The sequence below is a fragment of the Gemella taiwanensis genome (genome assembly GCF_054054385.1).
In genome coordinates this window covers 115,344-173,014 of record NZ_JBSMTL010000002.1, presented here as the reverse complement: position 1 = coordinate 173,014, position 57,671 = coordinate 115,344, and the positions used below count along the sequence as shown (strand labels likewise).

The window sequence follows — 57,671 nt, the reverse complement described above, 5'->3', positions numbered from 1 at the left end:
TTTACATAAAGCGATTATTGTTCCTATTGGTATAATTTCCGTTAATTTAGTTTTTATTGTTGTTATTTATAACAAATTCGGAAGAAAAAAATTAGTATAAAATAATAAAATTTCAAGGCGGTTTTAGAAAGTTTTAATTAGCTTTTTAAATTGTCTTGGAATTTTTTATATTTCAAGAAAAATTGTTATAAATGCATTTACATAAAGTTTTATAGATGTTATAATCAATATAGAAACAAAAAATAGGGTAGCTTTAATATTAAGGGGGTATTTATATGAGTGAAACAGTATTAAACAATTTTAATGAATATCTAATAAATAGAAAAGAGTTTTCAACTAACACTATTAATTCGTACGATAGAGATTTGAAAAAAATCTTTTTATATTTAGCTGAAAGAGGATATTCAACAGATGATTATTCATGGCTTAATGAGGAATTCATTTCTAGATATATTGATTACTTAAGAGAAAAAGAGTATTCGTCAGCGACATTATCAAGAACGATTTCTACTGTTCATATTTTTGTAGAATATTTATGGATGGAAAAAATTATTCCTAATAGAATAAATATCGATGTACATATTGATAAAGAAGAGCACCAAGATTTGGTAATTTTTACAAGACAAGAAATTTCAAAAATTTTAGATGTGAAAACACATAATCTTATTGGTTATAGAGATAAAGCGATATTTGAATTATCTTATTCTATAGGTATAAAACCTACAGAATGTATTAACCTTGAACTTAAAGATGTAAATACTACTATTGGATTTTTAAAATATAGAAAGAAAGAAGGATATAGAACTGTCGCTTTGAATAGAGAATCAGTTGAAGCGATTGAAAATTATATTACTGAGTTAAAAAAGAAATATCCTGATATTAAGGACGATAGTAAGTTATTCTTAAATCATGATGGTGAAGGTATAAGTCGCCAAGGTTTCTGGAAAATATTTAAAAAACGTCAACAGGATTTAGGTTTGACGAAAGAATTAAATACTATGAATTTTAGAAATTCTTTAGCGATCCATTTACTTGAGGATAAAGTTCCAGCTGAAGAAGTTCAAGAACTACTTGGGCTAAAAAATATTCATAGCTTAAAATTGTATTTCTCAAGTTTAGAGGGGAATAAATCTAAAAGAACAATGACTAATCATCCAAGAAAAACAATTAATAAAGGATAAAATTAATGTATAATGTTAACTTAGAGGTTTTTCAAGGACCACTTGATTTACTTTTACATTTGATAGAAAAGATGGAAATTGATATTTATAATATTCCTATAGCGCGTCTAACAGAGAGTTATCTGGAATATATAAATAATAACGATGAATTTTCTTTAGAGAATGCAGAAGAATATATTGTTATGGCAGCAACTTTGCTTCATATAAAAAGTAAGAATTTACTTCCTAAGTTTGAAGATGAAAATATTGATGATGAAGAGGATCTAGTTCAACAGCTTCTTGATTATAAAAATTACAAAGAATTGAGTGAAAAACTAGATAATCTTCAAAGAATGAGAGCTCAATTTTTAGATAAAGAAAGTGCTAATATAGAAGTAGAAGGTAGTGTCGATTCACTTCGAATACCTTCTACTAAATTGTTAAGAGCGATGGAGAATATACTTAGATCTTTCGATGAAAAAGATAGTGAAGTTTCTTTAATTAGCTATCGTAGAGAAGTCTCGTTTGAACAGGTAAAAGAGGAACTTGTTCATAAGTTTAGGGATAGGCCTAAGATGCACTTTTTTGATCTTGTAAAAACATATTCTCAAAAAAATGAGATAGTCTTGATGTTTATGGGAATCTTAGCTATGATAAAAGAACAAGAATTATTATGTGTTGACAAAGATGGTGAAATCATTTTAGAATATAAATTAAAGGAAAATTAATATGCTATTAGATGAAACAAAGAAAATAATTGAGGCTTTACTCTTCATGAAAGGTGAAGATGGTCTTAATATTGAATATTTTTCTACCTTTATGGAGGTGGAACAACACGAAGCGGAAAACATGTTGAATGTGTTCTGTGAAGATTATAATAAAATCAATAATTCGTTGATTATTAAAAAATTTGGATCAACCTATAAAATGCTCTTAAGAGATGAAATGACAGAGGTAATAAAAAAAGCTGTTATTTCTAAAAATCTAGTTAAGTTATCTAAAGCTTCTCTAGAAACATTAGCGATAATTGCTTATAATCAACCAATTACAAAAGTTCAAATTGATAAGATAAGGGGTGTAAGTAGTGATTCTATATTACACTCTCTTGTTAGTAAAGAGCTTATAGTATCGAATAAGACTTTGGATACTATTGGTAAGCCTAAGTTATATGAAACTACAGACATTTTTTTAGATGTTTTTGGGTTAGAAAGTTTAGAACAATTACCAAAATCGGAAATTGTTAGTAATGAAGAGATTAGTAAATTTTTACAAAATTAGGAGGATGACATGGCAGAAAGACTGCAAAAATTAATAGCTGCATCAGGATATACTTCAAGAAGAAAGGCAGAACAATTAATTCTTGATGGAAAAGTAAGTGTTAATGGTGAAGTCGTAAAAGAACTAGGTGTAAAAGCCGAACCAAGTGATATTATTATCGTAGAAGGTGTTCGTTTACTAAAAGAAAATAAGAGATACTATCTATTTTATAAACCTGAGAAGGTTATTACATCAATGTCAGATGAAAAAGATAGAACATGTGTAAAAGACTTCTTTGAGGATGTTAATGAACGTGTTGTACCTGTTGGAAGACTAGACTACGATACGTCTGGGGCACTTATAATGTCAAATGATGGTGAGTTTATTAATTTAATAACGCACCCTAAACATAAGATTAGAAAGACATACGTTGCGAAAATTAATGGTAAATTAGAAGATAATCACCTTAGAATTCTTCGTAATGGTGTGAGAATCGATAATTATAAAACTGCTAAGGCAGAAGTGAATATCGTAAAAAATAAAAACAAGAGTGGTAATACTTTAGTTAGATTAACTATCCACGAAGGGAAAAATAGACAAGTTAGAAGAATGTTTGAAGCTTTAGGATATGAAGTTATGAAACTTAAACGTGAATCTATTGAAGACTTAACATTAGAAGGTTTGAAAAAAGGTGAATACAGAACCCTTACGATTCACGAGGTTAAAAGACTTATTAATAAAGCTAAGAATGGTGAGAAGTAAAATTAGGAAGTGATGTATTGTGGCAGAAAGAATATTAATAGTAGATGATGAGGAAAGAATTAGAAAATTATTAGTAATGTATCTAGAAAAAGAAGGATATATTGTAGATGAAGCTAGTAATGGTCATGATGGTTTAGAACGTCTAAAATATATGGATTATTCTTGTGTGTTATTAGATGTGCAATTACCGATGTTAAATGGTAAGTCTATTCTATCTGAACTTAGAAAAACTAAGGCTACTCCTGTAATAATAATGTCTGCCCAAGCAGATGAACAAAGTAGGGTTGAAGGTTTTGAATTAGGTGCAGATGATTATGTAATTAAACCGTTTAGTCCGAGAGAGCTTATGTTAAGGATCAATGCTATTCTTCAACGTACAAAACGTAGTGTATTTTATACTCCAGAGCTATATACGAAGGATGTGTTAGTTTTCCCTGGTTTAATTATTGATGTTAATTCACATAAAGTAATTGTTGAGGATAGTGAAGTTTTATTAACACCTAAAGAGTTTGATTTATTACTGTTTTTAGCTAAATCACCGGATAAGGCTTTTAAGCGTAATGAAATTTTACGTGCTGTATGGGATTATGATTTTTATTCTGATTTAAGAACTGTAGATACTCATATCAAGCGTGTAAGAAAAAAATTCGATAAAATTTCTCCAAAGGTTGCTCAGATGATTGTTACTGTTTGGGGAATAGGGTATAAATTTGATACATCACAAAATAGTCTATAAAAGGAGAAAACATGCTAGGATTTTATAGAAATTTAGCGAAATTAACTAGAACTGCTAGTAAAATTGCAGGTAAAAAAGGAACGGATTTACCGGGTAAAGTATTAAGAAAAGTAAATGACAATGTACTAACGAAACTGGCTAGTCATTTTGATGAAATTGTATTCGTAACTGGAACAAATGGTAAGACAACTACATCAAATCTTATTGGACATACTCTAAAAACTGCTGGAGAAAATTTCGTAAACAACTTTGAAGGAGCAAATATGTTGGATGGAATTATTTCAACTTTTGCTATTCAAGCTAAAAATGATACAAAGTTAGCTATTATCGAAATTGATGAAGGTTCAATTAGAAGGGTAATGAAATATATTACTCCTACTAAATTTGTTATCAATAATTTCTTTAGAGATCAGATTGATAGATTCGGTGAAATTGATACTTTGATAGCAACAATAGGCGAACAACTAGAAGGGAAAAATATTCAACTTATATTAAACAGTGATGATCCTTTCGTTGCAAGGCTTTCAAAATATGGTGAAGATAATATATACTTTGGTATTTCAAAAGATGCTTATAAATTTTCTGATTTTGGTATTTCAGAATCTAAATTCTGTCCTAATTGTGGAATGGAATTAATTTATGATCATGTTCACTATAGTCAACTTGGTTTTTACCACTGTTCTAAATGTGATTTTAAACACCGAGATGTTAAATATGAAGTAACTAATGCTACTGTAGAACCATTTATTAATATGACTATTAATGAAGATACTTTGATTGAAACAAAACTAGCTGGTGATTATAATATATATAATTTACTTGCAGCTTATTCACTTTTAAAAGAACTTGGATTACAAGATGAAAAAATAAAATACGGTTTAGAATCATATACTGCGACTAATGGACGTATGCAGAGTATTTCTTTAGCTAGCGGTTCAACAGTTTTATTAAATCTAGCAAAAAATCCTGCTGGATTGAATGCTTCTTTAGCAATTGCTAATTCGATAAAAGAAGAAATAAACTATCTATTAGTATTGAATGATAATGGTGCTGATGGTATTGATATATCATGGATTTGGGATACTGATTTTGACATACTGAACGAACAAAAGATAAATAATATTGTCTGCTCTGGTAAGCGAGCAAAAGAATTAGCGTTGAGATTGAAGTATTCAGGACTTAATGCTAATGTAGTTGTTTTAGAAAGTATTTCAGAAGCAGTTGAAAAACTAAAAAGTTATAAAGAGAAATATGCAATTGCTATTCCGAATTATACGGCTTTAGTAGAAACTCAAAAAGAATTGGAGAAATAATTCTATGGATTTGAAATTATATCATTTTATGCCAGATAAATTAAATTTATATGGTGATATTGGAAATGTTATTGCGCTAAAAAAACGTTGTGAATGGAGAGGTATTAATTTAGAAATTGAGAATATTACTTCTACTGATGGTGTAAAGCTTACAGATTGTGATATGTTTTTTATCGGTGGTGGTTCTGATAGGGAGCAATGTATCGCGACAGAACAATTCAGTAAAATTAAACATGAATTTAAATCAGCAATTGAAGATGGGATACCAGCTCTTACAATCTGTGGTGGTTATCAGTTTTTAGGAGAATATTATAAGACTGTAGATGGTGATAAATTACCTGGTTTAAATATTCTTGACTTTTATACAGAATCAAAAAAAGATGCACCACGTTTAATTGGTAATATCCTTGTTGAATCTGAAAAATTCGGTAATATCGTAGGTTTTGAAAATCATGGTGGAAGAACATATCATAATTATGAAACATTAGGAAATGTAGTAGTAGGATATGGAAATAACGACGAAGATAAAAAAGAGGGTATTTTATACAATAATCTGATTGGTACGTATTTACATGGTCCTATCTTACCTAAAAATCCAAATGTTACAGATTATTTAATTAAAGCGGCGTTAGATAATAAGTATGGAACATATGATTTTATTGAGTTAAATAATGATATAGAATTAAATGCCAATAAACATATGGTTGAATTATTGAAAAAATCAATTAAATAAAATTTAATGTTTAAAGATTATAAAGAAACGACTTAAAAGTATGATTATTATTAATCAAACTTTTAAGTCGCTTTTTGTATTAAAATTGTTTAATGCACTGTTTGAATTTATTTATAAGTTCTGGAATTAACTCTTTATCTAGGCACGAGAATGCAATTCTTATGTGTTCATCATCCATTGAGTAAACTCCATACTTATATTCGTTTAGAAATTTAAGTCTAAACTCATGTGCATTTATATTCGATGGTAATTTTATAGTGAAGAAATAACCAGAATTAAATGGTAAAATTCTAACAAGAGAATCTAATTGTTCTACGGAAAAAGCTTGTTTTAATTCATTATAACGTTTTTCGATAATTTTATCATTTATTTCTTTTTCTTCAAGAGTTTTTTTATTATCTAACAATCTAAGTGCAATTTGTTGTGATAAATTAGAAGGTGATGAAGTAGTACTTCTTAAAAAACCTTGGGTTTTTTCTAATAAAAGTTGTCTTAATTCATCATTTTTTGTGTAGTATGTAATGAAACCTATGCGTAATCCCCAACTGTAATATTCTTTAGTGATTCCATCAAGTTTGATTATTAAACAGTTTTCATTTTCTGCTAATTTATATGTAGCACTTAATGTAGGAGTTTTGTGATTCTTTTCAAAGAATAGTCCAAAATATGCATCATCAGAGACAATAATAAGTTGTTTATTTTTATTTTCTTTTGCATAAGTACTTATTACATCAACTAGTGAATTCAATTCAACATCAGAAGGTGTATAACCAGTTGGATTATTTGGGAAGTTTAAAATTAGAGAAATTTTATCTTCTTTGATACTATAAAGAGTTTCTTTGAAGTTTGTTATACTAAACTCATTGTTTTCGTCAAATTGGTTGTATTTATAAATCTTGTTCCCTAACTTAATTGTATAAATCTGAGCATAATTTTGCCAAAAAAGATTTGGTAGTAAAAGAGCATCTCCACTTTGGCTAAATAGATTTGCCGCTATATCGATTCCTTGGGTAATTCCTGTTGTAACCATAGGTAATGATAAAAAGTCTTTATTAATACTAGGGTTATCAGCTAAGATTTTTTCTTTCCATAATTCTCGCATTTTTGGCAATCCAGGTGTAGGAGAATAAGGTAAGTATTCTGAATTGTTAATTTCTGTTATTACTTTGTTTATTGAAGGTAAAGCCATAGCTTTTTTATTAGATGTAGCAATACCAATTGTAGCGTTAATCGCACCTGGAATAGCTGCTGTTTCTTTTGATTGAATTAATACGTCTTGAGGTAAAATTATATTTTCACCTAGTTTTGAAAAAAATGACATAGTATTCCTCCTGTTTTCTATATAGAATTATTATACCATTAATATGACATTACTAAAAGGGAGAATTATAATTAAGAAATTGAATAACATATAAAATTTTAAGAATTGAATTTAATAGGTGAAAAATTTTAAAATATTAAATTTATTATAGTCTATGATTTACTATAAAAGGTTTAATATTAAATATTATATGATAGTCTTTGCTAGAAAAAAAATGTATTGTATGGTATAATAATGTGTATCTTTTTGGGCTTTAAATAGATTAGATAATAAAAAGATAATAAGATATAAGATAAAGTTCAATAATGTGAGGTGTAATTATGGTAAAAAATAAAGAAGAAGTAAGATGTTCTTTTTGTGGAAAAAATACTAACGAAGTTTTTAAAATGATAGCTGGGAATGACGTATTTATCTGTGATGAGTGCGTTGATTTATGTTCAGATATAATCGAAGAAGAAATTGAATATAAAAATGCTAATAACAAACCAGCATTTAAATTATTAGAACCTCAAAAAATAATGGAGCATTTAAATGAATATGTAATCAGTCAAGATAAGGCGAAAAAATCTGTTGCTGTTGCTGTTTATAATCATTATAAGAGAATAAAAGCTGCAGAGAATCATGATATAGAATTACAGAAAAGTAATATTGCCTTAATAGGAAGTACTGGATCAGGAAAAACATTGATTGCTCAAACTTTAGCTAAAATGCTGGACGTACCTTTTGCTATATCAGATGCAACAACACTTACAGAAGCAGGTTATGTAGGAGAAGATGTTGAAAATATCTTACTTAGATTAATTCAAAGTGCTAATTATGATATTGAAAGAGCTGAAAAAGGAATAATATATATTGACGAAATTGATAAGATTGCCAAAAAAGGTGAGAATGTATCAATTACTCGTGACGTTTCAGGAGAAGGTGTTCAACAAGCACTTCTTAAAATTCTAGAAGGTACGGTTGCTAGTGTGCCTCCTCAAGGTGGAAGAAAACACCCTGGAGAAGAAATGATTAAAATAAATACGAAAAATATTCTGTTTATCATTGGAGGAGCTTTTTCGGGTATAGAAGAAATAATCAAACGCCGTCTAGGAGAAAAAGTTATAGGTTTTTCTAAGAGTGATGAACTAAAAGATGATGAAGATATTATTTCTAAAGTAAAACATGAAGATTTAGTTAAGTTCGGTATGATTCCTGAATTTATTGGACGTATTCCGGTAGTTTGTTATCTAGAAGAACTTGATGAGAAAGATTTGGTTAGAGTACTAACTGAACCAAAAAATTCAGTTGTTAAACAATATGAATACTTATTTGATCTTGATGGTGTTAAATTAATTTTTGAAGAAGAAGCGCTTGAAGAAATTGCTAAAGAATCTATCAAGAGAAAAACAGGAGCACGTGGACTTCGTTCTATTATTGAAGAACTACTACTTGATGTTATGTTTGAAATACCAAGTAAAAAAGTTATTAATACTTGCACAGTAACACGTGATAACGTAATTAATAAAACAAAACCAATTTTTAAATAAATAGGTTAGAGAGGAGTTCGTTTTGACAAAATATTATTTATTAGAGAATAGAGATTTATTCTTTCCGTCTAATACTTATACAATAGATGTAACGGACAAAAAATTTTTAAAAACAATTAAAACTATTAAAAAAGATAAAATACCAGTTTTTGTAACATACAAAAGAAAACCAATTGATAGTTATGATGATTCATTTTCTGAAGAAGATGTATTTGATAGTAATGGTTTTAATGTGTTCTTTGGGACTTATGGTCAATTAACAATTGATAAAAAGAATAAAAAATATGAGTACCAATGTTATGGAATTGCAGAGGTAAAAAGTGGTGTTTATAACAATAACCATGTTGAACACCTTGAGATTAATATTAGAGAAGTTGTGGATAATGGTTTTGATAAAACAGGTTTATTGAATAGTATCAGAACAAATTTCCTAAATTATTTAAAGAGAGAAAACTTCGATATTGATTACTATAAAACTGATGATTTAGAGAAATTTATCAATAAAAATATTAAGTTTTTCCCAATTGATAAAATGCTTAAACAACGTGTATTATTCTTGTTAGATTTAGAGAAAAAGGCTATTTTCTTAAATAGAAGTCTAGAAGCTTTCTTAGTTGGAAATAGCTTCAAACGTGAGATTGATGAAAAAGTTCGAGCTAATATCGATACTCAACAAAAGGAATACTTCTTGCGTGAACAGATGAAAGTTGTACAAGATGAGTTGAAGCAAATATCGCCTGAAGATGACGATATTGAAAAGATTCGTCAAGCTATTAATGATATTGAATTATCTGAAGAGGATAAAGCAGTGTTATTAAAAGAAGTAGATAGGCTAGAAAAAACACCGGTAATGAGTCCTGAACATTCTATCATTAGAACTTATTTAGATACTGTTGTTGCGCTTCCGTGGAATATACTAACAGCTGATGAAATAGATATAAAGAATGCAGAAAAAATTCTTAATGAAGATCACTATGGTTTAGAAAAAATAAAAGAGAGAATTTTAGAATTTTTAGCAGTTAAAAAATTAAGAGATGATATGAAATCTCCAATTTTATGTTTATCAGGACCTCCAGGTGTAGGTAAGAGTTCATTAGCTAAATCAATCGCCGCTTCTATGGGAAGAAGTTTTGTTCGTATTTCTTTAGGTGGAGTACATGATGAAGCTGAAATTCGTGGACATAGAAGAACTTACCTTGGTGCTTTACCTGGTAAAATTATTCAATCATTGAAGAAAATAAAAACTAAGAATCCAGTTATTTTGTTAGATGAAATTGATAAAATGGCTTCTGATATAAAAGGTGACCCTGCAGCAGCTATGCTAGAGGTAATTGATCCAGCTCAAAACAATGAATTTGTAGATCATTACTTAGATATTCCATTTGACTTATCAAAAGTATTATTTATTGCGACAGCTAACAATTTGAGTTTAATTCCAGCTCCACTTAGAGATAGGATGGAAGTAATTGAACTTGAATCTTATACTATTAAAGAAAAAGAAAATATCGCTGCGAAATATTTAATACCACGTCAAATTAAAGAAAATGGTCTTAAAAAAGGTCAAATTACCTTTAGTAAACAGGCGATTAATAAGATAATAAATGGATATACTTATGAGGCTGGTGTAAGGAATTTAGAGAGAGTATTTGGTTCTATTTGTAGAAAAGCTGCACTAAAAGTTCTTCAAGGAGAAGAGAAAATCAAAGTAGGTGTTACTAACCTTGAGGATTTTGCTGGACCTGAAAAATATAGTTCAAAAGATAAAAATGTTAAACCTGAGATTGGTTTAGTTAATGGTCTAGCTTATACAGTTGTTGGTGGAGATACTCTAGAAATTGAAACAAGTGTATCTAAAGGAAATGGTAAGATTATTCTTACAGGAAAACTAGGGGATGTAATGAAAGAATCAGCACAAATGGCGATTTCTTATTTAAGATCTAATGCTGAAAATCTTAATATTGAGAATATTAATTTCTCAGAAATAGACATACATCTACACGTTCCTGAAGGTGCTGTTCCTAAAGATGGACCATCTGCTGGTATAACTATTACTACTTCGGTGTATTCTGCATTAACTAAAAAACCAGTTGATAATAACATAGCGATGACTGGAGAAATGACTTTACATGGAAAAGTTTTACCAATAGGTGGGGTTAAAGAGAAGATTTTAAGTTCCGAAAAGATGAATATTAATACAATAATTATTCCGACTAAGAATAAAAAAGATCTAATTGATATTCCGAAAGAAGTACTTGAAAAATTAACTATCTATTCCGTTGACAGTATTCAAGAAGTATTTAAAATAGTATTTGGAGAATAAAGATGAAAAAGTTAAATACACATAATGTTGATCTGCTTATAAGTGCAGTTTCAAAAAAACAATATCCTGAACATGATAAACCAGAAGTAGCGATGTGTGGTCGTTCAAATGTTGGTAAATCATCTTTTATTAATACAATATTAGAAAGAAAAAACTATGCGCGTGTTTCATCAAAGCCTGGTAAAACTCGTACATTAAACTTCTTCGATGTTGATAATAAGTTAGTTTTAGTCGATGTACCAGGTTATGGGTACGCTAAATTATCAAAACCAGAAAAAGAAAAACTATACGATATGATTGTTGAGTACTTCACTAATAGTGAAAATTTAGGTTTTGTTCTACATTTAATTGATAGTAGACATAAACCATCTCAAGATGATATTGAGATGAATGAATTTTTAAACTATTATGAAATCCCATTTGTTATAGTTATGACAAAAATTGATAAAATTTCTAAAAATGAACTTGCTAAAAATACAGGAATAATTAAACGCGAATTAGACTTAACTAATAATATGGCTATTATTCCTTTTTCTTCAGTTACTAAAATAGGGAAAGAACAAGTTCTAAATGAAATAGCTAAAGTATTAGAAGATTAAAAGTTAAAAAAGAAGTGGCGACCCAAAATCCCTAAATTTTAAAAAGGTTTATATGAAAACTCATAGACGCAGTGGTTTATTGATATCTAAATTCGCTTTATAAAAGCTTTTTAGATATCTAATAACCTGTGCGGGGGTGACTCGACAAAATCGATTTCTTCGAAATCACGATTTTTGAGTCACTCCCTTCTATATTTTTTGATTATTAATAGAGTTTTAGATGTGAAATTTTTATAAATATTTTATCTTTACATAGCATAGAAAAATTGATATAATAGGGATTAGACGAGTCAACAAAAAAAGTTGACATTTTTCGTCGAAAAGTATTGACATACTTATATTTTAATGTTAGAATAATATCTAGCTTAGAAAACTTAGCGTTATAGATTCAACTTTTTCATTAAAACACTTCATAAACACACACACATAAAATTAATAAAAAAGTTGAAACATAAGGAGTACAAACATGGCAGTAAAAATCCGTTTAAAAAGATTAGGTGCTAAAAAATCACCTTTCTACCGTATCGTTGTTGCTGATTCAAGATCTCCACGTGATGGACGTTCTATCGAAACTATCGGTACTTACAATGCTGTTAAAGAACCAGCAGAAGTTAAAATCGATGAAGAGTTAGCATTAAAATGGTTAGGTAATGGAGCTCAACCTTCTGACACAGTTAGAAGTTTATTATCAAAAGAAGGAATTATGAAAAAATTCCACGATTCAAAATTAAATAAATAATGAATATTTAGCCCCTTAATTATTAAGGGGTTTTTGTTTTTATAAAATTGTGTTATAATTAGATTTAAAATTCAAAAACAACCAACTACATAGCTGTCGAGTGTAGTTATTGAATATAAAAGGAGGAATTATATGGAATATTTAATGGAAATATTACCTAGTTTAATTAAAGGTGCTTTAATAACTTTAGAAGTATTTTTCCTAGTTTTAATTTTATCTATTCCTTTAGGTGTAATTATAGCTTTTATTATGCGATTTAATATTAAGCTATTAAACTATTTTATTAGTATATATATATGGATAATGCGTGGAACACCGTTGTTACTACAATTAATTTTTATATATTATGTACTACCTTCAGTAGGAATACGATTTGATAGACTACCTGCTGCTATAATTGCATTTACGTTAAACTATGCAGCTTATTTTGCTGAAATATTTAGAGGCGGTATTGACTCAATTCCGAAAGGTCAATATGAGGCTGCGAAAGTATTGAAATTTACTCAATTTCAAACTATTAGATTTGTTATTTTACCACAAGTTATTAAGATTGTATTACCGAGTGTATTTAATGAAATAATGAGTTTAGTTAAGGATACTTCTTTAGTATATGCATTAGGAATAAGTGATTTGATTTTAGCTAGTAGAACAGCTGCTAACAGAGATGCAAGTTTATTGCCGATGTTTGTTGCTGGAGCTATTTATTTACTACTTATTGGTATTGTAACAATAATATCGAAACGAGTAGAAAAGCGTTGTAACTACGATAGGAGGTAACACATGTTAGAATTAAAAAATATAAGTAAGAAATTTAAAGATAGACAAATTCTTGAGAATTTTAACCTAACTGTAGAAGAGGATAAGATTCTAGCAATAGTAGGGCCTTCTGGTGGAGGGAAAACTACGTTGTTAAGAATGTTAGCGGGTCTAGAAAAAATTGATTCTGGTGAAATAATTTATAATGGTGAATCACTTCCAATTGATGAATTAGAAAAAAGAAATTTATTAGGATTTGTTTTCCAGGATTTTCAATTGTTTCCGCATCTTACAGTTCTTGAAAATTTAGTACTTTCTCCAATTAAGACTATGAATATGTCTAAAAATGATGCTGAAGAAAAGGCACTTACATTGTTGAATAAGCTTGGGCTAGATAAGCAGGTAAACAATTATCCAATTTCATTATCAGGTGGACAAAAACAACGTGTTGCCTTAGCAAGAGCGATGATGATAGATCCTAAAATAATAGGCTATGATGAACCTACTAGTGCATTGGATCCAGAGCTTAGATTAGAAGTAGAGAAACTTATTCTTAAAAATAGAGAATTAGGGATTACACAGATTGTTGTAACTCACGATTTGCAATTCGCAGAAAATATTGCAGATAGTATTCTGAAAGTAGAACCAAAGTAAGAGGTGATTATAATGAAAAGATTTAAATTACTTATTACTCTTCTTATTAGTGTTTTAATAATTAGTGGTTGTGCATCTGGTGGAAAAGATAAACCTAAAAAAGATAACTGGGAAGATTTTCAAAAAGATAAGAAGGTTGTTATAGGTTTTGATAATACGTTCGTTCCTATGGGATTCCAAGATAAGAGTGGTAAAAATGTTGGATTTGATATAGATCTAGCAAACTCAGTTTTTGAAAAATATGGAATAAAAGTTGAGTGGCAAGCAATTAACTGGGATTTAAAAGAAACTGAGTTGAAAAATGGTAATATAGATTTAATTTGGAATGGTTATTCAAAGACTAAAGAAAGAGAAAGTGTAGTTCGATTTACAAAGCAATATATGATAAATGAGCAAGTTGTAGTAGTGAAAAAATCTAAAAAAATTAAAACTATATCTGAACTAAAAGATAGGGTACTTGGTGCTCAAAATGGTTCGTCAGGATATGATACTTTTAATGAGAAACCAGAAGTTCTTAAAAATATAGTGAAGAATAACGATGCTACTCAGTATGAAAGTTTTAATGAGGCGTTAATTGATTTAGAAAATGATCGAATTGATGCATTATTAATTGATAAAGTGTATGCAAATTATTATTTAAAACAACAGAATAAACTCCGAGATTTTGATATTTTAAATGCAGGATTTGATAGTGAAGCATTTGCAGTAGGAGCGAGAAAAGCGGATGTTACACTTATTAATAAGGTGAATGAAGCATTTAATAAATTATATGAAGAAGGAAAATTCCAAGAAATATCAAATAAATGGTTCGGAGAAGATGTTGCTACTGATGAGATAAAAAAATAACTTAAGATTAGGAGATGAACTATTAATGACGAATATAATAGTTTGTCTCTTTTGTATTTTTTAACTATAAATAAAAGAGAGGTTTTATAGCGTAAATATAATACAAGGTGTCAACAAAAAAAGTTTACAAATATTAATAAAAGTACTTGATTTTTTTAAGATTATTATTTATAATAATAAGGTATGTGATTAACTCACTGAAAAATAACTCTGTTCGTATTAAAAGCGTTCAGGGCAGAAGGAGACGATAATAATGAGAGAAGGAATTCACCCAGATTACCGTAAAGTTGTATTCATGGATACTACAAGTGGTTTCAAATTTTTAAGTGGTTCAACTAAACCATCTAAAGAAACTATCGAGTGGGAAGACGGGAATACATACCCATTATTAAAAGTTGAGATCTCTTCAGATACACACCCATTCTACACAGGGCGTCAAAGATTCGCTCAAGCAGATGGACGTATCGAACGTTTCAACAAAAAATACGGTATCAAGTAAGAAAAATAAAACAGACATTTCTTTATTGGATTGTCTGTTTTTATTCTATTAGTAATTGTATAATACAAGCCCGAGGGGATTAATAATGATAGAAAATAGAAAATTCGGATGGATAGAATGTATTTGTGGAAGTATGTTCTCTGGAAAATCAGAAGAATTACTAAGACGTATAAAACGAGGGGTAATAGCCAAACAAAAAGTACTTTTATTCAAACCGTCTATAGATAATAGATACGAAGAGAATATGGTCTCTACACATAATGGAAATAGTTATGAGTCAGTAAATATTGATAAAGCTGAACAGATTTATGACTATATTATTGATAAAAAATATGATATCATAGGAATTGACGAAGTACAGTTCTTTGATGAGAAAATTGTAGAAGTTATTAATAAGCTTGCTGATGATGGTATACGCGTTATTGTTGCAGGTTTAGACATGGATTTCAAAGCAGAACCGTTTCACCCGATGCCTGAAATAATGGCTGTAAGTGAAATGGTAACAAAACTTCATGCTGTTTGTAATAAATGCGGTAAAGAAGCTAGTCGAAGTCAAAGATTGATTGATGGTGAACCTGCTAGATATGATGACCCAATAGTGGTTATTGGTGCTAGTGAATCGTATGAAGCTAGATGTCGCCATTGTCATGAAATTAAAAGATAAATTAGGAGGAAGAAATGGAAATTTTTGGACAACTTGAGATAGTTGAAGAACGTTATGAAAAACTAAACGAATTACTTAGTGATCCAGATGTTGTAAGTGATACGAAAAAACTTATGGAATATTCTAAAGAACAACGTTCTATTGAAAAAACTGTAGCTGTATTTAGAGAATATAAAGATATAGTTCAACAAATTAAAGATACAAAAGAACTTCTTGAAATAGAAGAAGATAAAGAAATGAAAGAAATGATGCAAGAGGAAATCAAAGAATTAGAACCAACTCTTGCACCAATGGAAGAAGAATTAAAAATCTTATTATTACCAAAAGATCCTAACGATGGGAAAAACGTTGTTGTTGAGGTTCGTGGAGCAGCTGGAGGAGATGAAGCACAATTATTTGCTGGTGATTTATTACGTATGTACACTAGATTTGCTGAATCTCAAGGATGGAAAGTTGACGTCTTAGAACGTTCTGAAACTGGTATCGGTGGTATTAAAGAAGCGATCTTTATTATTTCTGGTGAAGATGTGTACTCTAAGATGAAATTTGAAAGTGGTGCACACCGAGTTCAACGTGTTCCAACAACAGAATCAAGTGGACGTATTCACACATCTACGGCAACAGTTGTAGTATTACCTGAAGCAGAAGAGATTGAAATCGACATTAATGAAAATGATATCCGTGTTGATACTTTTGCATCTAGTGGTGCTGGAGGACAATCGGTTAATACAACGATGTCAGCTGTACGTTTAACGCACATTCCTACTGGTGTTGTTGTATCTATGCAGGATGAACGTTCTCAGATAAAAAATAAAGAAAAAGCTATGAAAGTTTTACGTGCTCGTGTTTATGATAAATATCAACAAGAAGAGCAAGCTAAATTTGATGCTGAACGTAAATCTAAAGTTGGAACAGGGGACCGTTCTGAACGTATTAGAACTTATAACTATCCTCAAAATCGTGTTACTGATCACAGAATTGGTTTAACTATTCAAAAATTAGACCAAATTATGGAAGGTAAACTTGATGAGGTTCTAGAAGCACTTCGTATTGCTGAACAAGCTGAGAAGATGGTAGAACTAAATAAAGGTGAAGAACTATAATGAACAGAAGGCAAGCTATTACAAAAGCTTGTCTTCTTTTGAGAAGACAAGGAAAAGAAGAATCGTTAGCGAGATTTTTATTAATGTATATGTTGGATGAAAACTCTCAACAATTTACAAATAATATTTCTGAGCAAATATCAAAAGAAAAAGAAGAATTGTATTTTTCTTTAATTGATAAACATATAGAGGAAAATATGCCATTAAGTCACCTTGCGGGATTTGAGTATTTTTATGATAGGAAGTTTAAAGTTACTAAAGATGTGTTATCGCCTAGAATGGAAACAGAAGAACTTATATATAAGGTTATTGAGTATATAAAATCTATTAATAAAAATAACATAAAAATTTTAGATTTATGTACAGGTAGTGGTATTATCGGAATAACTTTAAGAAAAGAACTTGAGTCTAAGTCGCTAAAGGTGGTTGCAAGTGATATTAGTGAAGAAGCTCTAAAAGTTGCTAAAGAAAATGCGATAATGAATGAGGCAGAGGTTAAATTTATACAATCTGATATTTTTGAGAATGTAAATGAGAAATTCGATATCATAGTTTCAAATCCTCCATATATAGCATATAGTGATAAAATAACAATGGAAGATAATGTTTTAAATTACGATCCGCATCTTGCTTTATTCGCAGAAGAAGATGGTATGTATTTCTATAGAGAAATAGTAGAAAATTCTAAAGAATATTTAAATAAAGATGGTATGATATTTTTTGAAATAGGATATGATCAAAGAGAGAAGATACTGAAGCTAGCCAATGAGAATGAATTTAAAGCTGAAGTGTATAAAGATATAAACGGCCGAGATAGGATGGCTATATTAGAAAGAATATAAAAATAAGAGTTTCTTAGGAATTAATCTAAGAAACTCTTCAGGCTGTTGACAAATGCAAAATATGCATGAATCAACAGCCTATTTAATGAGAAAAAACGCTAAAAATGTTATAATATAAGTATATAGAGGGGGTTTTAGTATGTTTAATAGAGAAGAAAATATAAAAGATGAAATAATATTAATGACGTTATCAGAAATAGTTCCTACTATTTTAATTTGTTAATCTTTTCAACAATTATATTCTACCATATTCATCAGATAAATACTGTCTATATACGAAATTTTTTAAAATTATTTTAAAAATAATTCGATATTTATTAAATTTAACAAGTTAACCTATTATATTTAGTTCCTCATTTTATAATACCTCTAAGTTTATTTTACATGTATTGACCAAATTAATTACTTTAAAGATATATTAATCTTCTTTAGAATAATTATTCAACTTTTTACTTTTTCTCTTATAAGAATTTTATTATTCTGATTTCTTCTTTCTATATTCCTCAAAAAAGACGACAGTTTCAACTATCGTCTTTTCTATCTATTATGTATTTTTTATAACTATAACCTAGAGGAATTATACCTAAATCAATCCTGCATCTTTTAGGATTTCTTCAATATATGTTCCTTTAATTTTTTTCAATACACGTTTACTAATTGCTTTGGCAAAGAAAGGTAGTTTAACTTCTTCAAGTTTTTTACCATCCATTAAGCGATTAGTTGATTTAGTCATTACACGTAAATCATATGCAGAATTAAATACTTCAGGTACACCTCTATCGACATCTAGTAATGTGTATACTGCTTCCATAGCTGTACGAACAGAATATTCTGTAGTGAAGACAGTATCACGTGGTGTTTCAGAGAAGTTACCTATAAATGCTAAGTTTTTAGAACCTTCTGGAATAACTAGTGGTCTATCACCATCATGTCTTGGCATAAAGTAACTTGTTATATAAGGCATATAACATGGAACTGTGCTACAACCTTTGCTTGCAAATTCATGAATAAATTGTTCAGGAACACCAATATGGTAAAGCCATTCTTCTGCGATTTCAATACCTGTACAAGCTTCTATAGGTTTTTTAATATAGTTACCAGAAATATTTGAATATAAACCATAAATCCAAACTACTAATTCATCTTTAGATTGAGATTTAAAGTGTGGTTGACGGTTAAGTGTAAAGCTTAACATCCAATTTGAGTCACGTGCTGTTACTATACCACCAGTTACTACTTTACCTGCATAAGGATCACGTTTACAAATTTTTTCTATATATTCTGCGATTCGTTTGTCTGTTACAGTTGTTGTAGCTGAAACAAACCAGCTTTGATCAGGAAGATTTTCACAAAATACTTCTGGACGTCCAAAACGTTCATCTTGTTTAGCTAAGTTTTTCCAAAGTTGCCAAGCACCACCAAGCTCTTTGCTGACAGGAGCTGAAGTATCATTGTTACCATATGTTGTAGATGCAGTGATACTACCATTTGTAACGAATACTAGGTCATCATCTGTTAATTCTCTAACAACAGGTTCCCCGTTTACTTCTAAGATCAGATGTTTAGCTACTAAATCTTTCCCTTGTTTTTCAACTTTAATATCTTTAACTACAGTATTGTACTCAAAAGTTACACCATGATCTTCTAAATATTTAACTAATGGTAGAACTAATGATTCATATTGATTATATTTAGTGAATTTAAGTGCTGATAAATCAGGAAGTCCTTTAATATGATGAATAAATCTCAACATATATCTACGCATTTCAGCTACTGAGTGCCATTTTTCAAAAGCAAACATTGTTGCCCAATAAGTCCAGAAATTAGACTCAAAGAATTCACTACTAAAGAAATCTGTTATTTTCTTACCTTGAAGTTCTGATTCAGAAGTTAAATATAGTTTTACTAATTCTTGACTAGATTTATCAGATAATGCAAATAGTCCATCATCAGGAATTCGTTGTCCACGGTTTTCAATAACACGACATTTTGAATAGTTAGGGTCTTCTTTATTTAGCCAGTAGAACTCATCTAAAACAGATGCATCCTCTACCTCTAATGATGGAATAGATCTGAAAAGATCCCAAAGGCATTCAAAGTGATCTTCCATTTCACGACCACCACGAATAATAAATCCACGAGTTGGATTCATAATACCATCTAAGCTACCTCCTGCGATAGGTAGTTCTTCAAGAATATGGATTCTTTCCCCTTTCATTTGTCCATCACGAACTAAAAAGGCTGCTGCAGCAAGAGATGCTAGTCCTGAACCTACTAAATAGGCTGATTTTTTATCAACTCCTGCTGGTTTTTTTGGTTTAGCAAATGCTTCATAATTTCCGTTTGAATAATACATAAAAACTCCTCCTAAAAAAAGTGTATACTAATATCTCTATTAATATACACCTTCTATATCTATAATACAATTTACAATTTTTAAATTTTGCCTAACTATTTTACAAATTTATTTAATTGTAAAAGAGCTTAAACTTTATTTAAAGAAGAGAAATTATCTCACCTGACATAACATTTTCAATTCTTTCAACCAGTTCTTCAACACTTTCTGGCATTTGCTTTTCAATCCAATCTAAACCTACTCCAACCAAAGCATATGTATAAAAAGAATAAGAAAACTCTACTTGTTTAGCTTCTTCTTTTGTTACTTCGATTTTTTTGAACACTTGATTACTTAGAAATAGTTCAATCTCCTGTCTTAGTACTTTTTCTAAAAATCCTTTCCCAAAAGAGCGATAGGTATTTAATACAAAAACATGATTCTCAGAAATATATTGAAATATTGATGTTAGAGCATCTTGCCATTTATCATAGATTTTCCCTTTTTCGATTGGAGTCACTACCTCTTTAAGATATATCCACTCTACTAAATCATAGATGTCTTTAAAATTATTATAAAACGTTTGACGACTAACACCACAAGCTTGAGTTAAATCATTTATTGTTATTTTTGACAATGATTTCTTTTCTGCCATCTCTTTTAAAGTTGATTCCAGTACTCTTTTTATTACTATTGTCATACCTAATCACTCCCTTTCATTTATTCTCTAAACTTTATATTATTATTTTCTCATAAAGTACACTATTTTCTCAACCAATAAAATGCTTTTTTTAATTTTTCCGTACCATTTTCTAAAATTATCTTTCCATGAGAGAAAACAATTTTATCAGGTTTCCAACTTTCAATCTTAGAATAGCTATCTTTAGCTTGTTTTTTAAAGATAAATGATGATCGTAAATCTCTTGACGTTCGAAACTTAGGATACTTATTATCTCCAAACTTAAATACAAGTTTATATAATAATGGTAATTTATTTACTTCTATACTTTCTATTAAGTCCGTTAATATTAAGGTTGAGCTCTTTTTATGAAAGAAGACCATCTCTTCCATAGCTATACTTCCTCTAAAGGGAGTAAAAAATATTTCCTCTGACCAAAAAGTTTTTGAAATATTATCTAGTGATACAAAATTTTCTCTTTCATCAATTTTAAATTTGGTACTTACTCCTTTTGCTAACCAAACTTTTGCATTTGGATAATGTTTATACCAATCTAATACATAACTATAGTGTTATTTATTAGGAGCAACTATATGCTCGATTTCTCCTAGTTCTTTTATTTTTTCATCTAATTCTTTATTAAAAGCTATTGGTGAATGAATCCATAATTTGTTATTATCTAATTTAACTACTGTCATCCTTGTTGTAAAAGGAACTTTAAAAAGTTTAAAACTCATATGTATTTCATTTCCATCAACAATCCAAATATTCTCACCAATTTGTTTTAATTCATTAATGGGAGAGTATAACTTCAACATTCCTTCCATCAAACATTCACCTTCTTTCAATTGAATACTTCTAGTTTTCTTCTAGAATCTTAGCTATTTTTTCAAACGTATTAGCATTTCTAATCGTTATTTTCTTATAGAAATCTTGCTTTATTAATTTTTTATGATACGTAGTTTTTAAATATTCTGACTCATTATATTTACCCCAAAATACTGCGTGTTTTCCAACATACACTATTTCATTATGAAATGTAGATTTTTCTATAAAGTCAAGGATATTTGATTTATCAAAATTATATGAAAAGAACAGTACATCTTTTCTTGCCATATCTTCTTTCCACCAATCAGGTAAGTCAGCTTTTTCTTCTAAATATTCCTCTTTTGTGATTAAAGCAAAAGGAATCCAAAAATCATAATTAGTTTCTAACAGATTTTTTATCTTTGCAATGCATATTTCATGATTTTCTAGACTGGTAAAAAACAAATTTCCACTGTTAATATATGAACTAACATTTTCAAAACCTATACTTAACAATTGTTCTTTTAGTTCACTCATTGATACCTTATTCTTACCACCTACATTTATACCACGTAATAAAAGTACATATTTCATATAATTTATCCTTTACAAATTCTAATTTAGTTAAACAAATAATTTATCTACAATTTTACATCAAAATACATAACTTATTTTATACCTACAGTAGCCCTTTATTGTTATATCAGAATTTATTTTTCCTTATCTCTTTTCTAATATTATATCATCTTTAATCATCTTTTTATAATTTTAAATAGATATTCTTTAAATTTGATAAGAAATTATAACTTATATTTTCTATCTTTATACATAAAATTAAAAGAAGAGTTTTTAAATAAATAAACTAAATGTAATTAGCTAATGAGGTTGTAAAATAGTAAACTCAAACAATTTAATAAGTATTAAAATGTAAATAATAGAGATTTGTTAAGTATTATTTATTTTTTTTAAAAAAATTATAATTTCGTGCTTGACATGGAACGCGTTCCAGCATCTATAATGATTTTTGAAGAAAGAGAGGTAATTTATATGAATATCAAACGAATTTTTTGCGACATGGATGGTACATTATTAAATAGTGAAGGACAGGTAAGCGAAAGAAATGCTACTTTAATACGAGAAGCAGAGATCCCTATAACTTTAGTATCTGCTAGAACCCCAATGGAAATGAAGGATGCAATAAATGCTCTTCAACTTAAAGGTATTCAAGTTGCTTTTAATGGAGGATTAATTTATAGAATAGGTGATAATAATAAGATCATACCTATTCATACACAAATTATTAAAAAAAATACAGTAAGTAAATTGCTTAAAGGAATACGTCAGCATTTCCCTCAAGTTAGTTTATCTTATTATGACCTAAATAACTGGTATTGTGATAAAATAGATGAAGGAATCCGATATGAACATAATTTAACTCAACAAACTCCAACATTTATTCATAATGAGGAGTAGTTTTTAGAAGGTAAGATAAATATTTTTAAAATAATGATGATTACTTTTGATGAAGCAAACATGAGAGAATTAGAAGAATATCTTCAAAGTATAGACTTACCAGAAATCACTATTTAACGTTCAGGTAAAGCGTATCTTGAAATTACACATGCCTTAGCTAAAAAATCTAAAGGGATTGCTTACATACTTTAAAAAGATGAGTTGTTAAGAGAAGAAACTGCTGCATTTAGATGGTTTTTAGGGATACCATTCTCTAAACCAGTTCCTCATTACTCTACATTTTCACAAAACTATATCCGACGATTCCAAGGAACTGACGTATTCGAACAAATATTTATAAATATAGTGAACCAAGCAATTGATAAAAAATTAGTAGGTGGTACAGAGTTCTTTACTGATTCAACACATATAAAAGCTAACGCAAACAAAAGAAAATTCAACATAGAAGTAACTACAAGAGTAAAAGAAAGAAAATTAGACTTAGAAAAAGAAATAAATGAAGAGAGAGAAAAAATAGGAAAAAAGCCTTTTGAATATAAAGAAAAAGAAGAACTAAAAAGACAATGAGTTAACACAACTGATCCAGACAGCGGTTATTATCACAGAGATCATAAAGAAGAAGGTTTTATGTATTTAGATCATAGAACGGTAGATGGAAAAAATAATATAATCATGGATTGTCACATAACTCCAGGAAACGTTCATGATAGTGGTCCATATATAGATAGATTAAATCAGATAGAAAAAAATTTCGGATTAACTCCAGGGAAAGTTGCGTTAGATAGCGGATATTATTCTCTAGACATACTAAAACAGTTAGATAAAAAAAAAGTATATTTTCAGTGATAGGATATAGAAGATTCTCAAAATCAAAAGATAAAAAATATTTTAAATACAAACCCGAAAAAGATATATTTGTAGATAAACGAACAGGAGAAATATTTAGATACAGAAATATTGATAGAAATGGATATAAGCAATATAAGAGTGATGATAAAAATGAGAAGAAAATAATAAGACGTCATATAAATGCAAATTATTATGATAAAGCAAGAACAAGACGATTGTCTAAAGAAGGGAAGATACTGTATAAAAGAAAAAAAGAAACAGTAGAGCGCAGTTTTGCAGATTCAAAATAAAATCATGGATATAGATATGCACTATATAGAGGGAAAGCCAAAGTACAGTCGTACACTTGGTTGTCTTGTTGCGTTCAAAATATGAAAACAATAACACTAAGAGAGGTGTAATCCTCCTTAATACTACTGATACTCGGCCATATGGCTTATTTTTTTGAAAAACGACCAAAACATCAATATGTCCATTGATATTTTGGTCGTTTTGTCAACAATCTGAAGAGTTTCTTAGGAATTAATCTAAGAAACTCTTATTTTATAAAATTATAGCTCTCTATATACACCGACGCACTCACCAATAATTTCAACGTTACGTGTTACTATAGGTTCATAGTCAGGATTACAAGGATAAAGAATTACATTGTCATTTTTAACGAATATTTTCTTTAGTGAAGCTTCGTTCCATTCCGTTAATCTAACAGCAGCTATTTTACCATTTCTTACAGAACTTTGTTGACGAATGAAAACTAAGTCACCATCAAATATTCCGGCTTCTATCATACTATCGCCTTTCACACGAAGTGCAAAATCTGCACGCATACCTTGATCTATAAAAATATGTTCATCATATTCTTCTTCAATATAAACACCATCTCCTGCGCAGATTGTACCCAATATAGGAAGTTTAGAAACATCATCTAAATAATCATTATTAGAATTTAAACTATTATCTAGAGATTCTGCGTCCATTATATCACTTTCTCCCATAAGCCAAGCAGGATTTACTGATAAATAATCGGCTATAATTTGCAATTTATCTCTTTTTGGTGTGTATTTACCTTTAGACCAATCGCTAATTGATGAAGGTGTAATTTTTGTCGAACGAGCTAGTTCAGCTTGTTTTATATTTTTTTCTTTTAAACATTTTTTAAATCTAATACTAAAAGTTGTAGTCATAATATTACATTCCAATCTATTTTCTATATATACATTGATTATAAAGGAAACCGTATATAAAATCAAGGGTATATAATAAAAAAATTAAGAAATATGAATTTTACTCTTGATTTTCGGTTTTCCGTATGTTATTATATAAGTATAAAGAAAATTAAGTTTTACGTATTAAATGAAAGAAGGTAATAGTATGTTTATATATTGGATAGTTATACTAGTTTTATTAGCTAAAGTCTTTACTTTTTTTGAGACTAACAAGTTAAAAATTGTAAAAAGGGGTAAAGTGGAACACAAAGTATTTTAAAAATACATAATTCATTATAAAGTCATTATGAACAGAAAATATTATTTATTATTATAAGATTAGATGAAAATTATTATTCAACTAGTCTTATTTTTCTTAATATATATCAGAATATGAAAAATATATGTAATTTATCAAAATCAGCATTCCTATAACGTTTTCAATATGTTTTTTATAATAAAAACTATGTACTAATACTAAAAAATATTGTATAATTAAAATATAATAATAAAACTAGGAGGATTTCTTAATGAAATTAGTATTAACTAGACACGGTGAAAGCCAATGGAATCTAGAGAACAGATTTACAGGATGGGTTGACGTTGATATCACAGATAAAGGAAGACAAGAAGCTATCAAAGGTGGTCAAACACTTAAAGAATTAGGTCTTACTTTTGATGTAGCATACACTTCTTACCAAAAACGTGCTATCAAAACTTTAAACTTATTCTTAGAAGAATTAGATTTATTATGGATTCCAGTACACAAAAGCTGGAGATTAAATGAAAGACATTACGGTGCTTTACAAGGATTAAACAAAGCTGAAACAGCTGAAAAATACGGTGATGAACAAGTTCACATCTGGAGAAGAAGTTTCGATGTAGCTCCTCCTGCATTAGACAAATCTAGTGACATGTACCCAGGAAACATCGATAGATATAAAGAAATTCCTGAAAATGAAATTCCATCAGGAGAAAGCTTAAAACTTACTATTGATCGTGTATTACCATACTGGGAAAGCGATATTTCTAAACAAATTAAAGCTGGCAAAAACGTACTTATTTCTGCTCACGGTAACAGTTTAAGAGCGTTAATCAAATACTTATTAAAAATCTCTGATGAAAAAATCTTAGATCTTAACTTACCAACAGGTACTCCATTAGTATTTGAAATTGACGAAAACTTAAACATTATCTCAGCGCCAGAATTATTCTAATAAGTAATGAAAAAGCTGATAATATTACTAACAACCTTGCTAATTTTGCAAGGTTGTAGTTCTAAGTCAGACATGACTACAAAACAATTACAAAATCTTACAAATTCTGCGACTCTAAACCAGCTAGAAAAAACTGAATTTGATAAAAAAGATAATAAGTTAATAATTACTACTAATGACGAAGTTATTAACAAAGAAGGTTTTGAATCTTTATTGAAATCATTAAAACTTAATAATTTTAATGGAAAAACTCTAAATATTGATAATATTAATTCAAACGAGTTTAATAATAAAGATTTCATTATTGAAATTGTAACTAAGAATAATAATTCAGTTGTATTTAATTTAAAAGATAGTGCTAACAAAAACTACAATATTTCACAAACAAAATATTCTAATGAATATATGAAGAATAAACTAAGTTCTTTTTCAAAAGAATTAATTACCTTTGATGAGCTTGCAGGAACTATTGAAACAGATCTTGATAAGGGACGTCCTTTAGGTGATAAAGTAGAGAAGTTTAAAGAGGTGACTGATAAGGTAAACTCTTCAATAGCGACTCTTAAATTGTTAAATAATGAAAATATTGAGTATGCAAAATTAGATGAGGTTAAGGCTAAATTAGTCCGTTTAGATGCATTAACTAAAAATATGATTGCAGCAGTAAATAGTTCTGTTACAGCAAAAAATGGTTCTGCAATAGCGGCAGCATTTTTAAATATTAATGATATAGATAAAATTGCTCGTGATTTAGCAGCGATGTAATAGACAAAACCTGGATATAGATTTTCTATGTCCAGGTTTTCGTATATATGTAATTGTGAATGTTACAGGAAATCTGTAGGTTTTATATTTTCCATACCAATCATAGGGTCAATAGTATTTATATTTTGAAAATCTAATATATATGTTTTAAGCTCTTCATCAATTTCAATGTCTTCAATATTCGCTTCTCTATCTGTTGTAAAGAACCATTCTAGAGCAGTTTGCCTATTGACAGTATTTGTAGGCTCGATTGACTTATAAAAAACATTATGATTTCCACATAGTATTAGTTTTTTCTTTGCACGTGTGATAGCAGTATAAGTTAAATTTTTATTGAGCATAAAGTTATAATTATCAATAAATGGAATTATAACATTTTCAAATTCTGATCCTTGTGCTTTATGTATAGAACACGCATATGAAAGGGTAATTTGGTTTAATTCCTGCTTTTCATAGGTAACATAGTTGTCATCATAATCTATGACTATTTTTAATTTATTACCTTCTTTATAAACTTCCTTAATGTAGCCAATATCACCGTTAAATATATTATCCTCGGGTCTATTAACAAGTTGCATAACTCTATCGTCGACTTTATATATCAGTTCTCCATATTCAATTTGTTCTTCATTATCGTTAAATCTTGATTGAATAGCCGTATTAATTTCATTTATACCACTAGTTCCTTTATAGATTGGAGCAAGAATTTGTATATTTTCCTTACTAGTGTTTTTAAGTAAATCGTCATATACCGCTGAGATTACATTAATCATTTCATTTTTATTAGCTGAAATAAATTCCTTATCATCAAAGTTTTCTAATATATCGAATGGAATATCATTTTTAATAGAGTGAGAAATATTAATGATACTTGAGTGTTCGCTTTGCCTAAAAATTTTATTTAATTTAACTGTTGATATGGCTTTAGAATTAATCAGATCATTAAGGACATTACCAGGAGCGATTGATGGTAATTGATCATTGTCACCGACTAGAATGATTTTCGCATCTTTATGAATAATATTTAATAAGTTATACATTAAGAATACGTCAATCATACTTGATTCATCTATTATTACTAATTCAGATTTAATACTTTTATCACTGACAAATTCTTCCATGTTTTCGTCTTCTGTGCTCCAACCAATGGCTTTATGTATTGTTGATGCATAAAATCCTGTACTTTCTGACATTCTTTTGGCTGCTTTTCCGGTAGGTGCACATAAGGTAATAATATTTCTTGTTTCATCCAATAAGTCGTGAATACTATAGTTATTGATTCTTTGGAATATTTTAATAACTGCTAATATAATAGTTGTTTTACCAGTTCCAGGTCCACCAGTTAAAATAGAAAAGTTATTTTGTATACAGTTTTTTATCGCAGCAATTTGAACTATATCGTATTCTATATCTAGTTCATCTTCAACTTCTTCTATATATTTATCTAGAAGTTTTTCGCTAATATCTTCAGTATTTTTCATTTCTAATCTTCTACTTATGTCACTATAAATAGAATACTCTGAATAGTATATTTCCGGTAAGAAAACTCTATCTTCAATTTCTATTAGTTTTGCAGTATCTAGAGCATAAGTATATGCTTTTAGTATGTCTTCTTTATCAACTGCTATGTTTCTTGAAGAATATAATATGTTAAAAGTATTATATAGTAGGTTATTCTTTGAAATATATGTATTACCAGTAGAAAAACAATATGTATTTATAGTATAAATAAAACCGTATAGTATTCTTTCTTGATCATTCGCAGCAATTTCATTAGTTTCTGCAATTTTATCTACTGTTTTAAAATTTATACCTTTTATATCTTTAATTAGAGAGTAGGGATTTTCGGTAATTGTACGTAATGTGTTATGTTTGTAAAAGTTATAGATTTTCAAAATTAAATTATTGCTAAGATTATATTCGTTTAGCTTTAAAATAATATCTTGGGTTTGTTTATTTGCAACAATTGTAGCATAAATAGTATCTTTACGTTGTGTAGGGATACCCTTTATTGCGAATAGTGCATCCTTATCTTCATATATTTTATCTAGAGCTTCAACTCCTAAACTTTCTACTATTAATTCGGCAGTTTTTCTTCCGACACCTTGAAAAATGGAACTTGATAAGTAGGATACAATAGCTTCTTTATCTTTTTCGATTACTGGTTCAACTACAATCGCGGATAGCTGAGTTCCATATTTCCTATGCTGGACTATTTCTCCTTTGAATGAATATAATTCATCTTCAACGAAGTCAAAATCATTAAATGTTCCTACAACGCTTAAATAATCTCCTTCAGCAAAATCATATTGATCATTTAAAAATATAGATAAAATATAATAATTATTTTCTTTATTATGAAAGATAATTTTATTTAGATAACCTTCTACAGTTTGCATAACAATCTCCTACGAATTTCTTTATAAGAACAATGATAATATATTATAAAGAAAATGTCTAGTATTGATTGAATTGGGGAGGAACTCAACTTACTTATTGTTAATATAAAGACTTATAAAGTGAAATAATTTGTATAGCTATATTTTTATAGAATAAGAAAAAATATTGTATGGAATAAATATGTTATTTTAGTTACAAAATAAGTTTCGTAATGGCAATATTTTTTATAAAATGTTATAATAAAATGAAAATAAGATAAGGAGGTAGGTCTTGTGAGAACGGTAAAAGATGTATTTATTCACTTAAATAAACTAGCTGATGTAAAGTTAGCAGAAAATTGGGATAATGTTGGATTGTTGTTAGGAAACAATAATAATGAGGTAAATAAAGTGTTAGTATGTTTAGATGTAACTACTGACGTCGTAGAAGAAGCTATAGCTAATAAAGTTAATCTAATAGTTTCACATCATCCTCTTATCTTTAAACCATTAAAATCTTTAGATTTTACTTCTGATTTTAAATCGAGAATTATTCGTGATTTGATAAAAAATGATATCTCAGTTATTTCATTTCATACAAATTTAGATTCTGCGACTTTAGGTCTTAATGATTATTTAGCTAAACTTCTTAAATTAGAAGATATACAAGTATTATTTGAACATAATATAGATAAAACAGCTGGTTTAGGAAGAATTGGAAAATTAAGTAGTCCACTGAAATATAGTAACTTTATTACTTATTTAAAAGATAAATTTTCATTAGAAAATGTGGCGGCTGTTATTGGAGATGAAAAGGAAATCTCTACTGTTGCATTATTAGGAGGAAGTGGAGCTGATTTTATTTATACATTACCAGAAGTAGATGTATATTTAACTGGTGATGTAGGTTATCATGTAGCACTTGATGCAATAGAAATGAAAAAAAATATAATTGATATTGGTCATTTTACTGAAAGTCTTGTAAAAGACTTACTTTTAGATTATATCTCAGAATTAAATGTAGAGGTAATAAAATCAACAGTTGAAAAATCACCATTTACAATACTATAAAGGAGGTAACGATTTATGGCAAAAACAACACCAACGATGGAAGATTATATAGAAGTGATATATTCATTAGTAAAGAATAAAGGTTATGCTAGAAGTGCTGATATCGCAGAAAAATTAGAAGTATATCCTTCTACAGTAACTAAAATGTTAAAAAAGCTTGATGTCGAAGGATACATCGTGTACGAAAAGTATAGAGGAATTGCACTTACTGAACAAGGTGAGAAAATGGGGGCATATGCCTTAACTCGTCATGAATTATTAGAAGATTTTCTTAGACTTATTGGAGTAGACGAAGATAAAATATATGAAGAAGTTGAAGGGATTGAACATCATTTTGGTAAGAGTTCATTAGAAAAAATAAAAGACTTAATGAAATATTTAAAAGAAAACAACTATAAAGCGTAATGGAGAATAATTGTGGTAGATAAAGAGTATTTAAAATTATGTCAGCACATTCTAGATAATGGAATAGAAAAAGAAGATAGAACTGGTGTAGGTACGAAAAGTGTCTTCGGTTATCAGATGAAGTTCGATCTTTCTGAAGGATTTCCTTTATTAACTACTAAGAAAGTAAATTTTAATTTAGTTTGGTCAGAATTACTGTGGTTTATAAAAGGTGATACTAATATCAAGTTTTTATTAGAAAATAAAAATAACATATGGAATGAATGGGCATTTAAAAAGTGGATAGAAAGTGAAGAATATACTGGTCCTGATATGACAGATTTTGGTCATAGAACATTGGTTGATGAGGAATTTTCTAACCAGTACAAGGAACAAATGGCGATATTTAAAGAACGAGTACTTACAGACGAGAGCTTTTCAGAAAAATATGGTGATTTAGGTAATGTTTATGGGAAACAATGGAGAAACTTTAACGGTATTGATCAACTTAAAAATGTAGTGGAGCAGATTAAAACTAATCCATCTTCACGACGTTTAATAGTTTCATCATGGAATCCGGCAGAAGTAGATACTATGGCTTTACCACCATGTCATTCACTATTCCAATTTTATGTGAATGATGGTAAATTAAGTTGTCAATTATATCAACGAAGCGGAGATGTTTTCTTAGGAGTTCCATTTAATATTGCATCTTATTCACTGCTTACTATATTAATAGCTAAAGAATGTGGTCTTGAGGTTGGTGAATTTGTTCATACACTTGGAGATGCACATATTTATAAAAATCATTTTGATCAAGTAAAAGAACAAATGTCTAGAACACCATATTCTTTACCTGAATTAAAGATAAACGACTTTGAAAGTATCTTTGACCTTAAGATTGAAGATGTTGAAGTTGTTAATTATGAAAGTCATCCATTTATTAAGGCACCAATAGCTGTTTAGGAGGGGTAATATGTTATCGCTAATAGTTGCATATGATAAGAATAAATCCATAGGTCAAGAAAATACTATTCCTTGGCGTTTAAAGAGTGATATGTTACGAGTTAAAGAGTTAACTACAAATCAAACAATCATCATGGGACGTAAAACTCTAGATAGTATAGGAAAAGCTTTACCTAATCGTATAAATAGAGTTTTGACTCGGGACAAAGATTCTTTAAATCATTATTCAAATATAGAAATCTATTCAGATGATTCAATTTTAGAAAATATCGAGACTGAAAAGGCATATATATTTGGTGGTGGAACGATTTATAGTAAATTTTTTGATAAATGTGATGAATTGTTTATCACTGAAGTAGATACAATAGTAGAAGCTGATACAAAGTTTCCTGATTTTGATGAAAATGAATGGGACTTGTTAAGTCGAGAAGAATTTAAAAAAGATGATAATAATGAATTTAACTATTCATTTTTACACTACATAAGAAAAAGGAAGGAGTAGAAAATGGAAAAAGTAAAAATTATTATTGATTCATCAAGTGATTTAACGTTTGATGAAATAGAAAAATATAATGTTGAAGTAATTCCTCTTACAATTAATATTGATGGAAATGAGTATGATTACCGTACAATAAGTAATGATGAATATATAGAAAGAATGAAAACAGCTACTAGTTATTCAACTAGTCAACCTGCAATTGGTAAGTTTTTAGAAGCTTATGAAAGATGGACAAAAGAAGGCTATAAAATTATTGTTTTAACTCTTTCATCTGCCTTAAGTGGAACTTATAATACTGCTGTTACTGCAAGTTCTGAATTTGAAGGTGTTTATGTTGTAGATAGTAAAACTACAACTCGTGGAATGGTATTTTTATTAAAAGAATGTCTAAAACAATTAGAAGAACAGGTAGCTGTTGAAACGATTGTAGAAAGCTTAAGAGAAAAAGCTAAAAATATTTTAACATACGTTACAATCGATAAACTTGACAATTTGGTAAAAGGTGGTAGACTAAGTAAGTCACAAGCTTTAATCGGAGGTCTTTTAAATATAAAAGTTTTAACTCAGTTAAAAGAGAAAGAATTAGTTGCTTTAGATAAAGTTCGTGGTAAGAAAAAATTAGTTCAGACTTTAATTAAACATATTCAAGAAGAAAAACAAGATAAAACTATAAAAAGTATAAGTTTACCTAATTCATTAGCTGATGAATATGTAGCTTTAATTAAGTCAGAATTAAAAAAAACATTTGGTTATGAAGTAAATGAAGATGAAATATTTACGACAACACCAATTATTTCGACACATACAGGAGAAAATGCAGTAGGTATCTTAGTAGAGTTAGTATAATCGGAGGTAAAGATTATGACAAATTTCGATGAAACAAGATTATTTGATAGCAATTTTTATGATAAAAATGATATTCACAACATATTAAAAAATGTTGTTGAAACAATAAAACAGCGTGGGTATGATCCTATTAATCAATTAATGGGATATATTAAAACTGCTGATCCAGTATACATTCCTAGAGATAATCATGCAAGGGAGCAAATAAGATTAATAGATATGGATGATATACTAGAGTACTTATTATACTTTTTTATACAGGAGTCTTAGATGTTAGATAAGAGAATAATGGGCCTTGATTACGGATCAAAAACTATAGGTGTTGCTGTTAGTGATTTGTTAGGCTTGACTGCACAAGGTATTGAGACTATTAATATCAACGAGCAGATAAAAGATTTTAAAATTAAAAGGATTAAAGAATTAGTTCAAGAGCATAATGTAGGAAAAATTGTTGTTGGCCTTCCTAAAAATATGGATAATTCTGTAGGTTTTAGAGGTGAAGCCACATTATATTTTGTAGAAGTTTTGAAAAAGAAGATAAAGAATGTTGAAATAATTCTACAAGATGAACGTTTAACTACTATGGGTGCTGAAAGAGTACTTCTTGAAGCGAATGTTTCAAGGAAGAAAAGAAAAGATGTTATTGATAAAATGGCTGCAGTATTAATATTACAGACATATTTAGATAAATTAAATTAATATAAATTTCAGGAGGAAAATAAAATGCAAGAAAAAGATTTAAAAAACATTAGTATTGATAATACTGAAGAGGTGTATACACTTAGTACTTTAGAAGGTGAAGGAAAAGAATACCGTAAAATTTTAGAATTTACCAACCCTACAAATGGTAATCTTTACTATATCTTCGCTGAGGAAGAAACAATTGATGAAGAGGAAATTAGTATTTTCCCAATGGTATGTATAGAAGATGGAGAAGACGCTGTTCGTTTTGAACCAGTAGAAACAGATGAAGAATATGATATGATTTCTGAAGTTTTAGATACTTTTTATTACGACGAAAGTGAGTAAGTAATGAGAGAAGATAAGATAAGAAGAAGTAAAAAACTGAGAAAAAAGAATAGAAAAAGAAAATCTATCATTCCTATAATACTGACAGTATTTGTTGTTGTAGGTATAACAGTACTATCAATATTTTATTACATGACAACCCCGGTTGATAAAAGTAATAATAAGGATATTACAGTAGAAGTAAAAGAAAATTATGGAAGTGCGAGAATAGCACAAGAATTAAAAGCAAAAGGTTTAATCAAAAACGAAGAGGTATTTAAAATATATTCTAGATTAACACCGAATACAACTTTTTATGTTGGTAGCTTTAAATTAAAACAAAGCATGAGCTTATCTCAAATTATACAAGAATTAGGAGCTAAAAATAAAGGTAAAACAGGTAATACGTTTGCTTTAATCGAAGGTGACAGTATTTTGAAAATTTCTAAGAATCTAGAAAAGACAAAACTAGATCCTAAAGAATTTTTAGAAAAAGTTAATGACGGCGTATTTATTAAAAAACTACAAGCTCAGTTCCCTGAGTTAATAACAGATGAGATTTACGGTAAAGATATTAAATATGCTTTAGAAGGATACTTATATCCAGCTATTTATGATTTAAAAGATGATGAAACAGTTGAGAGTTTAATTACTAAGATGGTTAAATTATCTAATGAAAAAATAGTACCGTTATACAAAAAGAATAATAAATCATGGAACATTGGTGGACAAAATAAACAAGTGTCTATCCATCAATATATGACGCTTGCTAGTATCTTGGAGAAAGAGTCTACAAAATCAGATGAGAACAGATTAATTGCTAGTGTATTCTTGAATAGACTTGCACAAGGTATGAGATTACAAACTGATCCATCAGCAAACTATGCTGCAGATAAACTTACAGGTGCACCGACGCAAGCAGAATTATCATTGAATTCTCCATATAATACTTATACTAATATCGGTTTACCACCTGGTCCAATTTCTTCAATTGGTTCAGAATCATTCGAAGCGTTAAATAATGCGGAAAATACGGATTATGTTTATTTCTTACATGCAACAAAAGATGGAAAAGCATATTTCTCTAAAACATATCCAGAACACGAGAAGTTAGCTAAGGAACATATTGAAGGTTATATTCCATCGGGTAGCTAGAAAAGTAAATAATATTTATAATTTAACATATTAGAGAATAGTCTAATTAATCACTTTAAATGTTGATTGATTAGGCTGTTCTCTTTTTATGTTTGTAATTAGCTACTATTGAATAAATAACAAGATTAAGGTAAAATTAGATATAAGATAAAATTTTAGGAGAAATTATGCAACAGTATTTTTTAAATGAAGAATTGAATGTTGAATCAACATATGAATTATCAAAAGGTGACAGCAATCATATTGTCAGAATAATGAGAAAAAAAATTAATGATAAAGTATATGTAGTATTTAATAATGAAATTAAGTACATTTGTAATATTATAGATAATAATGTAGATAAAGTTATAATAACCCCATATGAACAGGTAGATGGTAGTAATGAACTTACAACAAAAATAACGGTGGCTATTCCGCCTTTGAAGAATGATAAAATAGAGTACTTAATTCAGAAGCTTACTGAACTTGGAGTAAGTAATATTGTTTTATTTAACTCTGAACGTAATATAGCAAAAATTAAAAAAGATAAAGTGGATTCTAAATTAAATAGATGGAATAAGATTATAAAAGAAGCAGCAGAGCAATCAAAACGTAATATTATACCTGATATAACTTATGTGGATAGTTTGAAAGAATTAATTTTATTTAGTGAAAATTACGATTATAAAGTTGTTGCTTATGAGAAAGAATCTGTAAATGAAGATAACGTTAATTTTAAGAGATTATTAAATTCTGATTTAAATAATAAAAACGTTATTGCAGTTTTTGGTAGTGAAGGTGGTCTTTCAGAACAAGAAATCGATAATTTATTAGATGGTAATTTTGAAGTAATTGGCCTGGGAAAAAGAATATTAAGAGCTGAGACGGCACCTCTGTACTTTGTGAGTTGTGTTAGTTATTTTAGTGAATTCAAGTAAAGGAGTTTAACTATGAGTATTGAATTAAATTTAACAGCTAAAGAAATATATGAAAAAGAATTTAAAAAAACTAGAGTAAAGGGTTATAGTGAAGAAGATGTAAATGATTATTTGGACTTAATAATTGAAGACTATATGAAACTTGATAAACTACTTACTCGTTTAAAAGAATTAGAAATTGAAAATCAAAATCTTAAAATTAAAATTGAGGCTATAAAAAATGCTAGTCGAGAGGATAAACCAACACAGGTTACTAATTTAGACATATTAAAAAGATTATCTAAACTTGAAACAGCTGTTTTTGGTCCTAATCATTCAGATCATGATTTATATTAATATATTATTATAAAAGATTAAATAAGGAGAATATTATGAATATTTTACTGATAGTTTCTGGTGGAATTGCGGCATATAAATCGATTGATTTATCTAGTTCCCTAGTGAAGAAAGGTCACGATGTTAGGGTAATACTTACAGAAAATGCAAAGAACTTTGTGACAGAACTACCTTTTCAATCATTAACTAAAAATAGAGTGTATACTAATACTTTCGATGAATTAAATGAAAATGAAATTCAACATATTGATTTAACTAAATGGGCAGATAAAATAATTGTAGCACCAGCTACTGCAAATATAATTTCAAAATTTTCGTGTGGAATTGCTGATGACTTAACAACTTCTCTTATGTTAGCTGTTCAGGATGTAACAAAAGTATATATTGTTCCTGCAATGAATACAGTTATGTATAACAACCCTATTATTAAAGAGAATATAAGCAAGCTTTTGAAACTAGGTTTTAATTTTGTTGAGCCTGATAGTGGATTGTTGGCTTGCGGTGATGTCGGGAAAGGAAAATTTCCAACAGTAAAAAAAATTGAAAAAGCTGTTTTCTCTGAGACAGAGTTAGACTTGAAAGGGAAAAAAGTTTTAGTAACTGCTGGTCCTACTAAGGAATTCATAGATCCGTTTAGATGTCTAACTAATCCGTCTACTGGGAAAATGGGGATTGCTATAGCTAACGAATTTAAGAAAAGAGGAGCTGAAGTAATTTTAGTATCTAGTGTGAAGAATGATACTATTTTAAATGGTATAAAGGTATTAGATGTTGTTAGTACAAAGGATATGTTTGAAGCGGTAAAAAATAATTTTAAAGATTGCGATTATATAGTTAAGGCAGCTGCAGTATCTGATTATACCCCTGTACTTGTCTTTGATAAAAAAGTAAAAAAACAAGATGGAAATCTTAAAATGGAGTTTGAGAGAACTCAAGATATATTGAAATATGTTGGTGAAAATAAAACAGAAGAACAAATTGTTGTAGGATTTGCTGCTGAAACTAACGATCTTCTTGCATATGCTAGAGAAAAAATAGTTAAGAAGAATTTAGATTATATAGTGGCAAACGATATATCTCAAAAAGATATCGGTTTTGGAAGTGATAATAATGAGGTGTGTATTATTGACAAATTCAATAATATAACAAAAATTGATAAATCTAGTAAGACCAATATAGCTAAAGAAATTGTAGATACTATTACTAAGTAAGCTTAAAACTTTAAAGAAGGTGAGGTGAGATTATGTATGCTGAAGTTATTGTCGATGTAAATAATCATAGTGTCGATCAGAGTTTTTACTATTTAATTCCTGAAGAAATTAAGGAACATGATCTTGTAGGTTATAGAGTGGAAGTTCCTTTTGGCACTCGTGTAGTTCAAGGATATGTTGTTAATGTTAGTGAAAAATATAACGGGGGATACGATAGAGATAACTTTAAAAGTATAAAAAAATTAAAAGATGACTTTCCAATTTTAACTAAAGAAATGCTTCTTTTATCTAAAGTTATGGCAGATGAACTTTTTTGCACTAGAATTCAAGCTATAGAAACGCTAATTCCGACGATATTAAAAAATAAATATGTCGAGTATTACGAGTTGATAGATGCGAACAAAACTTTACTATTTGATTATGCTAAGTACTTTGATAAGAACTACTTAGTTGAAAAGAAAAAGTTTGAAAAAATTTTTTCAATCGAACAAATTGGATATTTAATCTCGCTAAAAGCCATAAAACTTATAAGTAAAGTTAAAGAAATAAATAATAATATTACGGAAGAATTCTATATTCTAGGTGATATTAGTAATGTTAAACTAACAAAGAAACAACAGATAATTGTTGATTACCTTAGTAAGAATGAGAAGATAAAGAAATCGGATGTTAAAGAAATATTAAATATTGGACCTACAGTAACGAAAAAATTATTAGAACAAAATGTTATCCGTATTATTGAAGAAGAAGTAATTCCTGAGATTAACACGACTATTTTACAAAATGAAACAGAACTAAGTAAATATCAGCGAGAAATCTATGATAGTATTGCAAAAAATTATAATACTAATAAATTCAATGAATATCTTCTCCATGGTGTTACAGGATCTGGGAAAACTGAAATATATATTAAATTAGTTGAAGAAAATTTGAGAAATGGAAAAGATGCTATTGTTCTTGTTCCAGAAATAATTTTAACACCACAAATAGAGAAAAAATTCAAGAAAATTTTTAATGAAAACATTGCTGTAATTCATTCTAGATTGAATACTAAAGAGAAATATAACGAATGGAAAAAGATTAAAGACGGTAAGGTTAAAATTTGTCTTGGAACTAGATCTGCTATTTTTGCCCCATTTGAAAATCTAGGTATTATAATTATTGATGAAGAACATGAAAATAGTTATAAACAAACTGAATCTCCAAGATATGATGCTAAAGATATCGCAAAAAAGCGTGGTATTTATAATAAATGTACTGTAGTGTATTCCAGTGCAACGCCATCTGTTGATTTATATTATAATTTTGAAAAGAATAATCCTAATAATTTATTAACTTTAACGCATAGATTTAATAATAATTTACCAAAAATTAATATTGTTCATACAGAAGATAAAGAAAAAGTAATAGCTGATGAATTACTTGTTAAGATTAAGGAAAAAATTGACAAAAAAGAACAGGTATTATTGTTGATGAATAAAAGAGGATATACTAATTTTATTCGTTGTTTTACCTGTGGTCATTTATATAAATGTGAGAACTGCGATATAAGTTTAAATTATCATAAACACGATAATTCGTTACGTTGTCATTTTTGTGGATATCATAAAAAAATTTCAAATATAAAAAAATGTTGCGAACATCCAGAGTTAGTTTCAGGTAACTATGGAATTCAAAAGGTAGAGGAATATTTGATTCAATATATACCAGATGTAAGAATAACAAGGATGGATTCAGATACGACTAGTCGAAAAGGTGCATATGAGAAGCTATTAACTGATTTTAAAAAACATAAATCAGATATACTTTTAGGGACTCAAATGATATCAAAAGGTCTGGATTTTCCCAATATTACTTTAGTTGGAGTACTATCAATTGACAGTATGATAGCTATACCAAGTTTTAAAGCGAATGAGAAGCTATTTCAGTTATTAGTTCAAACAGCAGGAAGAGCTGGAAGAAGCGAGAAAGAAGGCGAAGTTGTGTTTCAAACAAATATAGCGAGCAATATATTGGATTATGCAATTGATCATAGTTACGAGAGATTTTATAAGTACGAATTAAATCGCCGTAAACTCATTGACTATCCGCCGTTCTGTAAAATTTCATTTATTACGATAAAAGGTTATGATGAAGTGAAAACAGAACAGGTTGCAAAGATGATTTATAACTTTATAAGTAAAAAACTTAGTGGTATTTCTATTCTTGGTCCGAATAAAAGCTTATTCTATAAGATTAATAATGAGTTCAAGTATAATTTGGCAATAAGGTATAATGATGAGGAATATAGTAAATTACATCCGCTTTTGAAGTATATAAATGATTATTTTGCAGAAAGTTTTTCAAAAGAGAAGATAACTATAACAATAGATAATTCAGCTTTAGATTTTATGTGATTTCATGTAAAAATTAATTTAATAGATTCAATTAATCAGCTTGTAGAAATTGCTTTACAAGTTGATTTTATTTATTTAGAAATACGATAAAAATTTGAAAAAATAGCGATTTTATCGTATAATATAAGGATGTAGATTTATATTTTATGACTGGAGGAAGATTGTGGAAATAGAACAAGTTATAAAAATTTCACAACTCTATGATTTTTACTCTGAATTACTTAGTGATAAACAAAAACAATATTTAAATGATTATTATTTTAATGATTTATCATTAACAGAGATATCGGAAAATTACAATATTTCAAAACAAGCTGTTTCAAATAATATTAAAAGAACAGTGTTAGAGTTAGAACAGTTTGAGGAGAAGTTAAATTTAATAAAACTAAACAATCAAAGATTGTTTTTACTAAATGAAATAAAAAAATCAACAAATGATACAGAAGTACTGACATATGTTGATGAATTGATAAAATTAGAAAACTAGGAGAATCTTTTATGGCATTTGAAAATCTATCGCAAAGATTACAAAATACAATAGCGAAGCTTACAGGAAAAGGAAAAGTTTCTGAAGCTGATGTTAAAGAAATGATGAGAGAAGTTAGGTTGGCATTACTAGAAGCCGATGTTAACTTTAAAGTAGTAAAAGAATTTGTTAAGAAGATTAGTGAAAGAGCAGTAGGAACTGAAGTTATGAAATCATTAACTCCTGCTCAACAAATTGTAAAAATAGTAAATGAAGAACTTGTTGAATTACTTGGTGGTTCTAACGTTGAATTAAACCAAGGTGGTAAGATTACAACAGTAATGATGGTTGGTCTTCAAGGGGCTGGGAAAACAACTACAGCAGGTAAGTTAGCTCTTAAAGTTAAAAAAACTATGAAGAAAAAACCGCTTCTTATTGCAGCTGACGTTTATAGACCAGCAGCGGTTCAACAATTGAAAACTTTAGGAAAACAACTTGATATTGAAGTTTTCTATGTTGATAAAGATCCTGTAGATATTGTTAAAGATGGATTAGCATTCGCTAAAGAAAATTACTTTAACTATATAATTATCGATACTGCTGGGCGTCTTCATATTGATGAATTACTAATGGATGAATTAAAAGATATTAAAGCGGCAACAACTCCAGATGAAATCTTACTTGTAATAGATGCAATGATTGGACAAGAAGCTGTTAATATTGCAAGTTCATTTGATGAACAACTAGACATCACTGGATTAGTACTTACAAAACTTGATGGTGATACACGTGGTGGGGCAGCCTTATCTATTAAGTCTATCACTGGTAAGCCAATTAAGTTAGTTGGTATGGGTGAGAAGATGAATGACCTAGAAATATTCCATCCAGAACGTATGGCTTCTCGTATTTTAGGTATGGGTGATGTCCTTACTTTAATCGAAAAAGCCCAAGCTTCTATTGATGAAGATGAAGCAAAAAAAATGCAGGAAAAAATTCTTAATCAAAGTTTCACCTTCGAAGACTTTTTAACTCAACTTGAACAAGTGAAAAAACTTGGTAGCTTAAAAGATATTCTAGGAATGATTCCTGGTATGGGTAAACTTAAAAATATGAATTTAGATGCAGTTGATGAAAAGCAATTTGTTTATATTGAAGCTATCATCAAATCTATGACTATTGAAGAAAGGCAAAATCCAGATATCATTAATGTACCACGTAGAAAACGAATTGCACAAGGTAGTGGTAGACCAATTAATGAGGTTCATAAGTTAATTAAGCAATTCGAAGAAATGAGAAAAATGATGAAACAGTTTGGTGGACTTATGAATGATAAATCTAAGAGAAAGGGTCTAGGAAGAATGTTTGGTGGCAAACTTCCATTTTAATAAATTATGAATAATATAGTTTTATTTCAACCAGAGATACCAGCTAATACAGGTAATATCGCACGTACATGTGTTGGTACTAATACAAGATTACATTTAATTAGACCTTTAGGTTTTTCTATTGATGATAAACATGTTAAACGTGCAGGTTTAGATTACTGGGAACACTTAGATTTAGTTGTTTGGGATAGTTTTGATGAATTTCTTGAAGCGACTAATGATAAGCATTATTATCTAATTACTAAATTTGGTTCAAAGAATTATTGTGATTTTGATTTCTCTAATGAAGAAAATGAAGATATATATTTTATCTTTGGAAGAGAAACTAAAGGATTGCCTAAAGAATTCCGAGAAAAATATAGTGAACAAGCATTACGTATACCTATGAGTGAAAATGTACGTTCATTGAATTTATCTAATACAGCGGCATTAATAATTTATGAAGCTCTGAGACAACAAAGTTTTAATAAATTACAATAATATGATTGTAATTTATTAAATCCTAAATTAAAGAGAACTAATAAGAATAGAGGTTTATTTATATCTAAATTTTTTATAAAAGCTTTTTAGATATCTAGTAAATATTATGGGAGTAATCGACAAAATCGAATTCTTCAAAATCCTGATTTTGATTTACTCCCTGCGTATTAATAATATAAAAGGAGAACAACATGACATTTGTTGATATTATAGATGATAACAACTTAGTAGAAGACAGCACTAAAGATATGTTATTAAAATTGTTAGAATGTGCTGCGGAGTATGAAAATGTTGATACTGAGATTACTGAGATGTCATTATCTTTTGTTAGTAAGGAAGAAATTCAAGAAATTAACCGTGATTATAGAGGTAAAGATGTTCCAACTGATGTTATTTCTTTTGCATTAAATGATGAAGTAGAAGATGAGATTGATATTATTGGACTTGAAGATGAAATTAATTCTATTGGAGATGTTATTATCTGTATAGATATTGCTCATGAACAAGCAAAAGAATATGAACATAGTTTCGATAGAGAAATTGGTTTCTTAGCAGTACATGGTTTTTTACATCTACTTGGTTATGATCACATGAATGAAGAAGATGAAAAAGAAATGTTTGGAAAACAAGATGAAATTTTAGAAAAATTTGGTTTAAGGAGATAAGCATGTTTGAAGAACAAATTAAAACAGGATTTGTCACAATTATTGGCCGTCCTAATGCTGGTAAATCTACGTTATTAAATAATATACTACAACAAAAAATTGCAATCATGTCAGATAAACCACAAACAACGAGAAATATTATTAATGGTGTATATACTGATAATGATTCACAAATCGTGTTCATTGATACTCCTGGAATACACAAGCCAAAGCATAGACTTGGAGATTATATGATGAAACTTGCAAGTAGTGCGATTCAAGAGTCAGAAATAGTTTATTTAATTATAAATGCGAGTGAAAAGTTTGGACCTGGAGATCAACATTTAATAAATATTGTTAAAGAATTAAAAGTTCCAACATTTTTATTAATTAACAAAATAGATTTAATTTCACCGGAACAATTAATCCAAATCATAGAATTTTATAAAGATTTATATGATTTTGTGGAAATAGTTCCTATTTCTGCTCTTAAATCAATAAATGTAGATAATCTACTAAATACAACGAAAAAATACTTGCAACCAAGTTTTAAAATGTATCCTGATGATGTAATTACAGACTCACCTGAGTATTTTGTAATTTCTGAATTTATTAGGGAAAAAGTCTTACAATTAACAGAACAGGAAATACCACATTCTATAGCTGTTGTTATCGATAGAATTGAGAAACAACCAGGTAAGAAAAAAAATATTATTGCGACTATCGTTGTTGAGAGAAAATCTCAAAAAGGTATGATTATCGGTAAACAAGGTAAAATGATAAAAGAAATTGGTTCTAGAGCAAGAAAAGATATTGAGGTTCTTCTTGGCGAAAAGATATTCCTAGAATTATGGGTAAAAGTTATTGATAATTGGAGATCAAAACCAAATCAAATTATAGATTTAGGCTATAGGGATGATATCTTTGACTAATAGAAATTACATAACGGGGATTATAATAAAAAAAATACGTTATAAAGATTATCATGAAATTTTACAGGTTTTAACAGAACAGGGAAATGTAGAAAGTTTTTTTTATGAGAATGTTCATAAAAGCAAAAAGAAAATTAAGGTTAGTACACCATACGAAGTGAGTATTAACTATTTTCCTACAAATGGTATGAATAAAATTACAAATTTGGAAATTGAAAATACATATACCAATATAGTTTATGATGTTATTAAAAATAGTTATGTTTCGAATATGTTGGAATACACATATTTGGTTAATGATAACTCCTTTAATATTTATAAGCTATTAAAACTTTGTTTACATAATATTGAAAGTAAAGTTTCCGAAAAGATAGTTGTAAGCTATTTTTTAGCGAAATTATTAAATGAGCAAGGTTTTATGTTTAAATATCAAAAAACTGATTATGATTATGTAGGTTATAGTTTTCAGAAGAATAGTTTTGTTGATAAGTTTAATACGGACTACAGTGTCTATGGATTGAATGATCACCTCGTAAAACTTACATACTATCTATCAATTAAAAATATCGATTTTTTGGAAAGTTTAGAAATTGAAAATAAAGATTTAATTAGACTCTTTTCATTTTTTAATATGTTGTTTAAAGAATTTATTGGAGTTGAAACGAAATCATATAAAAAAATACTAGAACTTGAAGAAATATTAGGTTCTAAATAGAAAGAGGCTATGTATGAATAATGCAATAGGAGTATTCGATAGTGGAGTGGGAGGATTAACGGTTGCTCGAGAAATAATGAGACAACTTCCTAATGAAACTATTTATTATTTCGGTGATGTGAAAAATTGCCCTTACGGAGATAAAACTAGAGAAGAGATAATTCAATATACCGATAGAGCGGTGAAATATTTAATTGACAAAGGTGTTAAAATGGTTGTACTAGCGTGTAATACGGCAACGGCAGCTGCACTTAATTATCTTCAAGATAAATATGACATACCGATAATAGGAGTAGTACAACCTGGTGCAAGACGTGCAATTCAGGCTACTGAGAATAATAAGGTTCTTGTTTTAGGTACTAAATTTACTGCAAAATCAAAAGTTTATGATATTGAAATTGAGAATATTAATTCTGATATTCAAGTCGTTGATAAAGCTTGTCCTGCTTTTGTACCTTTTATTGAATCAGAAGGTAACGTTGATAAAGATGCAACAAAGAAAATTATACATGAAACTTTAGAGAATACACGCAACTTAGGTGTAGATACAGTTGTTTTAGGTTGTACGCATTATCCAATTTTGAAAAAAGATATAGAAGAATATTATGGTAATAATATTAAGGTTATTTCTTCAGGACGAGAAGCTGCACGAGAAGTTAGCTCCGTATTAGGATATGCAAAGTTACATCAGAAGAGATTTAATAAAAAAGATCATGAGTTTTACATATCTGAAGCCAGTGAAAATTTTAATAATATAGCTTCTAAATGGTTGAATAAAGAAATCATTGCAGAAGTAGTAGATTTATAGGAGAAAATAATGAAAGAATTAATTTTAGCATCTAATAATGCTCACAAAGTAGAAGAAATTAAAAGTATTCTAGAAGATTATAATATCTTAACTCTTAAGGATATTAATTATACAGAAGAAATTGTAGAAGATGGTTCTACATTTGAAGAGAATGCATTAATAAAAGCTCGAACAATAAGTAAATACTCTGGTAAAACAGCTATTTCTGATGACAGTGGATTAAGCGTTGACCTACTTGATGGGAGACCCGGTGTGTATTCTGCAAGATATTCTAAAGACCAAACTGATGAAAAAAATATAGAAAAAGTTCTTTTAGAGTTAAATGGACAAAAATCAAAAGCTAAATTTGTTTCTGTTATAGCTCTTGTAAAACCTGATGGAACAGAATTAACTTTTAGAGGTGAGTGTCATGGCGAAATTATTTTTGAAAAACGTGGTACGAATGGTTTTGGATATGATCCAATATTCTATGTTCCATCTTTAGATAAAACTTTTGCAGAGTTAAGTGCTGAACAAAAAAATAGTATTAGTCATAGAAAACAATCATTAGAGAAATTTTCTCAATATTTGAAAGAAGAAAGTGATGAAAACTAGAATAATTCGTGAAGATTGTATTGCTTGTGGAAATTGTAATGCTATCTGTCCTGACATATATGATTATGACGAAGATGGAATTGCTTATTGTATTATAGATGAAAATAATATGACAGAAGTAGTTCCAGATAAATATAGAAGTTTGGTTCTTGAAGCACAAATAAATTGTCCTACTGAGGCAGTTTATGTGGAAGAGGACTAGAAAGGAGAGAAGATTGAGCAATAAAAAAACAAAAAAATCAAAAAAAACTAGTGAAAATAAAAAATCAACTAACTCCAAAGGTAAAAAAGGTACTACAAAGAAAAATCCTAAGAAAAATATAATTCCAGTTTTAACTAAAGAAACATACAGAGGATTGTATTTTGTAATTTCTGTTCTTATTATAATTTTATCTGTTCTTCAGATGGGATTTGTAGGTAAATTTTTTGATTCATTATTTAAATATCTATTTGGTAGCTTTAGCTATATACTATATATTATTATAGTAGCTACACCAATTTATTATATAATGAATAAAAAAATAAAAACACCTGTTATTGTAGTAACGCTCTTAGTGTTGATAGATTTCTTATTCCAGTTAATACTAGTAGGTAATGCAGAAAGCACTTATATTAGGTTTACAGAGATATATAATGGTAAAGTGTTAACTTATGGCGGTGGACTGATATCTTACTATCCAGTTAAATTTTTAATATATTTATTATCATACTATGGATCTTTATTAGTAGTTATTTCAGCATTTATTACGTCAGTATTCCTATATTTTAATATAAACCATAGAACGCTTGTTTTAAGATTAAAGCATCAAATTGTTGATGCCTTTGACAAAAGTGAATATGTAGATGAAGAATATGACGAGTATCTCGAATTTGACGATGAAATTATAGACGATTATAATTATGTAGATACAAAAAAAGAAAATTCTAATGAACAAAGATATAATAATATAAAAGATAAAGATTTAGTGGTAGATATTAGAGAGTTTAAAGAAGAACCCGAGGAAGAACTTGTACAAAGAGTCACAAGAAAACAAGCTAAGACAAAAGAAGTTAAAAGTGTTGATGTTGTTGAAGAATCTTTAAATGAAGAAGTGTCTGAAGAATCATATGATAATTATCAGCTACCACCAATTACATTGCTTAATAGTCCAGTTAAAAAACAAACAATAACTAAGGGTGATGTAGTTGAAAAATCTAAAATATTACAAAGTACATTTAATAACTTTGGTATTGAGGTGAAAATAGTTAAAGCAATAGTAGGTCCTTCTATTACACAATTTCAAATTTTGCCGACTCCTGGAACTAAGGTGAGCAAGATAGTGAACCTGAGTAATGATATTGCGTTGAATCTTGCAGCCAAAGATGTACGTATAGAAGCACCTATTCCTGGTAAATCATTAATTGGTATTGAAATTCCAAATACAGTAAATGAATTAGTAACAATGAAGGAAGTATTTGTAAATGATGAGGACAACTCGCCTTTATCTGTTGCCTTGGGGAAAGATGTATCTGGTGAATCAATTTTTACAAGAATCGATAAAACACCGCACTTATTAATTGCAGGATCAACAGGTAGTGGTAAATCAGTATGTGTTAATACTATAATTACAAGTATATTACTAAAAAATAAACCAGATAAAGTAAAATTAATAATGATAGACCCTAAAATGGTAGAATTATCAATATATGATGGAATTCCGCATCTATTAACATCAGTTGTAACTGATCCAATAAAAGCTGCTGATGTACTTCATAAAGTAGTTTTAGAAATGGAAAATAGATATCGAGAGTTTGCTAGAGCACGTGTTAGAAATATGGAAGGCTATAATAAAATAGCAGCAAAAGATCCTGATTATAAAGAACTACCGTATATAGTAGTAATTATTGATGAATTGGCTGACTTGATGATGGTGTCATCTAAAGAAGTAGAAGAATCAATAGCACGAATAGCTCAGAAAGCACGTGCTGCAGGAATACATATGATTATAGCTACTCAGAGACCGTCTGTAGATGTTATAACAGGTGTAATTAAAACAAATATACCTTCAAGAATAGCATTTGCGGTAAGTTCAAGTATTGATTCAAGAACAATTTTAGACAAATCAGGAGCTGAAACTCTGCTTGGTAAAGGCGATATGCTTTATTTATCTGCTGATTCAAGTAAACCAGTACGTATCCAAGGAGCCTTTCTTTCAGATGAGGAAGTAGAAAAAGTAGTAGATTACGTTAAGAGCCAGTCAGAGGCTCAATATGATCCAAATATGACACCAAGTGAAGTAAGTTCACAAGGTGGTAGTTCATCAGCGGATGATGTAGATCCATTGTATAAAGAAGTATTACTATTTATAGCAAAAACACAAAAAGCTTCAGCTTCACTGTTACAACGTAGATTTAAAATTGGTTATAATAGAGCAGCTAGAATAATAGATATGCTTGAAGAAGATGGTTATATCGGTCCAGTTGATGGAAGTAAGCCTAGAAAAGTATTTTTAGAGAAGGAATTTTCAGAAGATTACGAGTAAAATAGTTTACATAAATAATTTTATGTAAATTATAATATGATATTATTAAGAGAGGTAAATTAAATTGAGAAAAAATAATAAAGTACTAGTTGGATTATTGATAATCGTACTTTTAGCGGTTATCGGATTATCTGCTTATGCTTATCAAAAGCAAAAGGCTTTAAATAATGTTAAACCAAAAGTTACAGAAACTAAGAAAGAAGATTCTAAATTTGAAAAAATAATAAAAGAAAGTTCTAGTAACTTTAATAAAGAAAATGAATTAAGTAAGAAAATTGATATACTAAAAAATCTATTAACTTATAAAGAAGAAATAAGTAAAGAGAATAAAGAGAAACTTAATGAAAAATTTAATTCTCAAGTCAAAGAGATGCGAGAAAAAATTAAAAATAGTTTGAAAGATAAAATTGGTTCACTAACGATATCTAATGAAGATAAAACTAATACTGAAAAAATTACTAATGTTAAGAAAGAACTTACTGAACTGCAAACTTTAGTAGATAAAGAGAAAGAAACAATTTTTGAAAAAGATGAGGACTACAATGAAATTTCTCAACTAATTAGAACAAATCTTGCAACTACTGAAGTAACACAAACAGCTGCAACAACAAACAATAGTAATACTACTGAACAGGTTCAACATACTGAAGTAGTTGAAGTACCAACTCCTCAAAGTCAAAGAGGAACGACTTCGTATACTCCTCCAAGAGTACAAAATAGTCCAGCACCAAGTACTAGTAATACTACTGCTTCTAACACACCGTCAACTCCACCAGCACCAGTAGAATCAAGTACAACTGAAACTTCTGGTACTAGTGAATAGTATAATATATAACGAAAACAGGATAATAAGACTATTTATCCTGTTTTTGTTATTGTAGCATATTACAGAATATGTTATAATTATAATGAATTTAAATTTATGCAAGAAGGGTAAGTAATAATAATGAATCTACCAAATAAAATAACATTATTTAGAACAATATTAATACCTATATTTATAGTATTTTTATTATATAATATGGGAGGAAGTATTTCTATCCTAGGTGGTCGAAATATAACCCTTAATATTTTTATAGCAGCATTGATTTTTATGTTTGCATCATTCACAGATTTTATTGATGGATATCTTGCTAGAAAATATAATTTAGTGACTAATATGGGTAAATTTTTAGATCCATTAGCTGATAAACTTCTAGTTGGAAGTGCCTTTATTGTAATGGTTGAACTAGGTTTAATGCATAGTTGGATGGTAGTGGTTGTAATAGCAAGAGAATTTGCAGTTACAGGACTTAGACTTTTGGCTGTAGAAAAAGGGGAAGTAATACCCGCAGGAATTCTAGGTAAATTAAAAACTATTAGCCAATTATTAGCTATTATTCTTATTTTATTAGGTAATCCAATTTTTAACAGTATTGGTTTTAAACTAGATTATATCCTATTATGGATTTCTGTAATATTGACTATTTTATCAGGATTAGAATATTTCAAAAATTCATTACATGTATTTAAATAATGTTAGTGATAGGATCTCCTATCCTAACATTTTTTTAATAGAAAAATTAGAAAGGTGTGATTATATTGGATAATATTCTGAAAGATGAGTGTTTTAAGAAAAGATATCCTATTACTTTAGTATGTCATAATAATAAATGGATAGAATGGTATAATGAGATGGAAGTAAAATTATCAAAATTACTTAATGATATATCTATAAATATTTATCATATTGGAAGTTCTACAATACCAAATATAAAATCAAAAAATATAATAGATATACTTATAGAAACAATAGATGATAGAAATTTTGATAAAATAGTTCAAATTCTTTCTAAAGAATGGGAATTACGTTGGAATGAAGACGATAGAGCTTTTTTAGTTAAAGGATATGGCGAGAAAGGTTTTCTAGATAAAGTGTTTCATCTTCATATAAGAAAAAAAGGTGATATTACTGAAGTAGAATTCAAAAATATATTATTAGAACATCCAGTAGTTGCAAAGAAATATGAGGCTTTAAAGTTAAAACTAGAAAAAGAATATAAATATGATAGAGAAGGATATACTGAAGGAAAAACAGAATTTATAGATAATATTATAAAAGAATATAGTTTACATAAATAATATTATGTAAACTATATTCTTTATTTTAATTTTACTTCTTTTTTATTGAAATAATTATATAATCCGTGAATAGCAACTATTGACCAAACACCTTCTAGTAAAACAAATCCCCATTGTTTACCAACAAAGGCATCAATACCAAGAATTAATGCTCCGATAGCATTTAGTAATAAATAACTAAGTGATGTAGTTTTAAGTTTTCCTAACTGGCTAAATACAAAGCCGATAAGAATTAATAGTGATCCTAAAACTTGTACAATAATACTCATTTTTTACCTCCATAATATTTAATAACTTTTATATTTTAACTTAATTGGAGATATATTGCAATACTAATCATCTAATTTATCAATAGATTGTTTAATTATCTTTTTAGATTCATTAATATATAGCATTGAAGTATCACTGTTAGAGTGTCCCATTTGAGTCATAATGATCGGGATGTTACCGTTTGTTTTTAATGCTAATTTAGTACCGTAACTATGTCTGAGTTTATGTGGTGACATAGGAACATTAAAGGCATCGGTATATTTCATAACTAGTTTTTGGATAGCTCTTATTGATAAACCAGCTTTATTTTTACTAATAAAGACATAGTCTTCTCTATTAAGTTTAAAAGGTAAGGAAGTTATGTATTCATTAAGTCTATCTAATGCTGATTTAGTTATTATAACGGTGTCTACTTTATTACCTTTTCTAATGACGTTTATTTCACTATTTAGAAAATCTATATCCTTAACCTTTAAATTAGCAAGTTCATTAACACGAATACCACTTTTTAAAAATAGCGTTAATATCGCAAGATCTCGTGCTTTATCACGTAAAAAGAATGTCTTTCCATGTTTTGATAAAGTTTTCTCGTACTCAAATTCAACATACTGCAAGAATTCTTCGTCTTGAGAGTCTAAAAATATCTTTTCGGAAATTTTCTTTGATCTTGATGATAATGTCTCTTTTACACGATTAATAGGTATCTTAAGCATTACATTTCGCTCAAAATAAGCTCGTCCTTGTTCATTCTCGCTTGTAACAGTAAGAAACTTATATAGAGACCGCATAGCAGCCTTATAATTGTTTACAGTCGTTTGACTTCTATATTTTCCATTAACTTGTTCACGAGAGAGACTTTTAAAATAACTTTCCATTTCTTTTTTAGATATATTTTCTAAAGTAGATAGTTGAACTTCTTTTATACTTTCTGCATCTGAAATTGTTTCTCTAATAGTCCAGTTTAGAAAATTCTTATAAGTTTCTAAATATCTATGTAATGTAAGTGGCGATAAATTATCGTAATACGTGTCGATGAAGTCTTCTATATAATCTGGGAATTCAGGAAGTATTTTATTTATTTTTTGTTTATAATAATCACGTTGATTCATTGGTATTACTACATTCTCCTATAGTTTATTAATTATACATATAATATGTATTATACGAACAAATATATTATATCATATTTATTAGTTTCTTTCAATATACTTCAATCCCCTTATTTCGATAAAGAATAAAATATTTCATTTTTAGTTTCTGATAAATGATTATTTATTTCATCTATTTTGTTTTAAATTAATTTTTTCAATTTAATGAGTAACTATAATTAATAATATATCAGTTTCACTTTCAAATTTGAAATTTTAGAAAAAATGACCTATTTAAACGTCATATAAGCTTTCTAAATTATTTTTTAATACAATTACTCCAAAATGATATAAAACCTCTTAAAATTGATTTAAATGGCTAATTTGGCATTTTCACCTAATTCAGCATATGTTTTACTTGATTTCTATATATATTTTATTAATATAATGTAAAAAGCTATCTAAGTTTCCTTAGATAGCTTAAAGTTTATCGCTTAATTATACACGCTCAACTTTTCCAGATTTTAAAGCTCTAGCAGAAACCCAAACTTTTTTAGGTTGTCCATCTACTAAAATTGTTACTTTTTGTAGATTAGCTTTGAATTTTCTTTTATTTGCGTTCATTGCGTGTGAACGAGTATTTCCTGAACGAGCTTTACGTCCAGTAACGTAACAAACTTTTGCCATGAATTAATCCTCCTTTTGGAAATAGTTTATTCATAACATTTACTACATACACAAGTATTAATATAACATACCTTAACATAAATATCAAGTAAAAACATTATTTATTTTAAAAATATTTTATGTAATCGAAGTCATAATCAATATTATAATAAATGCTACTATAGAAGCTATAGTCGTACCTAATGTCCAAGTTTTAAATGTTGTTTTAAAATCTAAATTTAAATACTGTTTAAATAACCAAAAACCAGGATCATTTACGTGTGAACAAAACATACTACCAGCTGTAATACTCAACATTATAAATACCGGTGAATAACTAATAGTTGGAACTAAAGGTTCTACTATTGCTAATGTTGTAATAGCTGCAATAGTTGCACTACCTAATGATATTCTTAGGATGGCAGCAACAAAGAAACTAATAAGTATTGGTGATATGTTCATACCACTAGTTATTTGAACTATCTCATCTGTTACCTTTGAATCTACTAATACCTGTTTTAAACCTCCAGCAGCACCGTTAATAAGTAATACGACTGCTATTGTTTTAATGGATTGACTTAACAATGGAGCAATACTACTAATCCTTAAATGTTTTACAATCATTAATTTCCAAATGGCTATTAATAAGCTGATTATCAATGCAGTAACTGGATTACTTATAATTGTTAATATATCTTTTAAGTAAGTTGGCAAACTATTTAAACTTAATGCTACTGTAGGAATAGTAATTAATATAACAGGTAATAACATTAGGACAATAGCAAAACCAGAACTCATCAACTGTTTCTCTATTTTTAATACACTAATATTATTTTGTTCAGTTTGTACGATAGGTTTAGTTTGTACCATCTTTGAATTAGTTAATAATAAACCACCGATAATTGCTGTTGGTATTGCAACTATTAAACCATAGAAGAATACTTCCGCCATATTAAGATGGAATGTTTTAGTAATAATACTTGGACTAGGATGTGGTGGGAATAGTGCATGGATTGTTAGAACACCAATACTTGCTGGTAAAGCTAAGTATATTTTATCCAAATTTAATTCTTTAGCTACTGCTAAAATAATTGGTATTACTAAAATAAAAGCTACATCAAAAAATAAAGAAAAACTGATACACATTCCAGCAATAAGAAGACCTAATTGAATCCTCTTGATTCCGAATAGACTAATCATTTTCTTTGCAGTAATTTCTACTGCTCCTAATTCTTCTAGTATTCTTCCAAACATAGCTCCTAATCCTAAGATTAGTGACAGATGCCCTAGAAGAGATCCTGTCCCCTTCTCTACTGAATCAATTATTGAACTAGGGGATAAGCCTAAAAATAAACCTAGAATAATTGCTACTATAAGTATTGATAAGAAGGGTTCAAAATGTAATTTTGTTATTAAAAATATTAGTACGCTAATTCCTAAGAAAACTAATAACAATTTATAAGAATGAATTCCTAAAAAATAAGCTAGGATTGAATATATAATTAATCCTAAGCCGATTAATATTTTATCTAATTTCATTATATTCTCCTTAATTTTTTCATTAGGTAATTATATCATTATTAATTAGCTATATCAAGTAAAGATATACGCTTACTATAGAATTAGTGTTCTTTATCTAGTAACTCAGCGATTTTCATAAAAGTTCTTCCGTTTCTAATAGTAACAGCTTTATAGAAAGATTCTTTAATTAAATATTTATGATATGCCGTTTTTAAATAGTTCTTTTCATTAAATTTCCCCCAAAAAACAGCCCTTTTCCCAAAGTGAACTTTTTCGTCGTTTAAAGGCATATTATTTATTCGTTCTTTGATAATAGAATAATCTATATCTTCACTATAAAAAAGTACATCTTTTCTATAAAAATCATCTTTCCACCAACTAGGCAGATTTTTAAGTTCTTCTATGTATTCTTGTTTTGTCAGTATTACTTTATTAATTTTGAAAGGATATGAATTTAATATCTGTGATATCTTATCATTAACAACACCTATATTTTCAGTGGTATCAAATATAATATTACCACTGTTAATATAGGTAATAACATTTTTATATCCTAAATAAGCAATCGCATCTTTCAAATCAGCCATAGAGACTTTATTCTTACCGCCAACATTGATTCCACGAAGCAAAAGTACGTATTTCATTAGTTTCTCCTTTTATAAAAAACTCTCTATCATAGTAATATAGAGAGTTTTTAAATTATTCATAAATTATGCTCTTGATACGTAAGAACCTTCTGCTGTATTGATTACTAATACATCTCCTTCTTTAACGAATAGAGGTACTTGTAATGTGTATCCAGTTTCTACTGTAGCAGCTTTAGTAGCTCCTTGTGCAGTATCACCTTTAACACCAGGTTCAGTTTCAGTTACAGTAAGTTCTACTGTTGTTGGTAAGTCAATACCTAAGATTTCATCACCAAACATTAAGATTGAAACTTCCATATTTTCTTTTAAGAAGTTTAATTCGTATTCTAATTGTGCTTCTGGTACTTCGATTTGCTCGTAAGTAGCGTTATCCATAAATACATAAGCTTCACCTGTTGAGTAAAGGTATGACATTTTTTGGTTATTGATTTGAGCTTTTGCTACTTTCTCACCAGCTCTGAATGTTTTATCATTAACTGCACCTGTACGCATGTTTCTTAATTTAGAACGTACGAAAGCAGCTCCTTTACCAGGTTTAACGTGTTGGAATTCCATTACTTTCCAAATGTTTCCATCAACTTCGATAGTAACTCCAGTTTTAAAATCATTAACTGATATCATTATTGTATTTCTCCTTTAAATTGTACTAATATTATTATAAATAAAAATTTTTTTAAAATCAAGGTAAAAAAGATTAATTTTAATGTAAAATGTTATAAAAAAAGTAGTTTCCAATTAGTTAGTTTACATAATATAGTTTGTGTAAACTAAATGTGATTATTTTACTTTTACAGCTTCTACCATGTATATTCTATTACCTTTTTTAATGAACTTATCTTCATATTCTGTATGTACATTATCTTCTTCATAGATGCTGTTTGTTAGGTCTAATGATAATCTATTGAATGTAAATCCATACTTTGCATAACTCATTAAGCTATACTCAAATAAACCTTGATTATCTGTTTTTTGAATAATAGTCTTATCACCACTAAGAATAGTCTCATAACGAGCTAAAAATGTGTGGAATGTTAAACGTCTTTTCTCATGTCTTGTTTTTGGCCATGGATCAGAGAAGTTTAGATAAAGTTGATCAACTTCTCCTTCAGCAAAATATTCAAGTAAATCCTCTGCATTACCAGAAATTAGTTTCAGATTTTCTCTGTGTGTTTCTTCTACTTTATCTAATAGAAATGTTAATACAGTAGGTTGAGCTTCCATTGCGATAAAGTTTATATCTGGATGTTTTTCTGCTAATGTATGAATAAACTTACCTTTTCCACTCCCTATTTCAAGATGAATTGAATTTTCATTTCCAAATATTTCTTTCCATTTCCCTTTATTATCCTTAGGTTGTAAAAATACAACGGGACTATTTTCTAAACGCTCTCTTGCGTCTACTCTATTTCGAACTCTCATTCATGCACCTTTCTATTTTAATTCAATTGTTTTATTGAATAATTCTTTATTTTCTAATACTTTTTCTTTTGAACCTAGCACACAAGTATAGGCTTTAGATTTCATATTTTTAAATACAGTTTCTAATTTTTGTATATCTTCAACTTTGGTATTTTTAATTTCATTTACAAGTTCATCATAAATATTAAACGGTGAATTTGTTAAATATTTATTAAGTGAATATGTTGCTAACGCACTTGGTGACATCAATACATCTAAAGTATTCAATGTACCGATAATGTATTTATTTAGATCTTGATCATCAGCAACAAAGTTTCGAACATAGTTATCAATATTGTAATATATATCTAATGTTTCAACTAAGTTAGGATCACGATAAGACCATAAGTTAAAATCACCAAAGTTATTAAATATTGCTCCAGCACCGTATGCTCCATTTTTCACACGAACATTATTCCATAAATAATCTAAACTTAGGATATGTCTCAGTACTAAATGAGTTCCGGTATAATCTTTAATATTGTATCCAACACCTACATACTGTACAAGAGAATCAAAGTAAAATCCTTCAGAATAACCATGTTCTTCTAATTCTATTTCGAATCCTTTTTGTCTATTTGTATCTTCTGGGTATTTTTCTAAGAAGCTAGTAAAAACTTCTTTAAAATCATTATATTCTTCTTTATTTCCAACAAAGTTAGTTAATAATCTAGATTTATTGAAAATTAACTTAGCTACATTATAAAGATTTTCTCTTATACTTTCATTGTCAGTTTCATAATTATCTAGTAACTTATTCATGAATAAGTAGAAGTCATATTCACCATGGTATGATGCTAACTTACTTTGTGGATTATAGAATCCACTAATTCGACGTGCTACAAATGCATGCCCTGAATTCTTGAATTTGTTTTCTAGCATTAATTTAACTTCTAATAGGACGTTGTATAATGCTTCTTTATCATCAAAATCAACGTTTAATGTAGTTTCTTCTAATATATTAGCTAATTCTTCTGATTTTTCAACGAGATTTTTCGCACTAATTATAAATTTAACTTCGCAT

General features: G+C 28.5%; 67 protein-coding genes (2 of these 67 cut by a window edge). 51 read left to right on the top strand and 16 right to left on the bottom strand.

Features of this window, described 5'->3' with window-relative positions; translation table 11 throughout:
* The 8 genes from ACWOA3_RS02885 to ACWOA3_RS02850 form a co-directional block, all read left to right on the top strand.
* A protein-coding gene (locus tag ACWOA3_RS02885) for a YoaK family protein (RefSeq protein WP_456884002.1) crosses the window boundary here: on the top strand, window positions 1–100 show its 3' end. Its footprint begins 608 nt before the window's first position; 100 of the gene's 708 nt are visible here — the last part of the coding sequence; its start codon lies beyond the left edge, outside the window; the stop codon is at window positions 98–100.
* 175 nt (window positions 101–275) lie between these two features.
* Complete coding sequence (locus ACWOA3_RS02880) at window positions 276–1,181, top strand: tyrosine-type recombinase/integrase (protein ID WP_456884001.1); 906 nt, start codon at window positions 276–278, stop codon at window positions 1,179–1,181.
* A gap of 5 nt (window positions 1,182–1,186) precedes the next feature.
* Window positions 1,187–1,888 (top strand): segregation/condensation protein A, encoded by a 702-nt coding sequence (locus ACWOA3_RS02875; RefSeq protein WP_442566155.1) that lies wholly within the window; start codon window positions 1,187–1,189, stop codon window positions 1,886–1,888.
* Window position 1,889: 1 nt separating this feature from the next.
* Complete coding sequence (gene scpB / locus ACWOA3_RS02870; protein ID WP_003145975.1) at window positions 1,890–2,438, top strand: SMC-Scp complex subunit ScpB; 549 nt, start codon at window positions 1,890–1,892, stop codon at window positions 2,436–2,438.
* A gap of 9 nt (window positions 2,439–2,447) precedes the next feature.
* Entirely contained in the window at window positions 2,448–3,179 is a 732-nt protein-coding gene (locus ACWOA3_RS02865; RefSeq protein WP_003145977.1) for a pseudouridine synthase, read from the top strand.
* Between the two features lie 19 nt (window positions 3,180–3,198).
* The gene (locus tag ACWOA3_RS02860) at window positions 3,199–3,915 is read left to right on the top strand and encodes a response regulator transcription factor (protein WP_003145978.1); all 717 of its coding nucleotides are present in this window, start codon (window positions 3,199–3,201) and stop codon (window positions 3,913–3,915) included.
* An 11-nt stretch (window positions 3,916–3,926) separates the two neighbouring features.
* The gene (locus tag ACWOA3_RS02855; protein WP_456884000.1) at window positions 3,927–5,228 is read left to right on the top strand and encodes a MurT ligase domain-containing protein; all 1,302 of its coding nucleotides are present in this window, start codon (window positions 3,927–3,929) and stop codon (window positions 5,226–5,228) included.
* Between the two features lie 4 nt (window positions 5,229–5,232).
* On the top strand, window positions 5,233–5,961 hold the full coding sequence (locus ACWOA3_RS02850; protein ID WP_204642257.1) for a type 1 glutamine amidotransferase: 729 nt from the start codon (window positions 5,233–5,235) through the stop codon (window positions 5,959–5,961).
* Window positions 5,962–6,040: 79 nt separating this feature from the next.
* Here the strand turns inward: ACWOA3_RS02850 and ACWOA3_RS02845 are convergent, their stop codons facing one another.
* A complete protein-coding gene (locus tag ACWOA3_RS02845) occupies window positions 6,041–7,282 on the bottom strand; it encodes an aminotransferase class I/II-fold pyridoxal phosphate-dependent enzyme (protein WP_456883999.1) in 1,242 nt (413 codons plus the stop codon).
* 320 nt (window positions 7,283–7,602) lie between these two features.
* On the opposite strand from ACWOA3_RS02845, the gene clpX reads away from it, so the two are divergent.
* The 11 genes from clpX to prmC all read left to right on the top strand — a co-directional run bounded on the left by clpX (window position 7,603) and on the right by prmC (window position 17,833).
* Window positions 7,603–8,811 carry an ATP-dependent Clp protease ATP-binding subunit ClpX gene (gene clpX / locus ACWOA3_RS02840; protein WP_456883998.1) on the top strand — a complete coding sequence of 403 codons (1,209 nt, stop codon included), beginning with the start codon at window positions 7,603–7,605 and terminating at the stop codon, window positions 8,809–8,811.
* A 22-nt stretch (window positions 8,812–8,833) separates the two neighbouring features.
* A complete protein-coding gene (gene lon / locus ACWOA3_RS02835) occupies window positions 8,834–11,131 on the top strand; it encodes an endopeptidase La (RefSeq protein ID WP_456883997.1) in 2,298 nt (765 codons plus the stop codon).
* A gap of 2 nt (window positions 11,132–11,133) precedes the next feature.
* Entirely contained in the window at window positions 11,134–11,730 is a 597-nt protein-coding gene (gene yihA, locus ACWOA3_RS02830) for a ribosome biogenesis GTP-binding protein YihA/YsxC (RefSeq protein ID WP_314989065.1), read from the top strand.
* A 466-nt stretch (window positions 11,731–12,196) separates the two neighbouring features.
* The gene (gene rpsP, locus ACWOA3_RS02825) at window positions 12,197–12,469 is read left to right on the top strand and encodes a 30S ribosomal protein S16 (RefSeq protein WP_003145074.1); all 273 of its coding nucleotides are present in this window, start codon (window positions 12,197–12,199) and stop codon (window positions 12,467–12,469) included.
* Window positions 12,470–12,601: 132 nt separating this feature from the next.
* Window positions 12,602–13,246, top strand: coding sequence for an amino acid ABC transporter permease (locus tag ACWOA3_RS02820; RefSeq protein ID WP_456883996.1), 645 nt, complete (start codon window positions 12,602–12,604; stop codon window positions 13,244–13,246).
* A gap of 3 nt (window positions 13,247–13,249) precedes the next feature.
* Window positions 13,250–13,879 carry an amino acid ABC transporter ATP-binding protein gene (locus ACWOA3_RS02815; RefSeq protein WP_456883995.1) on the top strand — a complete coding sequence of 210 codons (630 nt, stop codon included), beginning with the start codon at window positions 13,250–13,252 and terminating at the stop codon, window positions 13,877–13,879.
* A 12-nt stretch (window positions 13,880–13,891) separates the two neighbouring features.
* Window positions 13,892–14,725, top strand: coding sequence for an amino acid ABC transporter substrate-binding protein (locus tag ACWOA3_RS02810; protein WP_456883994.1), 834 nt, complete (start codon window positions 13,892–13,894; stop codon window positions 14,723–14,725).
* A 253-nt stretch (window positions 14,726–14,978) separates the two neighbouring features.
* The gene (locus ACWOA3_RS02805) at window positions 14,979–15,224 is read left to right on the top strand and encodes a type B 50S ribosomal protein L31 (protein WP_003145327.1); all 246 of its coding nucleotides are present in this window, start codon (window positions 14,979–14,981) and stop codon (window positions 15,222–15,224) included.
* An 85-nt stretch (window positions 15,225–15,309) separates the two neighbouring features.
* The gene (locus ACWOA3_RS02800) at window positions 15,310–15,888 is read left to right on the top strand and encodes a thymidine kinase (protein ID WP_204644375.1); all 579 of its coding nucleotides are present in this window, start codon (window positions 15,310–15,312) and stop codon (window positions 15,886–15,888) included.
* A gap of 14 nt (window positions 15,889–15,902) precedes the next feature.
* The gene (prfA, locus tag ACWOA3_RS02795; RefSeq protein WP_456883993.1) at window positions 15,903–16,991 is read left to right on the top strand and encodes a peptide chain release factor 1; all 1,089 of its coding nucleotides are present in this window, start codon (window positions 15,903–15,905) and stop codon (window positions 16,989–16,991) included.
* Complete coding sequence (gene prmC, locus ACWOA3_RS02790) at window positions 16,991–17,833, top strand: peptide chain release factor N(5)-glutamine methyltransferase (protein ID WP_456883992.1); 843 nt, start codon at window positions 16,991–16,993, stop codon at window positions 17,831–17,833. Before prfA ends, prmC begins: the two co-directional genes overlap by 1 nt.
* A 583-nt stretch (window positions 17,834–18,416) precedes the next feature.
* On the opposite strand, the gene ACWOA3_RS02785 is transcribed toward prmC, so the two are convergent.
* From ACWOA3_RS02785 to ACWOA3_RS02765, 5 genes are all read right to left on the bottom strand, one after another.
* Window positions 18,417–20,189 carry an oleate hydratase gene (locus ACWOA3_RS02785; protein WP_456883991.1) on the bottom strand — a complete coding sequence of 591 codons (1,773 nt, stop codon included), beginning with the start codon at window positions 20,187–20,189 and terminating at the stop codon, window positions 18,417–18,419.
* A gap of 139 nt (window positions 20,190–20,328) precedes the next feature.
* Window positions 20,329–20,868 carry a TetR/AcrR family transcriptional regulator gene (locus tag ACWOA3_RS02780; protein ID WP_456883990.1) on the bottom strand — a complete coding sequence of 180 codons (540 nt, stop codon included), beginning with the start codon at window positions 20,866–20,868 and terminating at the stop codon, window positions 20,329–20,331.
* Between the two features lie 62 nt (window positions 20,869–20,930).
* On the bottom strand, window positions 20,931–21,239 hold the full coding sequence (locus tag ACWOA3_RS02775) for a hypothetical protein (RefSeq protein ID WP_456883989.1): 309 nt from the start codon (window positions 21,237–21,239) through the stop codon (window positions 20,931–20,933).
* A 180-nt stretch (window positions 21,240–21,419) separates the two neighbouring features.
* Entirely contained in the window at window positions 21,420–21,674 is a 255-nt protein-coding gene (locus ACWOA3_RS02770; RefSeq protein WP_456883988.1) for a DUF4336 domain-containing protein, read from the bottom strand.
* 31 nt (window positions 21,675–21,705) lie between these two features.
* Window positions 21,706–22,248 (bottom strand): DUF1697 domain-containing protein, encoded by a 543-nt coding sequence (locus tag ACWOA3_RS02765; protein WP_456883987.1) that lies wholly within the window; start codon window positions 22,246–22,248, stop codon window positions 21,706–21,708.
* Between the two features lie 399 nt (window positions 22,249–22,647).
* On the opposite strand from ACWOA3_RS02765, the gene ACWOA3_RS02760 reads away from it, so the two are divergent.
* From ACWOA3_RS02760 to ACWOA3_RS02745, 4 genes are all read left to right on the top strand, one after another.
* Window positions 22,648–23,127, top strand: coding sequence for an HAD hydrolase family protein (locus ACWOA3_RS02760; protein WP_442566173.1), 480 nt, complete (start codon window positions 22,648–22,650; stop codon window positions 23,125–23,127).
* 201 nt (window positions 23,128–23,328) lie between these two features.
* Complete coding sequence (locus tag ACWOA3_RS02755; protein ID WP_442566174.1) at window positions 23,329–23,694, top strand: transposase; 366 nt, start codon at window positions 23,329–23,331, stop codon at window positions 23,692–23,694.
* A gap of 60 nt (window positions 23,695–23,754) precedes the next feature.
* A complete protein-coding gene (locus tag ACWOA3_RS02750) occupies window positions 23,755–23,973 on the top strand; it encodes a transposase (RefSeq protein ID WP_442566168.1) in 219 nt (72 codons plus the stop codon).
* Window positions 23,970–24,266 (top strand): hypothetical protein, encoded by a 297-nt coding sequence (locus tag ACWOA3_RS02745; protein WP_456883986.1) that lies wholly within the window; start codon window positions 23,970–23,972, stop codon window positions 24,264–24,266. The genes ACWOA3_RS02750 and ACWOA3_RS02745 overlap by 4 nt, the downstream gene beginning before the upstream one ends.
* 261 nt (window positions 24,267–24,527) lie before the next feature.
* On the opposite strand, the gene ACWOA3_RS02740 is transcribed toward ACWOA3_RS02745, so the two are convergent.
* Entirely contained in the window at window positions 24,528–25,160 is a 633-nt protein-coding gene (locus ACWOA3_RS02740) for a LexA family protein (RefSeq protein ID WP_003146003.1), read from the bottom strand.
* A gap of 551 nt (window positions 25,161–25,711) precedes the next feature.
* Between ACWOA3_RS02740 and gpmA the strand changes: the two genes are divergently transcribed.
* Window positions 25,712–26,398: a 2,3-diphosphoglycerate-dependent phosphoglycerate mutase gene (gene gpmA, locus ACWOA3_RS02735; RefSeq protein WP_442566175.1), complete on the top strand. Its 687-nt coding sequence runs from the start codon at window positions 25,712–25,714 to the stop codon at window positions 26,396–26,398.
* Between the two features lie 6 nt (window positions 26,399–26,404).
* Entirely contained in the window at window positions 26,405–27,163 is a 759-nt protein-coding gene (locus tag ACWOA3_RS02730) for a hypothetical protein (RefSeq protein ID WP_456883985.1), read from the top strand.
* A gap of 62 nt (window positions 27,164–27,225) precedes the next feature.
* On the opposite strand, the gene recD2 is transcribed toward ACWOA3_RS02730, so the two are convergent.
* A complete protein-coding gene (gene recD2 / locus ACWOA3_RS02725) occupies window positions 27,226–29,562 on the bottom strand; it encodes an SF1B family DNA helicase RecD2 (RefSeq protein ID WP_456883984.1) in 2,337 nt (778 codons plus the stop codon).
* A gap of 273 nt (window positions 29,563–29,835) precedes the next feature.
* On the opposite strand from recD2, the gene ACWOA3_RS02720 reads away from it, so the two are divergent.
* The 26 genes from ACWOA3_RS02720 to ACWOA3_RS02595 all read left to right on the top strand — a co-directional run bounded on the left by ACWOA3_RS02720 (window position 29,836) and on the right by ACWOA3_RS02595 (window position 50,997).
* Window positions 29,836–30,612, top strand: a complete 777-nt coding sequence (locus ACWOA3_RS02720) for a Nif3-like dinuclear metal center hexameric protein (RefSeq protein ID WP_003146009.1) — start codon at window positions 29,836–29,838, stop codon at window positions 30,610–30,612.
* A gap of 15 nt (window positions 30,613–30,627) precedes the next feature.
* Complete coding sequence (gene mntR / locus ACWOA3_RS02715) at window positions 30,628–31,017, top strand: transcriptional regulator MntR (RefSeq protein ID WP_442566177.1); 390 nt, start codon at window positions 30,628–30,630, stop codon at window positions 31,015–31,017.
* Between the two features lie 12 nt (window positions 31,018–31,029).
* Entirely contained in the window at window positions 31,030–31,962 is a 933-nt protein-coding gene (locus ACWOA3_RS02710; protein WP_456883983.1) for a thymidylate synthase, read from the top strand.
* Between the two features lie 10 nt (window positions 31,963–31,972).
* Window positions 31,973–32,464, top strand: a complete 492-nt coding sequence (locus tag ACWOA3_RS02705) for a dihydrofolate reductase (protein WP_456883982.1) — start codon at window positions 31,973–31,975, stop codon at window positions 32,462–32,464.
* A 3-nt stretch (window positions 32,465–32,467) separates the two neighbouring features.
* Window positions 32,468–33,307 carry a DegV family protein gene (locus ACWOA3_RS02700; protein ID WP_456883981.1) on the top strand — a complete coding sequence of 280 codons (840 nt, stop codon included), beginning with the start codon at window positions 32,468–32,470 and terminating at the stop codon, window positions 33,305–33,307.
* Between the two features lie 15 nt (window positions 33,308–33,322).
* Window positions 33,323–33,577, top strand: coding sequence for an IreB family regulatory phosphoprotein (locus ACWOA3_RS02695; protein WP_003146016.1), 255 nt, complete (start codon window positions 33,323–33,325; stop codon window positions 33,575–33,577).
* Window positions 33,578–34,006: a Holliday junction resolvase RuvX gene (gene ruvX, locus ACWOA3_RS02690; protein ID WP_271965337.1), complete on the top strand. Its 429-nt coding sequence runs from the start codon at window positions 33,578–33,580 to the stop codon at window positions 34,004–34,006.
* A 24-nt stretch (window positions 34,007–34,030) separates the two neighbouring features.
* Window positions 34,031–34,336: a DUF1292 domain-containing protein gene (locus ACWOA3_RS02685; RefSeq protein ID WP_456883980.1), complete on the top strand. Its 306-nt coding sequence runs from the start codon at window positions 34,031–34,033 to the stop codon at window positions 34,334–34,336.
* A gap of 3 nt (window positions 34,337–34,339) precedes the next feature.
* The gene (gene mltG, locus ACWOA3_RS02680; RefSeq protein WP_456883979.1) at window positions 34,340–35,470 is read left to right on the top strand and encodes an endolytic transglycosylase MltG; all 1,131 of its coding nucleotides are present in this window, start codon (window positions 34,340–34,342) and stop codon (window positions 35,468–35,470) included.
* A gap of 167 nt (window positions 35,471–35,637) precedes the next feature.
* A complete protein-coding gene (locus ACWOA3_RS02675) occupies window positions 35,638–36,387 on the top strand; it encodes an RsmE family RNA methyltransferase (protein WP_456883978.1) in 750 nt (249 codons plus the stop codon).
* Between the two features lie 12 nt (window positions 36,388–36,399).
* Window positions 36,400–36,723, top strand: coding sequence for a DivIVA domain-containing protein (locus ACWOA3_RS02670; RefSeq protein WP_456883977.1), 324 nt, complete (start codon window positions 36,400–36,402; stop codon window positions 36,721–36,723).
* Between the two features lie 32 nt (window positions 36,724–36,755).
* Complete coding sequence (coaBC, locus tag ACWOA3_RS02665; RefSeq protein ID WP_456884131.1) at window positions 36,756–37,934, top strand: bifunctional phosphopantothenoylcysteine decarboxylase/phosphopantothenate--cysteine ligase CoaBC; 1,179 nt, start codon at window positions 36,756–36,758, stop codon at window positions 37,932–37,934.
* A gap of 32 nt (window positions 37,935–37,966) precedes the next feature.
* Window positions 37,967–40,330: a replication restart helicase PriA gene (gene priA, locus ACWOA3_RS02660; RefSeq protein WP_456883976.1), complete on the top strand. Its 2,364-nt coding sequence runs from the start codon at window positions 37,967–37,969 to the stop codon at window positions 40,328–40,330.
* A gap of 163 nt (window positions 40,331–40,493) precedes the next feature.
* Complete coding sequence (ylxM, locus tag ACWOA3_RS02655; protein WP_003146027.1) at window positions 40,494–40,817, top strand: YlxM family DNA-binding protein; 324 nt, start codon at window positions 40,494–40,496, stop codon at window positions 40,815–40,817.
* An 11-nt stretch (window positions 40,818–40,828) separates the two neighbouring features.
* Window positions 40,829–42,181, top strand: a complete 1,353-nt coding sequence (gene ffh, locus ACWOA3_RS02650) for a signal recognition particle protein (RefSeq protein WP_456883975.1) — start codon at window positions 40,829–40,831, stop codon at window positions 42,179–42,181.
* A 3-nt stretch (window positions 42,182–42,184) separates the two neighbouring features.
* Window positions 42,185–42,661 carry a tRNA (uridine(34)/cytosine(34)/5-carboxymethylaminomethyluridine(34)-2'-O)-methyltransferase TrmL gene (gene trmL / locus ACWOA3_RS02645; protein ID WP_035466764.1) on the top strand — a complete coding sequence of 159 codons (477 nt, stop codon included), beginning with the start codon at window positions 42,185–42,187 and terminating at the stop codon, window positions 42,659–42,661.
* Window positions 42,662–42,852: 191 nt separating this feature from the next.
* Window positions 42,853–43,326 (top strand): rRNA maturation RNase YbeY, encoded by a 474-nt coding sequence (gene ybeY, locus ACWOA3_RS02640; protein ID WP_456883974.1) that lies wholly within the window; start codon window positions 42,853–42,855, stop codon window positions 43,324–43,326.
* Window positions 43,327–43,328: 2 nt separating this feature from the next.
* Window positions 43,329–44,237, top strand: a complete 909-nt coding sequence (gene era / locus ACWOA3_RS02635) for a GTPase Era (RefSeq protein ID WP_456883973.1) — start codon at window positions 43,329–43,331, stop codon at window positions 44,235–44,237.
* Entirely contained in the window at window positions 44,221–44,952 is a 732-nt protein-coding gene (gene recO, locus ACWOA3_RS02630; protein ID WP_456883972.1) for a DNA repair protein RecO, read from the top strand. Before era ends, recO begins: the two co-directional genes overlap by 17 nt.
* A 13-nt stretch (window positions 44,953–44,965) precedes the next feature.
* Window positions 44,966–45,760 carry a glutamate racemase gene (gene racE, locus ACWOA3_RS02625; RefSeq protein WP_456883971.1) on the top strand — a complete coding sequence of 265 codons (795 nt, stop codon included), beginning with the start codon at window positions 44,966–44,968 and terminating at the stop codon, window positions 45,758–45,760.
* A gap of 9 nt (window positions 45,761–45,769) precedes the next feature.
* Entirely contained in the window at window positions 45,770–46,354 is a 585-nt protein-coding gene (locus ACWOA3_RS02620; RefSeq protein WP_456883970.1) for an XTP/dITP diphosphatase, read from the top strand.
* Entirely contained in the window at window positions 46,344–46,556 is a 213-nt protein-coding gene (locus ACWOA3_RS02615) for a ferredoxin (protein WP_003146037.1), read from the top strand. Before ACWOA3_RS02620 ends, ACWOA3_RS02615 begins: the two co-directional genes overlap by 11 nt.
* A 202-nt stretch (window positions 46,557–46,758) precedes the next feature.
* Window positions 46,759–48,876, top strand: coding sequence for a DNA translocase FtsK (locus tag ACWOA3_RS02610; protein WP_456884129.1), 2,118 nt, complete (start codon window positions 46,759–46,761; stop codon window positions 48,874–48,876).
* A gap of 64 nt (window positions 48,877–48,940) precedes the next feature.
* On the top strand, window positions 48,941–49,699 hold the full coding sequence (locus ACWOA3_RS02605; protein WP_456883969.1) for a hypothetical protein: 759 nt from the start codon (window positions 48,941–48,943) through the stop codon (window positions 49,697–49,699).
* A gap of 123 nt (window positions 49,700–49,822) precedes the next feature.
* Entirely contained in the window at window positions 49,823–50,392 is a 570-nt protein-coding gene (gene pgsA, locus ACWOA3_RS02600) for a CDP-diacylglycerol--glycerol-3-phosphate 3-phosphatidyltransferase (RefSeq protein WP_204644351.1), read from the top strand.
* Window positions 50,393–50,448: 56 nt separating this feature from the next.
* On the top strand, window positions 50,449–50,997 hold the full coding sequence (locus ACWOA3_RS02595) for a GrpB family protein (protein ID WP_456883968.1): 549 nt from the start codon (window positions 50,449–50,451) through the stop codon (window positions 50,995–50,997).
* A gap of 20 nt (window positions 50,998–51,017) precedes the next feature.
* Here ACWOA3_RS02595 and ACWOA3_RS02590 read toward each other — a convergent pair whose 3' ends face one another.
* From ACWOA3_RS02590 to ACWOA3_RS02555, 8 genes are all read right to left on the bottom strand, one after another.
* A complete protein-coding gene (locus tag ACWOA3_RS02590; RefSeq protein WP_456883967.1) occupies window positions 51,018–51,266 on the bottom strand; it encodes a CBU_0592 family membrane protein in 249 nt (82 codons plus the stop codon).
* 63 nt (window positions 51,267–51,329) lie between these two features.
* Entirely contained in the window at window positions 51,330–52,376 is a 1,047-nt protein-coding gene (gene xerS / locus ACWOA3_RS02585) for a tyrosine recombinase XerS (protein WP_003146047.1), read from the bottom strand.
* Window positions 52,377–52,853: 477 nt separating this feature from the next.
* On the bottom strand, window positions 52,854–53,042 hold the full coding sequence (gene rpmB, locus ACWOA3_RS02580) for a 50S ribosomal protein L28 (RefSeq protein ID WP_003144993.1): 189 nt from the start codon (window positions 53,040–53,042) through the stop codon (window positions 52,854–52,856).
* Between the two features lie 117 nt (window positions 53,043–53,159).
* Complete coding sequence (locus ACWOA3_RS02575; protein WP_003146049.1) at window positions 53,160–54,560, bottom strand: GntP family permease; 1,401 nt, start codon at window positions 54,558–54,560, stop codon at window positions 53,160–53,162.
* An 83-nt stretch (window positions 54,561–54,643) separates the two neighbouring features.
* On the bottom strand, window positions 54,644–55,186 hold the full coding sequence (locus tag ACWOA3_RS02570; RefSeq protein WP_456883966.1) for a DUF1697 domain-containing protein: 543 nt from the start codon (window positions 55,184–55,186) through the stop codon (window positions 54,644–54,646).
* 66 nt (window positions 55,187–55,252) lie between these two features.
* Window positions 55,253–55,810, bottom strand: coding sequence for an elongation factor P (gene efp, locus ACWOA3_RS02565; RefSeq protein WP_003145634.1), 558 nt, complete (start codon window positions 55,808–55,810; stop codon window positions 55,253–55,255).
* Window positions 55,811–55,966: 156 nt separating this feature from the next.
* A complete protein-coding gene (gene trmB, locus ACWOA3_RS02560; protein WP_456883965.1) occupies window positions 55,967–56,608 on the bottom strand; it encodes a tRNA (guanosine(46)-N7)-methyltransferase TrmB in 642 nt (213 codons plus the stop codon).
* Between the two features lie 12 nt (window positions 56,609–56,620).
* A protein-coding gene (locus tag ACWOA3_RS02555) for an insulinase family protein (protein ID WP_456883964.1) crosses the window boundary here: on the bottom strand, window positions 56,621–57,671 show its 3' portion. 1,817 nt of this gene lie beyond the right edge of the window; only the last 1,051 of its 2,868 coding nucleotides appear in the window; its start codon lies off the right edge, out of view; the stop codon is at window positions 56,621–56,623.

What these genes read in the sequence shown, in the direction of transcription:
- ACWOA3_RS02615 (WP_003146037.1), top strand. Translation starts at nt 46,344, where the DNA reads ATGAAAACTAGAATAATTCGTGAAGATTGTATTGCTTGTGGAAATTGT.
- trmB (WP_456883965.1), bottom strand. Translation starts at nt 56,608, where the DNA reads ATGAGAGTTCGAAATAGAGTAGACGCAAGAGAGCGTTTAGAAAATAGT.
- ACWOA3_RS02770 (WP_456883988.1), bottom strand. Translation starts at nt 21,674, where the DNA reads ATGGAAGGAATGTTGAAGTTATACTCTCCCATTAATGAATTAAAACAA.
- ACWOA3_RS02880 (WP_456884001.1), top strand. Translation starts at nt 276, where the DNA reads ATGAGTGAAACAGTATTAAACAATTTTAATGAATATCTAATAAATAGA.
- ACWOA3_RS02675 (WP_456883978.1), top strand. Translation starts at nt 35,638, where the DNA reads ATGCAACAGTATTTTTTAAATGAAGAATTGAATGTTGAATCAACATAT.
- efp (WP_003145634.1), bottom strand. Translation starts at nt 55,810, where the DNA reads ATGATATCAGTTAATGATTTTAAAACTGGAGTTACTATCGAAGTTGAT.
- ACWOA3_RS02730 (WP_456883985.1), top strand. Translation starts at nt 26,405, where the DNA reads ATGAAAAAGCTGATAATATTACTAACAACCTTGCTAATTTTGCAAGGT.
- ACWOA3_RS02740 (WP_003146003.1), bottom strand. Translation starts at nt 25,160, where the DNA reads ATGACTACAACTTTTAGTATTAGATTTAAAAAATGTTTAAAAGAAAAA.
- ACWOA3_RS02575 (WP_003146049.1), bottom strand. Translation starts at nt 54,560, where the DNA reads ATGAAATTAGATAAAATATTAATCGGCTTAGGATTAATTATATATTCA.
- ACWOA3_RS02760 (WP_442566173.1), top strand. Translation starts at nt 22,648, where the DNA reads ATGGAACGCGTTCCAGCATCTATAATGATTTTTGAAGAAAGAGAGGTA.
- ACWOA3_RS02570 (WP_456883966.1), bottom strand. Translation starts at nt 55,186, where the DNA reads ATGAAATACGTACTTTTGCTTCGTGGAATCAATGTTGGCGGTAAGAAT.
- xerS (WP_003146047.1), bottom strand. Translation starts at nt 52,376, where the DNA reads ATGAATCAACGTGATTATTATAAACAAAAAATAAATAAAATACTTCCT.
- ACWOA3_RS02610 (WP_456884129.1), top strand. Translation starts at nt 46,759, where the DNA reads ATGGGATTTGTAGGTAAATTTTTTGATTCATTATTTAAATATCTATTT.
- ACWOA3_RS02810 (WP_456883994.1), top strand. Translation starts at nt 13,892, where the DNA reads ATGAAAAGATTTAAATTACTTATTACTCTTCTTATTAGTGTTTTAATA.
- ACWOA3_RS02775 (WP_456883989.1), bottom strand. Translation starts at nt 21,239, where the DNA reads ATGGAAGAGATGGTCTTCTTTCATAAAAAGAGCTCAACCTTAATATTA.
- mntR (WP_442566177.1), top strand. Translation starts at nt 30,628, where the DNA reads ATGGCAAAAACAACACCAACGATGGAAGATTATATAGAAGTGATATAT.
- rpsP (WP_003145074.1), top strand. Translation starts at nt 12,197, where the DNA reads ATGGCAGTAAAAATCCGTTTAAAAAGATTAGGTGCTAAAAAATCACCT.
- ACWOA3_RS02875 (WP_442566155.1), top strand. Translation starts at nt 1,187, where the DNA reads ATGTATAATGTTAACTTAGAGGTTTTTCAAGGACCACTTGATTTACTT.
- ACWOA3_RS02685 (WP_456883980.1), top strand. Translation starts at nt 34,031, where the DNA reads ATGCAAGAAAAAGATTTAAAAAACATTAGTATTGATAATACTGAAGAG.
- ACWOA3_RS02815 (WP_456883995.1), top strand. Translation starts at nt 13,250, where the DNA reads ATGTTAGAATTAAAAAATATAAGTAAGAAATTTAAAGATAGACAAATT.
- ACWOA3_RS02850 (WP_204642257.1), top strand. Translation starts at nt 5,233, where the DNA reads ATGGATTTGAAATTATATCATTTTATGCCAGATAAATTAAATTTATAT.
- ruvX (WP_271965337.1), top strand. Translation starts at nt 33,578, where the DNA reads ATGTTAGATAAGAGAATAATGGGCCTTGATTACGGATCAAAAACTATA.
- prfA (WP_456883993.1), top strand. Translation starts at nt 15,903, where the DNA reads ATGGAAATTTTTGGACAACTTGAGATAGTTGAAGAACGTTATGAAAAA.
- ACWOA3_RS02780 (WP_456883990.1), bottom strand. Translation starts at nt 20,868, where the DNA reads ATGACAATAGTAATAAAAAGAGTACTGGAATCAACTTTAAAAGAGATG.
- ACWOA3_RS02670 (WP_456883977.1), top strand. Translation starts at nt 36,400, where the DNA reads ATGAGTATTGAATTAAATTTAACAGCTAAAGAAATATATGAAAAAGAA.
- ACWOA3_RS02705 (WP_456883982.1), top strand. Translation starts at nt 31,973, where the DNA reads ATGTTATCGCTAATAGTTGCATATGATAAGAATAAATCCATAGGTCAA.
- ACWOA3_RS02700 (WP_456883981.1), top strand. Translation starts at nt 32,468, where the DNA reads ATGGAAAAAGTAAAAATTATTATTGATTCATCAAGTGATTTAACGTTT.
- ACWOA3_RS02820 (WP_456883996.1), top strand. Translation starts at nt 12,602, where the DNA reads ATGGAATATTTAATGGAAATATTACCTAGTTTAATTAAAGGTGCTTTA.
- pgsA (WP_204644351.1), top strand. Translation starts at nt 49,823, where the DNA reads ATGAATCTACCAAATAAAATAACATTATTTAGAACAATATTAATACCT.
- ACWOA3_RS02800 (WP_204644375.1), top strand. Translation starts at nt 15,310, where the DNA reads ATGATAGAAAATAGAAAATTCGGATGGATAGAATGTATTTGTGGAAGT.
- ACWOA3_RS02590 (WP_456883967.1), bottom strand. Translation starts at nt 51,266, where the DNA reads ATGAGTATTATTGTACAAGTTTTAGGATCACTATTAATTCTTATCGGC.
- ACWOA3_RS02620 (WP_456883970.1), top strand. Translation starts at nt 45,770, where the DNA reads ATGAAAGAATTAATTTTAGCATCTAATAATGCTCACAAAGTAGAAGAA.
- ffh (WP_456883975.1), top strand. Translation starts at nt 40,829, where the DNA reads ATGGCATTTGAAAATCTATCGCAAAGATTACAAAATACAATAGCGAAG.
- ACWOA3_RS02865 (WP_003145977.1), top strand. Translation starts at nt 2,448, where the DNA reads ATGGCAGAAAGACTGCAAAAATTAATAGCTGCATCAGGATATACTTCA.
- ACWOA3_RS02695 (WP_003146016.1), top strand. Translation starts at nt 33,323, where the DNA reads ATGACAAATTTCGATGAAACAAGATTATTTGATAGCAATTTTTATGAT.
- scpB (WP_003145975.1), top strand. Translation starts at nt 1,890, where the DNA reads ATGCTATTAGATGAAACAAAGAAAATAATTGAGGCTTTACTCTTCATG.
- mltG (WP_456883979.1), top strand. Translation starts at nt 34,340, where the DNA reads ATGAGAGAAGATAAGATAAGAAGAAGTAAAAAACTGAGAAAAAAGAAT.
- era (WP_456883973.1), top strand. Translation starts at nt 43,329, where the DNA reads ATGTTTGAAGAACAAATTAAAACAGGATTTGTCACAATTATTGGCCGT.
- prmC (WP_456883992.1), top strand. Translation starts at nt 16,991, where the DNA reads ATGAACAGAAGGCAAGCTATTACAAAAGCTTGTCTTCTTTTGAGAAGA.
- ACWOA3_RS02845 (WP_456883999.1), bottom strand. Translation starts at nt 7,282, where the DNA reads ATGTCATTTTTTTCAAAACTAGGTGAAAATATAATTTTACCTCAAGAC.
- recO (WP_456883972.1), top strand. Translation starts at nt 44,221, where the DNA reads ATGATATCTTTGACTAATAGAAATTACATAACGGGGATTATAATAAAA.
- recD2 (WP_456883984.1), bottom strand. Translation starts at nt 29,562, where the DNA reads ATGCAAACTGTAGAAGGTTATCTAAATAAAATTATCTTTCATAATAAA.
- racE (WP_456883971.1), top strand. Translation starts at nt 44,966, where the DNA reads ATGAATAATGCAATAGGAGTATTCGATAGTGGAGTGGGAGGATTAACG.
- ACWOA3_RS02765 (WP_456883987.1), bottom strand. Translation starts at nt 22,248, where the DNA reads ATGAAATATGTACTTTTATTACGTGGTATAAATGTAGGTGGTAAGAAT.
- gpmA (WP_442566175.1), top strand. Translation starts at nt 25,712, where the DNA reads ATGAAATTAGTATTAACTAGACACGGTGAAAGCCAATGGAATCTAGAG.
- ACWOA3_RS02855 (WP_456884000.1), top strand. Translation starts at nt 3,927, where the DNA reads ATGCTAGGATTTTATAGAAATTTAGCGAAATTAACTAGAACTGCTAGT.
- ACWOA3_RS02785 (WP_456883991.1), bottom strand. Translation starts at nt 20,189, where the DNA reads ATGTATTATTCAAACGGAAATTATGAAGCATTTGCTAAACCAAAAAAA.
- ACWOA3_RS02750 (WP_442566168.1), top strand. Translation starts at nt 23,755, where the DNA reads ATGTATTTAGATCATAGAACGGTAGATGGAAAAAATAATATAATCATG.
- ACWOA3_RS02805 (WP_003145327.1), top strand. Translation starts at nt 14,979, where the DNA reads ATGAGAGAAGGAATTCACCCAGATTACCGTAAAGTTGTATTCATGGAT.
- priA (WP_456883976.1), top strand. Translation starts at nt 37,967, where the DNA reads ATGTATGCTGAAGTTATTGTCGATGTAAATAATCATAGTGTCGATCAG.
- rpmB (WP_003144993.1), bottom strand. Translation starts at nt 53,042, where the DNA reads ATGGCAAAAGTTTGTTACGTTACTGGACGTAAAGCTCGTTCAGGAAAT.
- clpX (WP_456883998.1), top strand. Translation starts at nt 7,603, where the DNA reads ATGGTAAAAAATAAAGAAGAAGTAAGATGTTCTTTTTGTGGAAAAAAT.
- ybeY (WP_456883974.1), top strand. Translation starts at nt 42,853, where the DNA reads ATGACATTTGTTGATATTATAGATGATAACAACTTAGTAGAAGACAGC.
- yihA (WP_314989065.1), top strand. Translation starts at nt 11,134, where the DNA reads ATGAAAAAGTTAAATACACATAATGTTGATCTGCTTATAAGTGCAGTT.